Raw genomic sequence first — 54,568 nt, 5'->3', positions numbered from 1 at the left:
AATTTCATAGTCAGGTGGCATTAGCGAAGAGGTCACACCCGTTCCCATCCCGAACACGGCAGTTAAGCTCTTCAGCGCCGATGGTAGTTGGGGGTTTCCCCCTGTGAGAGCAGGACGCCGCCTGGCATGTTAAGACAACTTGTGTTCATAAGTTGTCTTTTTTGCATATAAAATAAGCAAATAAATTGCAATGACCAAGCTATTGCCCTTATAATTATCATCAAATATAGTCAAAGTCAAGGTGGGGAACAGAATGAGAAACGTTTCTGATATTATTGAACAGTATTTGAAACAAGTACTCGAGCATAGCGAAAGCGAAATCGTTGAAATTAAAAGAAACGAAATTGCAGAAAAGTTCCAGTGTGTTCCTTCTCAAATCAATTACGTTATTAACACACGTTTCACCATAGAACGAGGTTATCTTGTTGAAAGTAAACGAGGTGGTGGTGGATATATACGTATTATAAAAGTAACCGTGAGAGAACAAAGTGATTTAATTGATCAACTCTTAGCACTAGTTGGAACGCGATTGTCTCAATCCAATGGAGAACATTTTATTTATCGTCTTCTAGAAGAAGAGGTAATTTCCACACGCGAGGCGAAATTAATGATAAATGTTATGAACCGCTCCGTGTTGCACATTGAATTACCTGATCGTGATGAACTACGAGCGCGTATGATGAAATCATTTCTTTTATCTCTTAAATATCAGTAGGGCGGTGAAAAATTTGATCTGTCAAGAATGTCATGAACGGCCAGCGGCGCTTCAATTTACGAAAACCGTAAATGGAGAAAAAACAGAAGTCTATTTTTGTGAGAAGTGTGCCCATGAAAAGGGAGAATATTTATTTGGCGGACATCCTGCATTTTCTCTTAATAATTTGCTTAGTGGATTATTTAGTTCGGAACCTCTTTTTTCATCTAATGCTACGTCTCATCATGAAGATGCACAATGTGAGAAATGCCATATGACGTTTCAGCAATTTTTACAAACCGGCAAATTTGGTTGTGCACAGTGTTATACGACGTTTGATTCCAAGCTTACGCCTATTTTAAAACGCCTTCATGGTGGTAATACTAGACATCAAGGGAAAATACCAAAAAGAATGGGCGGCGCACTCCATTTGCAAAAAGAGTTGCAACTGCTGCGTGAAAAATTGAATGAAATGATTACTAATGAGCATTTTGAACAAGCGGCAGATGTTCGTGATCAAATAAGAGCTGTAGAGCATAAGTTGTCAGGTGAAGGGGATGGGGTGTAATATGTCGTTGGAACGCTTTATTAATCAGCAGACGAGTTCCTGGATGAGCGGGGGTGGGCCGTATTCTGATGTTGTACTTAGTACACGTGTAAGGCTTGCCCGCAATTTTAGCGATGTATGCTTTTCAACTGTTTTTCAGTTTGATGATGCAAAACAGATTGTGGAACAAATAAACATAGCTACTGCCAAAAAATTGTCTCTTGAACTGCTCAAGATGGAGGAGCTATCACCGCTTCAAAAAAGAGTACTAGTTGAAAAACATTTGATTAGCCCTCTTTTGGCAGAATCTTCACTATATGGTGCAGCACTTATTTCAGAGCAGGAAGACATCAGTATTATGGTAAATGAAGAAGATCATCTTCGGATTCAGTGTCTTTCATCCGGTTTACAGCTAAAGGAGACACTAGATCAAGCAAATCAGATTGATGACATCATTGAAGAAAGTATTCAATACGCATTCGATGAAAAAAGAGGATATTTAACAGCCTGTCCAACAAATGTTGGAACGGGTCTTCGAGCATCGGTAATGATTCATTTGCCAGGACTTGTACTGACCCGACAAATGAACCGAATTATCCCAGCGATTAGTCAGCTCGGTCTAGTTGTTAGAGGAATTTATGGGGAAGGTAGCGAAGCTTTAGGAAACATCTTTCAAATTTCAAATCAGTTAACACTTGGCAAATCGGAAGCGGATATTATTAATGATTTAGGCAGTGTTGTGCATGAATTGATGACGAGAGAACAATCAGCACGCGAGGCGTTAGTGAAGACCTCTCATATTCAACTAGAAGATCGTATTTTCAGATCGTTTGGCGTTTTATCGAATTGCCGCATGATTGAAACGAAAGAAGCATTTCAATGTTTATCTGATGTTAGATTAGGGATTGATTTAGGGTATATTCAACATATATCCAAAAGTATTTTAAATGAATTAATGATATTAATGCAGCCTGGTTTTTTACAGCAATATGCGGGTGGCCCACTGCGGGCGGAAGAGCGCGATATCCGGCGGGCGGCCCTCATAAGAGAACGCTTAACGATGGAAGAAACTAATTAATATAAGGGGGAAATGAATATGATGTTTGGTCGTTTTACGGAGAGAGCTCAAAAAGTATTGGCACTGGCACAGGAAGAAGCCATCCGACTAGGTCATGGCAATATTGGTACGGAACATATTTTACTTGGTCTCGTTCGTGAAGGAGAAGGCATTGCAGCGAAAGCCCTTTATGGTTTAGGTCTCAGTGCTGAAAAAATTCAGGAAGAAGTAGAGGAGTTAATTGGAAAGGGAGATGGAGCTTCAAAAACGGTTCATTATACGCCGCGTGCGAAAAAAGTAATTGAGCTGTCAATGGATGAAGCTCGTAAACTTGGCCATTCTTACGTAGGTACAGAGCACATTTTGCTTGGTTTGATCCGTGAAGGGGAAGGTGTAGCTGCACGTGTACTTGGAAATCTCGGCGTGAGCTTAAATAAGGCTCGTCAGCAAGTACTTCAACTACTTGGAAGCAGTGAATCAGGCGGTTCGCAAGGTGGTCAGGCGTCGAATGTAAGTACGCCAACACTAGATGGTCTAGCACGTGATTTAACTGTTATTGCTCGTGAAGGGAGTCTTGATCCGGTTATTGGACGCGGCAAAGAAATTCAACGTGTCATTGAAGTCCTAAGTCGCCGAACGAAAAATAATCCAGTCTTGATTGGTGAACCGGGTGTTGGTAAAACAGCTATTGCAGAAGGACTTGCCCAACAAATTATTAATAATGAAGTGCCGGAAACGCTGCGTGGTAAACGTGTAATGACGCTTGATATGGGGACAGTTGTTGCAGGAACAAAATACCGTGGAGAATTTGAAGATCGTTTGAAAAAAGTGATGGATGAAATTCGCCAAGCAGGCAACATTATTTTGTTCATTGATGAGTTGCATACATTAATTGGTGCAGGGGGTGCAGAAGGGGCGATTGATGCATCGAACATTTTGAAACCATCTCTTGCACGGGGAGAATTGCAGTGTATTGGTGCAACAACGCTCGATGAATACCGGAAGTATATTGAGAAAGATGCAGCCCTTGAGCGCCGATTCCAGCCGATTCAAGTGGATGAGCCGACAATTGATGAATCCATTCAAATTTTAAATGGATTGCGTGACCGTTATGAAGCACATCATCGTGTTGCGATTCTTGATGAAGCAATTGACGCAGCAGTGAAAATGTCGGATCGTTACATTTCCGACCGATTCTTACCGGATAAAGCAATTGATTTAATTGATGAAGCAGGTTCAAAGGTTCGTCTTCGTTCATTTACAACGCCTCCTAACTTGAAAGAACTTGAGGTAAGGCTTGAGGCACTCAAAAATGAAAAAGATTCGGCCGTTCAAGGTCAAGAATTTGAAAAAGCAGCTTCTTTACGCGATGCAGAGCAAAAATTGCGTGAAGAGCTCGAGCAGACGAAAAACAGCTGGAAAGAAAAGCAGGGAACGGAAAACAGCGAAGTAACGATGGAAGATATCGCGATGGTCGTATCGAGCTGGACAGGGATTCCCGTTTCTAAATTGGCGCAGACGGAAACAGATCGCCTGTTGAATTTGGAAGACATTCTTCACTCTCGTTTAATCGGTCAGGAAGAAGCGGTTACGTCGATTTCGAAAGCCGTTCGCCGCGCACGTGCAGGCTTGAAAGATCCGAAGCGTCCGATTGGTTCGTTTATTTTCCTCGGTCCAACAGGTGTCGGGAAAACAGAACTCGCTAAATCACTCGCTGAATCGATGTTTGGCGATGAAGATGCGATGATCCGTATTGATATGTCTGAGTACATGGAGAAGCATTCGACATCACGTCTTGTCGGTTCGCCTCCAGGCTATGTGGGGTATGAAGAAGGCGGTCAGTTAACGGAAAAAATTCGCCGCAAGCCGTATTCAGTCGTCTTACTTGATGAAATTGAAAAAGCACATCCGGATGTGTTCAATATTTTACTTCAAGTTCTTGAGGACGGCCGCTTAACCGATTCGAAAGGCCGCACAGTTGATTTCCGTAATACGGTCATTATTATGACATCTAATGTCGGTGCGCAGTCATTGAAAACAAATAAATATGTGGGCTTTAACATTCAAGACGCGACGCAAGATTTTAAAGATATGAAAGGAAAAGTGATGGAGGAACTAAAACGCGCTTTCCGTCCGGAGTTTCTAAACCGTATCGATGAAATTATTGTCTTCCACGCACTTGAAAAGAAACATTTGAAAGAAATTGTGACATTGATGGCAGATCAGTTGACGAAGCGATTGAAAGAACAGGATATTATCGTTGAATTGACAGAGAAGGCAAAAGAAAAAATTGCTGATGAAGGATACGATCCAGAGTATGGTGCACGTCCGTTGCGCCGAGCACTACAAAAACAAGTAGAAGACCGGCTTTCAGAAGAGTTACTAAAAGGCAATGTCTTAACAGGCCAGCAGGTGACAGTCGACGTTGATGAAAAAGGCGAATTCATGGTTCGCACAGCAGCCGGCTCCGTGTTGTAAATTTTTATGCAGCGGGTCTATATAGACCCGCTGTTTTTCATTTGAAAGGAGAAACTTATTTTGGCTAAAAAGAAAACGAAGTTCGTTTGTGGTTCATGCGGATATGAATCTGCAAAATGGATGGGGAAATGCCCCGGCTGCGGCGAGTGGAATCAGATGGTGGAAGAAACGGCAATTACGGGGACACCGAAACGGACATTTATGCACACAGAGACAATGATGGCTAAACCATCGCGTCTCATTGATGTGGAGACTGCACAGGAACCGCGCGTTGAAACAGGATTGAAAGAATTTAACCGTGTGCTCGGCGGTGGTGTCGTTCCAGGTTCGCTTGTCTTAATTGGGGGTGATCCAGGAATAGGAAAGTCGACACTTCTTTTGCAAGTTTCTTCTCAACTTTCATCCAAAGGGAGCAATGTATTGTATATCTCAGGTGAAGAGTCGGTGAAACAGACGAAAATGCGTGCGTCGAGAATGAACATAAATAATGAAAGTCTGTATATATATGCAGAAACAAACTTGCAGCTTATTCATTCAGCGATTGAAGAAATGAAGCCAGAGTTTGTCATTATTGATTCCATTCAAACGATTCATCATCCAGAAGTGACATCGGCACCTGGAAGTGTCTCACAAGTGCGTGAATGTACTGCTGAACTGATGCGAATTGCAAAAATGAATGGTATTGCCATTTTTATCGTTGGTCATGTGACGAAAGAAGGCTCGATTGCCGGGCCTCGTTTACTCGAGCACATGGTGGATACAGTGTTGTACTTTGAAGGAGAACGCCATCATACATACCGTATTTTGCGAGCGGTAAAAAACCGGTTCGGTTCCACGAATGAGATGGGTATTTTTGAAATGAAAGAGATCGGTCTAGAAGAAGTGGCAAATCCTTCGGAAATTTTTCTTGAAGAAAGGACTCAGGGGACATCGGGTTCTACAGTTGTCGCATCGATGGAAGGGACAAGGCCTGTACTTGTTGAAATACAAGCGCTTATTGCTCCGACTGTATTTGGCAATCCGAGACGAATGGCAACAGGAATGGATCATAACCGGGTAACACTGATTATGGCTGTTCTTGAAAAACGGGTCGGATTACTGTTACAAAATCAAGATGCGTATTTAAAGGTAGCGGGTGGTGTAAAGTTGGATGAGCCGGCGATCGACCTTGCCATTGCCGTCAGTATTGCTTCAAGCTTCCGTGACGAACCGACCGGTGCTACTGATTGTGTAATCGGTGAAGTTGGACTGACGGGTGAAGTACGTCGTGTATCGCGTATTGAACAGCGTGTAAACGAAGCGGCAAAATTAGGTTTTACGCGCCTTGTCATCCCGGCAAATAATATTGGCGGATGGAAAGTTCCAACTGGCTTAGAAATTGTCGGTGTATCGACGGTTAATGAAGCATTAAAAATCATTTTTCAAAAATAAAAAATGGAACTAAATGCGTTTCAGTTGCGTAATAATAGCGCGGGGCTCCAAACGTGTTTATAATAAAAAGAATAGGGAGGTGAAATAAACATGTTAAAGCGCCTTGTACAGGGTGGATTCATCATTTTAGGTGCTACGCTTGGCATATTTCTCATTTCGGACTTATTCCATTATTTTCATTTTGATTATCCAATTATTAATAATCCCTACATCACTGCATTCTTAGGTGCGCTAATTTTTTATTTGCTGACGTTTTGGGCAGTGGATTATATTGTGGAATTTATTAAATGGATTGAAGACCGCATTGTTAATGCACCGCTTACGGATATTTTAATGGGTGGTCTTGGTCTAGTACTTGGTTTGCTTGTTGCTATTTTAGTTGGTATTCCGCTCGCACGGCTTGAATTGCCAATTGTCAATACTGTTGTACCGATCCTTCTAACAATTGCTCTTGGTTATCTCGGTATTCAATTTGGTTTTAAACGCCGTGATGAATTAACCTCATTTTTTTCATCCAATAGAGGGCTGAAACGAAAAGAGGTCCAGTCTGAAGAAGTATTGCCTATACTCCCGCCTAAGTCTTTTAAAATTTTGGATACGAGTGTGATTATTGACGGTCGGATTGCTGATATTTGCGATACGGGGTTTTTAGACGGTACCATTGTCATTCCCCAATTTGTTCTCGAAGAATTACAGCATATTGCTGATTCATCTGATACTCTAAAGAGAACGAAAGGACGCCGCGGGCTTGATATTTTGAACCGAATGCAAAAGGAAATCCCAATTGATGTTGAAATGACTGAAAAAGATTATGAAGACGTTCATGAAGTAGATTCCAAACTTGTTAAACTCGCAAAAGACATTGGGGGTATTGTCGTTACAAACGATTTCAATTTAAACAAAGTTTGTGAATTTCAAAAAGTACCAGTGTTAAATATTAACGATCTTGCAAACGCAGTAAAGCCAGTAGTCATTCCAGGAGAAGAAATGCATGTGCTTGTCATTAAAGATGGAAAAGAACAACGCCAGGGCGTTGCTTATCTCGATGATGGCACGATGATCGTTGTAGAAGACGGCCGTGACTTTATTGGAAAACAAATCGATGTCGTTGTCACGAGCGTTTTACAAACATCTGCTGGACGGATGATTTTTGCAAAACCAAAACATGCATAAGGGTAAAAAGGAAAGGGTATGAACGAATGAACTACTTTGTCGTGATTCCGGCTGCCGGAAAAGGAAAACGCATGAAGGCCGGCCGCAATAAATTACTGCTCGAACTCGAAGGAAAGCCTGTTATTATTCATACGCTTGCTGTATTTGAAGCAGATCCTTCATGTGAAGGAATTGTGTTGTCTATTGATCCAGACGAGCGATTCGAATTTGAGCAGCTTCTTTTGGCATATAATATACAAAAAGTATACGCATTGGCGGCAGGCGGCCAGGAACGTCAGCATAGTGTATATAGCGGCTTAAAAATGCTTCCGCCGGAAACAGACATCGTGCTCGTTCATGATGGTGCGAGACCATTTATCACGCTAGAAACAATTAAAAGACTCGTTGAAAGTGCAAGCAATACAGGGGCAGCGATTGCAGCAGTTCCGGTAAAGGATACAATTAAACAAGCGGAAGGTGAAACGGTGTTACAGACAGTTGATCGGTCTAATTTATGGTCGGTTCAGACACCGCAGGCATTCCGGACGGCTGTTTTAGTGTCTGCACAGCAAAAAGCGCAAGAAGAACAGCTTCTTGGCACAGATGAGTCGTCGCTTGTCGAACGAACCGGCTACCCGGTTCAAATTGTTGAAAGCGATTATGATAATATTAAATTGACGACACCGGAGGATTTATATTTTGCCCGGGCGATTATTGCGAAAAGAAACGAAAGTCAGGTGTAATCATTTATGTTTCGAATTGGACAAGGATTTGATGTTCATCAACTAACAGAAGGACGCCCGCTTATTATAGGTGGTGTTACGATTCCATATGAAAAAGGGCTGATTGGTCATTCGGATGCGGATGTGCTTTTACATACAGTGGCAGATGCATGTCTTGGTGCCGTGGGAGAAGGCGACATTGGCCGCCACTTTCCAGACACAGATGAAGCCTTTAAAGATGCCGATTCAGCAAAGTTGCTTGAACACGTATGGGAGATAGTAAAAGAAAAAGGCTATAAACTCGGTAACATTGACTGCACGATCATTGCACAAAAGCCAAAAATGGCTCCATACATTGGCGATATGCAGAGGCGTATTGCGGAACTATTAGAAGCGGATGCAAGTCAGGTAAATGTGAAAGCAACGACCACCGAAAAGCTCGGATTTCCGGGACGTGGAGAGGGTATTGCATCACAAGCTACCGTCCTTTTACTAAAAAACTAAGCATAAAACAGCATTGGAGGGTACATAATTATGACAAATGAAGTACGAGTTCGGTATGCGCCGAGTCCAACTGGACATCTTCATATTGGTAACGCACGGACAGCACTTTTTAATTATTTATATGCACGTAACCTTGGTGGGAAATTTATTATTCGTATTGAGGACACAGATCAAAAGCGGAATATTGAAGGTGGAGAAGAAAGCCAGCTTCAATATTTAAAATGGCTTGGCATTGATTGGGATGAAGGCCCGGACGAAGGTGGCGATTATGGTCCATATCGCCAGTCAGAACGTAATGATTTATACAAAAAATATTACGAGCAGCTGTTAGAAGAGGGAAAAGCATATAAATGCTACTGCACAACAGAAGAACTTGAAGCGGAGCGGGAAGCGCAGCAAGAGCGTAATGAAATTGCTGGATATTCGGGGAGATGCCGGCATCTGACGAAAGAAGAGAAAACAGTACTCGAAGCCGAGGGCAGACATCCAAGCATTCGGTTCCTAGTTCCTGAAGAGGAAACGATAGCCTTTGACGATATGGTGAAAGGGCACGTCTCATTTGATTCAGATGGCATTGGAGGCGATTTTGTCATTGTCAAGCAAGATGGGACACCAACATACAATTTTGCCGTCGCCATCGACGATCATTTAATGAAAATGACACACGTTCTGCGTGGAGATGATCACATTTCTAATACCCCAAAACAACTTTTAATTTACAAATCACTGGGCTTTGAACCGCCTGTTTTCGGTCATATGACATTAATAGTTAACGAAAACCGGAAAAAGCTAAGCAAGCGTGACGAATCAATTATTCAGTTTATTGAACAATACAAGGAGCTTGGCTATTTACCAGAAGCTCTTTTGAATTTTATTACATTGTTAGGCTGGTCGCCAAAAGAGGAAGAAGAAATCTTTACGAAAGAACAAATTATTAACGGTTTTGATGCAGCCCGACTTTCAAAATCACCAGCCTTTTTTGATAAGCAAAAGCTTCTTTGGATGAACAATCAGTACATGAAAGAACAATCAATTGAGCGTGTGGTTGAACTAGCACGGCCCCATCTTATTAAAGAGGGGTTGATTGGAAAAGAGCTGTCTCCAGAACAAGAAGAATGGGTAACAAGTTTGATTGCGCTGTATCAAGAAAAAATGAGCTTCGGTGCAGAAATTGTTCAACTATCTGATTTGTTTTTCAAAGAAAGCGTTTCGTATGAAGACGAGGCGAAAGAAGTACTTTCTGAAGAGCAGGTGCCGGAAGTGCTTCGTTTATTTGCTGAAAAGGTGTCAGCACTTGAACCATTTGAAGCAGATGAGGTGAAAAGAGCAATGAAAGACGTTCAAAAAGAAACAGGCTATAAAGGAAAAAAACTTTTCATGCCGATTCGTGCAGCAGTAACCGGCCAAACACATGGACCGGATTTGCCAAAGGCAATTGAACTGCTCGGAAAAGAAAAAATTTTAAAAAGGCTAAATGCCGTTCTTGATTAAACGAAAGGTCCGTATATAATAGAGTATATATACAAAAAAACGTTGAAGAGGAAAAGTATGCAACAGATGCCTTTCAGAGAGAACCGTCACCTGGCTGAGAGCGGTTTAGGCCTGTCTGTCTGCAGAAGTGCCCCTCTGAGTCCGCCGCTGAACATATGAGTAAGCGGCGGCGGGTCTAACCCGTTAACAAGTAAAGTTGGGAAAATGGCTATGCTGTTTTTCAAACAGAGTGGAACCGCGTTTTCATACGTCTCTGTCTTTCAGAGGCGTTTTTTGTATGTCTGGAATTGTTATTTTAAGAGGAGGGGCAAAATTGTTTAAAGTGCTAAAAGAAGATGTTGATATCATCTTTGAACAAGATCCTGCCGCACGAAGCTATCTAGAAGTCATTTTAACGTATTCAGGTTTGCACGCAATATGGTCTCACCGTCTTGCACACGGTTTTTATAAGCGTAAATTTTATTTTATTGCCCGGGTTATTTCGCAAATTAGCCGTTTCTTTACAGGGATTGAAATTCATCCAGGTGCCCGTATTGGACGCAGACTGTTTATTGATCATGGTATGGGTGTTGTCATTGGTGAAACATGTGAAATTGGGGATAACGTGACACTTTATCAAGGGGTGACACTCGGTGGAACTGGAAAAGAAAAAGGAAAGCGTCATCCAACGGTAAAAGACGGTGCTTTGATAGCCACAGGTGCAAAAGTACTCGGTTCGATCACTGTTGGGGAAGACGCGAGAATTGGTGCTGGTTCTGTTGTGCTGAAAGATGTGCCGCCAAATTCGACAGTTGTCGGTATCCCAGGCCGTATTGTTGTCCAAAATGGACGGAAAGTAGAAAAGGATTTAAATCACCGCAATCTTCCGGATCCAGTGGCAGACCGCTTGCAGAGCATGGAAAAGGAAATTGCCCGCTTGAAAAAAGAATTGGATGAAACGAGGAAAGGGGATTACGAGCGATGCCCGTGATGATGTATAACACTCTTACACGAAAAAAAGAAGAATTTATCCCGATTGAAGAGGGAAAAGTGAAAATGTATGTATGCGGTCCGACAGTATACAATTATATTCATATTGGTAATGCACGCCCAGCTATTGTGTTTGATACAGTCCGCCGCTACCTGCAATACCGCGGATATGATGTGCATTACGTCTCCAACTTTACAGATGTGGATGATAAATTAATTCACGCTGCCAATGAACTAGGTGAAGAAGTGCCTGTTATTGCAGACCGGTTTATTAAAGCTTACTTTGAAGATACACAGGCATTAGGGTGCCAAAAAGCAGACACTCACCCGCGCGTAACCGAAAACATTGAGTTAATTATTGAATTTATTGAACAGCTCGTTCAAAAAGGATTTGCTTATGAATCAGGCGGTGATGTATATTATCGTACACGCCGATTTGACGGCTATGGTAAATTGTCACATCAATCAATTGATGAGTTGAAAGTGGGCGCTCGAATTGGGGCCGGCGAAAAGAAGGACGATGCCCTTGACTTTGTTTTATGGAAAACAGCGAAGGAAGGTGAGGTATCATGGGAAAGTCCATGGGGGGCCGGACGACCAGGCTGGCATATTGAATGCTCAGCGATGGCCCGCAAATATCTCGGGGATTCGATTGACATCCATGCTGGAGGACAAGATTTGGCTTTTCCGCATCATGAAAATGAAATTGCTCAGTCGGAAGCATTGACAGGCAAACCGTTTGCCCGCTATTGGCTTCATAATGGCTATATCAATATAGATAATGAGAAAATGTCAAAATCACTTGGGAATTTTGTACTTGTTCATGACATTATTAAAGAGATCGATCCGAAAGTACTGCGTTTTTTCATGTTATCGGTTCAGTATCGTCATCCAATAAACTACAATAAAGAGTTACTTGACAGTGCCGCTGCTTCATTAGAACGGATAAAGACTGCATATGAAAATGTAAAACATCGTAAACAGTCCAGCACCAATTTAACAGAAAATGACGATCAATGGCTTGAAAGAATCCAAACTCACCATGACCGCTTTCTCGCTGAAATGGACGACGACTTTAATACAGCGAATGCGATTTCCGTTTTATTTGACCTATCGAAAGACGCAAATCTGTACTTGCTTGAATCGCATACGTCTACAACAGTCATCGATTCTTTTTTGTCCAAATATACTGATATGCTTTCTGTGCTCGGTCTTTCCATTCAAAGCGAGCAGCTTCTTGATGAAGAGATTGAAGATTTGATCGAACAACGCACCCAGGCTCGGAAAGACCGTAACTTTGCGCGTGCCGATGAAATTCGAGAACAATTAAAAGAGTTAAACATTATTTTGGAAGATACAGCGCAGGGCATCCGTTGGAGACGAGGATAATGAAACAATTGAGGAAACCATTAAAAGAGGCACAGCAACTGAATGGGCTGGCGCTTGCATATATGGGTGATGCGGTGTATGAAGTATATGTACGGAAATTTTTGCTGGAGTCGGGCCGTGTGAAGCCAAATGATCTTCATCGTGCTTCGACACGCTACGTCTCTGCTAAAGCACAATCAGCACAGCTTCATCGTTTACGTGAAAGTAATTTTTTAACAGAAGCAGAAGTGACCATTGTGAAACGCGGTCGTAATGCAAAGTCCGGACATGTACCGAAAAATACCGATATACAGACGTACAATCATAGTACAGCTTTTGAAGCATTAATCGGATTTTTATTTTTAACTGGTCAGCTTGAGCGGATGGAAGAAGTGATTTACAACATTTTAAACGACAGCGATGAAAAAGGGAGTGCGAACGCATGACGCAGGAACAAGAATGGATCGCTGGCCGAAACCCTGTACTAGAAGCATTACGGTCGGGCCGCGATATTAATAAGTTATGGGTGCAAGAAGGAGCTCAAAAAGGCTCGATGCAGCAAATTTTAAACAAAGCAAAAGAAGCAGGTATTCCGGTGCAGCTCGTGCCGAAAAGAAAAATTGAACAAGTTGTTCCCGAAAATCACCAAGGTGTTGCAGCATCTGTTGCAGCATACCAATATGCAGAAATTGATGATTTGTTTGCGAAAGCAAACGAAAGCGATGAACCACCTTTTTTTCTGTTGCTTGATGAACTAGAAGACCCGCATAATCTCGGCTCGATTATGAGAACAGCTGATGCAGTCGGCGCACATGGGATTATTATTCCAAAACGCCGATCAGTAGGCTTAACGGCAACAGCAGCGAAAGCTTCAACCGGTGCAATTGAATATATCCCTGTTGTCCGCGTCACAAATTTAGTCCGAACAATGGAAGAGTTGAAAGAGCGAGGGATATGGATTGCGGGAACAGATGCTGCCGGTGCGGAAGATTACCGACGGTTTGATGGCACGATGCCGCTTTGTCTTGTCATCGGCAGTGAAGGCCGAGGTGTTAGCCGTCTCGTAAAAGAGAAATGCGATTTTTTAATTCAACTGCCGATGAGCGGACATGTTACATCACTGAATGCATCTGTTGCCGCTTCTCTCCTCATGTATGAAGTGTATCGGAAGCGTCATCCATTGGGAACGTAACGATGGATATCTTACTCGTAGACGGTTATAACATGATTGGTGCTTGGCCGGAACTACGCCAATTAAAAGATACGGACTTTGCCGGTGCCCGTGATCGCCTTGTTGAACTGATGGCAGAATATCAAGGGGTACACGGCTGCCGTGTTATTGTTGTCTTCGATGCTCATTTTGTTAAAGGGACAGAAAAAAAGTATCATAATTCAAAAGTGGAAGTCATTTTCACTCGGGAAAATGAAACTGCAGATGAACGAATTGAAAAGCTGGCCATTGAGCTTAATAATATTCGCGATCAAGTGAGTGTTGCCACGTCCGACTATACAGAGCAGTGGGCTGTATTCGGGCAAGGGGCTCTCCGCATATCGGCACGTGAACTTTTAACAGAACTGAACATGATGCAAAAGTCAATCGGGAAAAAAATGGATAAGATTAGCCGTTACAAGCCACAGGCACGCATACCGCTCAGCAAGGAGCAAACAGAAATTTTTGAGATGTGGCGCCGCGGCGGTAAAATGAATGATTGACGTATAAAAAAAGCGTACTGTATAATATTCCTGACTATGCTTGACAAGCGGAGGGGGATGTATAAGCTTGAACCGTTCGATAAGTATAAGTGTGACGATGGATTCGCTGAACGATGAGCAGTTAGTGGAACTTGTACACAACGGCAACAGCGATGCCCTCGATTATTTAATTCATAAGTATCGGAACTTTGTTAAAGCAAAAGCACGCTCTTATTTTTTAATTGGTGCGGACAAAGAAGATATTGTACAAGAAGGCATGATTGGTTTGTACAAAGCGGTTCGTGATTATAAAGGGGACAAGCTCAGTACATTTAAAGCGTTTGCAGAGTTATGTATTACCCGGCAAATTATTACGGCCATTAAAACTGCTACGCGACAAAAACATATTCCGCTCAATTCTTATATTTCCCTCGATAAACCTATTTATGATGAAGAGTCAGAACGTACGCTAATGGATGTGCTAACTGGGGTTAAGGTAACAGACCCAGAAGAATTAATGATTAACCGCGAACAATTTACCAGCATAGAAGGAAAAGTAAATGAATTGCTAAGCGATCTTGAACGGCAAGTGCTTGCCTTGTATTTGGATGGTCGTTCGTACCAGGAAATAGCAGAAGAATTAAACCGTCACGTGAAATCGATTGATAACGCATTGCAGCGCGTCAAGCGGAAATTAGAGCGATATCTTGAATTTAAAGAGATGAGCAATGAATGAAAACTTGACGGAATAAGGCTTTTAATGGTACGTTTTAAGAATTGAAATGGTAAGGTGGTTTAAATGGCGAAAAAAGTGCCGCTTGAATGTAAAGACTGCGGATCACGAAACTATTCGACGACTGTTAGCAATGTCACCGAACGCCTAGAAATAAAAAAATTTTGCGGTGTCTGCAAAAAGCATACTGTTCATAAACAGGCGAAGTAACACCGGCGCATTTCATTTTGGAGGTTTTCAGTAAATGTCACGCATTACACAATTTTTCCGTAACGTGCGCTCTGAAATGGGCAAGGTCAGCTGGCCGAAAAGGAAAGAGTTAACAACGTATACAATTACTGTTGTGGCAACTGTTATATTTCTTGCTCTCTTTTTTGCAGTGGTCGATCTAGGCATTTCATGGGTTATCCGGCTAATCTAATATCGCGATAAGCTTTCTGGAAAAATATTTGAATACACATTGTTTTTCCGTGCTATAATGAAATCACATAAAGAAACGAAAAAACCCGTTAAACGGGTTTTTTCATTTGCTTTAAATGAAAAGGAGGGAAGGACAAAAGTCCCTTTCTATGGAAAAAAATTGGTATGTCGTACACACATATTCGGGGTATGAGAATAAAGTAAAAGCGAATCTTGAAAAACGTGTTGAATCTATGGGTATGCAAGATAAAATCTTCCGTGTGATCGTACCAGAAGAAGAACAGACAGATATTAAAAACGGCAAAACAAAAGTGACGAAGAGAAAAGTATTCCCTGGCTATGTACTCGTTGAAATTGTGATGACGGATGATTCATGGTATGTTGTGCGAAACACACCTGGGGTAACTGGATTTGTCGGATCATCAGGCCACGGTTCTAAACCAACCGCTCTGTTGCCGGATGAAGTGACATCGATCTTAAAGCAAATGGGTATGGATGAACGCCGCCGTGATGCTGAATTTGAGCTGGGTGAAACGGTGGTTGTAAAAGAAGGTCCATTTGCAGATTTTGAAGGAACAGTTGAAGAGATTGATCAGGACAAAGGGAAATTAAAAGTACATGTTAATATGTTTGGTCGTGAAACACCAGTTGAACTTGATTTTGATCAAGTAAACAAATTAACCTAAAAAAACGGCTTGAAATATTTTGTGAAAAGTGGTACTATTTCTTAGGTCAGTACGTCTAGTACTGTGAAGACTCATTTTATAATCGTCTTTATTTAAATAAAGATAGACAGAGTGGGAGGGGCAAAGCCCCATGTACCACATCACGGACTTAAGGAGGTGTGTCTCGTGGCTAAAAAAGTTATTAAAGTCGTAAAACTGCAAATTCCTGCAGGTAAGGCAAACCCTGCGCCGCCGGTTGGTCCGGCACTCGGTCAAGCTGGTGTTAACATTATGGGATTCTGTAAGGAATTCAATGCACGCACAGCAGATCAAGCAGGATTGATCATTCCGGTTGAAATTTCGGTTTTTGAAGACCGTTCATTTACATTCATCACAAAAACTCCGCCTGCAGCTGTTCTGCTTAAAAAAGCAGCCGGCATTGAATCAGGATCTGGAGAACCAAACCGCAATAAAGTTGCAACGGTTAAACGTGATAAAGTGCGTGAAATTGCTGAAACAAAAATGCCTGATTTAAATGCTGCTAATGTTGAATCAGCTATGCGTATGGTTGAAGGAACTGCTCGCAGTATGGGTATTGTGATTGAAGATTAATTAGCTGTCTGTTTTTGGGGGGGTTGCGATGTGAAGAAGATATCACTTCACACGCAACCTTTATTCGTGGGAGGTAAATCCGTTAAAACCACATAAGGAGGAAATAATCATGACTAAACATGGCAAGAAATTCCAGGAGGCGGCCAAACTTGTTGACCGCACAAAACAATATTCAGTAGAAGAAGCAATTGAACTTGTAAAGAAAACAAGTACAGTTAAATTTGACGCAACGGTTGAAGCTGCATTTCGTCTAGGCATTGATCCGAAAAAAGCAGATCAGCAAATTCGTGGCGCGCTTGTACTTCCAAATGGAACTGGTAAAACCCAACGCGTTCTTGTATTTGCCAAAGGTGAAAAGGTGAAAGAAGCAGAAGCAGCAGGTGCAGACTATGTTGGAGACAGCGAGTATATTACAAAAATTCAGCAAGGCTGGTTTGAATTTGATGTAATCGTTGCAACACCTGATATGATGGGTGAAGTTGGTAAACTTGGCCGGGTACTCGGACCGAAAGGTTTAATGCCGAATCCAAAAACAGGTACGGTTACATTTGATCTTGAAAAAGCACTTCAAGAAATCAAAGCTGGTAAAGTTGAATATCGTGCTGATAAAGCCGGTAATGTTCATGTTCCAGTAGGTAAAGTATCTTTCGACAATGAAAAATTAGTTGAAAACTTCGGGGCTATTTTTGATACAATGCAGAAAGTTAAGCCTTCAGCAGCAAAAGGTGTTTACATGAAGAACGTATCTATTACATCAACAATGGGTCCTGGTGTAAAAATCGATCCTTCATCAGTAGTTCAAACAAAAAATTAAGTTGACAATAATCGATTTATTTAGTAAAATAAATCTCGTTGTAAACATATATGTACATTTGTACCGTAGACAGCAGGGGCACATTGCTTAAACATCCTGCCGAGGACATGCGAAATAGATAGTGTGACAATTTTGTCCGCTTTTCGTGCCTCCATGTCTTACGGGACATGGAGGTTTTTACGTTTCCCGTGACGGTATTAAATTGTGGACAAAATCGTCCGTACAAATTCTACAGGAGGTGTAGCAGATGAGCAGCATTATTGAGAAAAAACAAGCAATTGTCGATGAAATTGCTGGAAAACTTCAAAGCAGCCCATCGACCATCATCGTTGACTATCGAGGTCTTTCCGTGGCTCAAGTGACGGAACTTCGTAAGCAGCTTCGCGATGCAGGCGTTGAGTTCAAAGTTTACAAAAACTCAATGACTCGCCGTGCAGCTGAATCAGCAAGTATTACTGGTCTTGAAGAGTTCCTTACAGGCCCTAATGCTATCGCATTCGGCAGTGATGATGTGGTCGCTCCAGCTAAAATTTTAAATGATTTCGCGAAAACAAACGAAGCACTTGAAATTAAAGCTGGTGTACTTGAAGGCAACTTTGTTTCGGCTGAAGAAGTTAAAGCACTTGCAGAACTTCCTTCGCGTGAAGGTCTTCTATCTATGGTACTCAGCGTTCTTCAAGCACCGGTTCGCAACTTCGCTCTTGCAGCGAAAGCAGTGGCCGATCAAAAAGAAGAGCAAGGCGCGTAAGTTAAAAGAATACAAGAGGCCACGTTTAGATGTGACAAGAGTAAAAAGGCTGGCATTAGCATAGACAGCTTGAACTTTGGGCATCTGAGGGCCTCAAGAACTAGATTTGAATAAAAAATTATATTTAAAACAATACTAAGGAGGAAATACAAAATGTCTAAAGAGCAAATCATTGAAGCAATCAAAGAAATGTCCGTTCTTGAACTGAACGACCTAGTAAAAGCAATCGAAGAAGAATTTGGCGTAACAGCTGCAGCGCCAGTTGCAGCAGCAGGTGCTGCTGGTGGTGCTGTTGCAGCTGAGCAAACTGAATTTGATCTTATTCTTGCAGCAGCAGGAGACCAAAAAATTAAAGTTATCAAAGCTGTTCGTGAAATCACAGGCCTTGGCTTGAAAGAAGCGAAAGAACTAGTTGATAATACGCCTAAAGCAATCAAAGAAGGCATAGCAAAAGAAGAAGCTGAAGAACTTAAAGCGAAACTTGAAGAAGTTGGCGCTTCTGTAGAAGTGAAGTAATTTTTTGATACAATGATACAAAAGTCCGCTGGAAGCAGCGGGCTTTTGTTTATTGAAGGGAGAAATTTCTTTGGGTGACCATTATTTTTCCAAAAACCCGGACAGTCAACACCGTCCGCAGCAATTTACATATACGTTGCGGGGGAAACAATATACGTTTCATACAGACGCGGGTGTCTTTTCAAAATCGGAAGTAGACTTTGGTTCAAGACTGCTTATTGAGACATTTGAATGGCCGGAAATAGAAGGGCCGATTCTTGATGTTGGATGTGGATACGGACCGATAGGTATTTCGCTTTCTGCTGAGCAGCCGAACCGTATTATTCATATGATCGATGTAAATGATCGAGCGTTAGCACTTGCACGTAAAAATGCACAGCTTAACCAGGTTGGGAACGTCAAAATCTATGAAAGTGACCGTCTGCAAAATGTGGATGAAGAGGGGTTTGCAGCTGTATTAACCAATCCGCCGATTCGCGCAGGTAAACAGACTGTATTAGACATTTTACAAAATGGTTTTGCAAAACTCGCAGAAGGCGGCGAAATATGGGTTGTCATTCAAAAAAAACAAGGCGCTCTATCTGCGATAAAAGAATTAGAGAGAATAGCTGGTTCGTGTGACACAGTTGCCAAATCAAAGGGCTATTTTATTTTGCGGGCTAAAAAATAATTGACCCCTAAAAAACCGTATGCTATTATTGTAAAATGCCAATATAATAATTGTGCCCGTTTGTCAATGGAATATTTTTTGCTGGAATGGGAACAATAACAACAAAATAGGGCCATTTGTGATAAAAATGAGGTTTTCTTTGACAAAACCTTTTTCTTTTTGTCTTATTGAGTATAGTAGTACTCTGCCTTAAGATGAATTATAGGCAATTATAACGCTTGATTTGAGGGGTGAATCAGTTGACAGGTCAACTAGTTCAGTATGGACGACACCGCCAGCGCAGAAGTTATGCGCGCATTAGTGAAGTATTGGAATTACCGAATTTAATTGAGATTCAAACAGCTTCCTATCAATGGTTTCTTGATGAGGGTCTGCGTGAAATGTTCCAGGACATTTCTCCGATTGAAGATTTCACAGGCAATCTGGCACTGGAATTTATTGATTACAGCCTTGCGGAGCCGAAGTATCCCGTGGATGAATCAAAAGAGCGTGATGTTACATACTCTGCTCCACTTCGTGTGAAAGTCCGTCTTTTAAATAAGGAAACAGGTGAAGTAAAGGACCAAGAAGTTTTCATGGGTGATTTCCCTCTTATGACCGAGACAGGAACATTCATTATTAATGGTGCAGAGCGCGTTATCGTTTCTCAGCTTGTCCGCTCTCCAAGTGTGTATTACAACGGGAAGCTAGACAAGAACGGAAAACGAGGATTCACTGCGACTGTTATTCCAAACCGCGGTGCCTGGTTAGAGTATGAAACAGATGCTAAAGACATTGTGTATGTCCGTATTGACAGAACACGTAAATTGCCGATTACAGTATTGTTGCGTGCGCTTGGGTTTGGTACTGATCAAGAAATCATTGATTTGCTTGGTGATAATGAATATTTACGCAATACGCTTGAAAAAGATAATACAGAAACAACCGAGAAAGCGTTAATTGAAATTTATGAGCGTCTTCGTCCGGGAGAACCGCCAACAGTTGAAAATGCAAAAAGTCTTATTGTTTCCCGCTTTTTTGACCCGAAACGGTACGATTTAGCTAGTGTTGGCCGCTATAAAATGAATAAAAAGCTTCATACGAAAAACCGCTTGTTTGGACAGCGTCTGGCTGAAACGCTTGCTGATCCCGAAACAGGTGAAATTATCGCTGAAGCAGGAACTATTCTTGATCGCCGTACATTGGATAAAATCATTCCACACCTTGAAAATGGGGTATCGTTTAAATCATACAGTCAAACAGGCGGTGTGTTTGAAGATAGTATGACCGTTCAATCAATAAAGGTGTATGCGCCAAACAGCGAAGAAGAGCAGGTCATCAACATTATCGGCAATGGCTTCCCGGAAATGAACGTGAAGAACATTACACCGGCTGACATTATTGCGTCGATTGGCTATTTCTTCAACCTTCTTTATGGAGTTGGCAATACCGATGATATTGATCATCTTGGTAATCGTCGTCTTCGTTCTGTAGGAGAACTGTTGCAAAACCAATTCCGTATCGGGTTATCTCGTATGGAGCGCGTTGTTCGTGAACGCATGTCGATTCAGGACACACAAACGATCACGCCGCAGCAATTAATTAATATCCGTCCAGTTATTGCGTCGATTAAAGAGTTTTTTGGAAGTTCTCAGCTTTCTCAGTTCATGGATCAGACGAATCCTCTGGCTGAGTTAACACATAAACGCCGTCTATCGGCGCTTGGTCCCGGTGGTTTAACACGTGAGCGTGCAGGCTTTGAAGTGCGCGATGTTCATTACTCCCACTATGGTCGTATGTGTCCGATTGAAACGCCTGAGGGTCCGAATATTGGGTTGATCAACTCATTATCTTCTTTTGCGAAAGTAAACCGTTTTGGCTTTATTGAAACGCCCTACCGTCGTGTTGATCCGGAGACAGGATGCGTGACAGAAAGAATTGATTACTTAACAGCTGATGAAGAAGATAACTATGTTGTAGCACAGGCGAATGTTCCGCTTAACGAAGACGGCTCATTTGCTGAAGAGGAAGTAGTTGCACGTTTCCGTGGTGAAAATACCGTTGTTAAACGTGAGCGCGCCGATTATATGGACGTATCACCGAAGCAAGTTGTATCGGCTGCGACTGCATGTATTCCATTCCTTGAAAACGATGACTCCAACCGTGCTCTTATGGGAGCAAACATGCAGCGTCAAGCCGTTCCTTTAATGCAGCCAGAAGCACCGATTGTTGGTACAGGTATGGAGTATGTATCCGGGAAAGACTCCGGCGCAGCTGTTATTTGTAAGCATGAAGGGATTGTTGAACGAGTAGAAGCACGCCAAATTTTTGTCCGCCGCGTACAAGAAGTAGATGGACAGGAAGTAAAAGGCGATCTTGACAAATATAAATTGCAAAAATTCATTCGTTCCAACCAGGGGACTTGCTACAACCAGCGTCCGATTGTGGCAGTTGGAAATCATGTTACAAAAGGAGAAATCCTCGCTGACGGACCATCAATGGAGCTCGGTGAACTAGCGCTTGGACGCAACGTTCTTGTTGCTTTCATGACATGGGATGGTTATAACTATGAAGATGCCATTATTATGAGTGAAAGACTTGTAAAAGACGATGTATATACATCTATTCATATTGAAGAATACGAGTCAGAGTCACGTGATACGAAGCTTGGACCGGAGGAAATCACGCGTGATATTCCGAATGTTGGGGAAGATGCACTCCGCAATCTTGATGACCGTGGAATTATCCGAATCGGTGCTGAAGTAAAAGACGGTGATTTGCTTGTTGGTAAAGTAACGCCTAAAGGGGTAACAGAACTGACGGCAGAAGAACGTCTTCTTCATGCGATATTTGGTGAGAAAGCGCGTGAAGTCCGTGATACATCACTGCGTGTCCCTCATGGCGGCGGCGGTATTGTCCTTGATGTGAAAGTCTTTAATCGTGAAGACGGCGATGAATTGCCACCTGGTGTAAATCAGCTTGTGCGCGTCTACATCGTTCAAAAACGGAAGATTTCTGAAGGGGATAAAATGGCTGGACGTCATGGTAACAAAGGGGTTATCTCTCGTATTCTGCCAGAGGAAGATATGCCTTATATGCCAGACGGTACGCCCGTTGACATCATGCTTAATCCGCTTGGTGTACCATCCCGTATGAATATCGGGCAAGTGCTTGAGCTTCATTTAGGTCTAGCGGCCCGCTATCTTGGTATTCATGTTGCATCACCGGTTTTCGATGGTGCCTCTGAGGACGATGTATGGGAAACCATTGAGGAAGCAGGCATGAGCCGCGATGCAAAAACGATTTTGTATGATGGCCGGAGCGGTGAACCGTTTGATAACCGTGTATCAGTAGGGATCATGTACATGATCAAATTAGCGCATATGGTTGATGACAAACTCCATGCCCGTTCAACGGGACCATATTCACTTGTTACACAGCAGCCACTTGGCGGTAAAGCACAGTTTGGTGGACAGCGTTTTGGTGAAATGGAAGTATGGGCGCTTGAGGCATATGGAGCGGCTTATACATTGCAAGAAATCTTAACGGTAAAATCAGATGATATCGTCGGTCGCGTGAAAACGTATGAAGCAATTGTCAAAGGTGAAAACGTTCCAGAACCAGGCGTTCCTGAATCATTTAAAGTATTAATCAAAGAACTTCAAAGTCTCGGTCTTGATGTGAAAATCATGTCTGGAGATGATCAGGAAATAGAAATGCGTGATCTTGAGGATGAAGATGACGTTCAACAAGCGGATTCATTAAATATCGCTCCTGAAACAGTCAAACCAGAAACGATTGGAACGAAAGACTAACTTGTTTCATAATCCTGCCCAAAAAGCGCTCTTTTTTCAGCGCTTTTTAGGCGCTTTCAAGGAAAATGGGTAATAGAAAAGGGAGGTAGACCCCTTGCTGGATGTCAATAATTTCGAGTATATGAAAATCGGTCTCGCTTCACCAGATAAGATTCGTTCATGGTCTTATGGAGAAGTAAAAAAACCAGAAACAATTAACTACCGTACGTTAAAGCCTGAAAAAGACGGCTTATTTTGTGAACGGATTTTCGGCCCTACGAAAGACTGGGAATGTCACTGTGGTAAATACAAACGTGTTCGTTATAAAGGCGTTGTCTGTGACCGCTGTGGAGTAGAGGTAACAAAAGCGAAAGTACGACGTGAACGGATGGGTCATATTGAACTGGCAGCACCGGTTTCGCACATTTGGTACTTTAAGGGAATTCCAAGTCGTATGGGTCTTGTTCTTGACATGTCGCCGCGTGCGCTTGAAGAGATTATTTATTTTGCTTCGTATGTTGTAACGGAGTCGGGAGATACAGCTCTCGAAAAGAAGCAGTTGCTTTCTGAAAAAGAGTATCGTGCATATCGTGATAAATACGGAAAGAAATTCCAGGCGTCTATGGGTGCGGAAGCGATTAAAAAGCTGCTTCAAGATATTGATCTTGACAAAGAAACAGAACAGCTGAAAGAAGAGTTAAAGTCAGCACAAGGACAGCGCCGCACACGTGCGATTAAGCGTCTTGAAGTGATTGAGGCATTTCGTCATTCTGGCAATAAACCGGATTGGATGATCCTTGATGTTCTGCCGGTTATTCCGCCAGAACTTCGTCCAATGGTACAACTTGATGGCGGTCGTTTTGCGACGTCTGACTTGAATGATTTATATCGCCGTGTCATCAACCGAAATAATCGTTTGAAGCGTTTATTAGATCTGGGAGCGCCAAGCATTATTGTGCAAAATGAAAAGCGCATGCTTCAAGAAGCAGTTGATGCGCTAATTGATAACGGACGTCGTGGACGCCCTGTGACAGGACCGGGTAACCGTCCTTTGAAATCTCTTTCTCATATGCTGAAAGGAAAGCAAGGTCGTTTCCGTCAAAACTTGCTAGGAAAACGTGTTGATTATTCCGGACGTTCTGTTATCGTAGTTGGACCAAACTTAAAAATGTATCAGTGCGGACTTCCAAAAGAAATGGCACTTGAATTATTTAAACCATTTGTAATGAAAGAACTTGTTGAAAGAGGTCTCGCGCATAATATTAAGAGTGCAAAGCGTAAAATTGAACGCGTTCAATCAGACGTATGGGATGTTCTTGAGGAAGTTATTAAAGAACACCCGGTACTATTAAACCGTGCACCGACACTTCACCGTCTGGGCATTCAAGCGTTTGAACCGACACTTGTTGAAGGTCGAGCAATCCGTCTTCATCCGCTCGTTTGTACAGCTTACAATGCTGATTTCGATGGTGACCAAATGGCTGTTCACGTTCCGCTTTCTGCTGAAGCACAGGCAGAAGCACGTATGCTCATGCTTGCGGCACAGAACATCTTGAATCCGAAAGATGGGAAGCCGGTTGTTACACCGTCTCAGGATATGGTACTCGGCAACTACTACTTAACGCTTGAGCGCGAAGGAGCCGTTGGCGAAGGAGCCATTTTTAAAGACACGAATGAAGCGATCTTAGCTTATCAAAATGGCTATGTTCATCTTCATACACGTGTAGCTGTAGCAGCAGCATCTCTTGAAAATCAAACATTTACAGAAGAACAAAATAAGCAGCTTCTTGTTACAACGGTTGGGAAATTAATCTTCAATGAAATTTTACCGGATACATTCCCGTATATCAATGAACCGACAAACAGTAACCTTGAAGTGAAAACACCGGAAAAATATTTCATCCCGGCAGGTGTGAATGTACCGGAACATATTGCTAAACAGCAAATCATTTCACCTTTTAAAAAGGGTATTTTGGGTAATATCATTGCCGAAGTATTCAAACGCTTTAAAATCACTGAAACATCAAAAATGCTTGATCGGATGAAGGACCTCGGCTTTAAACACTCGACAAAAGCGGGTATTACAGTAGGGGTTGCGGACATCGTTGTTTTAGGTGAAAAAGACGGTATTTTGAAGGAAGCGCAGGCCAAAGTCGATAACGTCATGAAGCAGTTCCGCCGCGGTTTAATTACTGAAGAAGAACGTTATGATCGCGTTATTTCGATTTGGAGTGCAGCGAAAGATGTCATCCAAAGTAAACTAATGGACTCACTTGATATCCGTAATCCGATTTTCATGATGAGTGATTCCGGGGCACGTGGTAATGCATCTAACTTTACGCAGCTTGCTGGTATGCGGGGGCTTATGGCCAACCCGGCCGGCCGGATTATCGAACTTCCGATCAAATCCTCCTTCCGAGAAGGTTTAACGGTACTAGAATACTTTATTTCGACGCATGGTGCGCGTAAAGGACTTGCCGATACAGCACTGAAAACAGCCGATTCTGGTTACCTGACTCGTCGACTTGTTGACGTAGCACAAGATGTCATTGTCCGTGAAGAGGACTGTGGAACAGATCGTGGCCTTCAAATTAGCTCGATTAAAGATGGAACAGAAGTAATCGAAGCACTTGAGGAACGTCTTGTTGGGCGTTATGCGCGTAAAGCTATTAAACATCCTGAAACAGATAAAGTGCTTGTTCGTGACAATGAGCAAATCAATGAAGAATTGGCAAGACTTATTGTCGAAGCGGGCATCGAAAATGTTTGGATTCGTTCGGCCTTTACATGTAACACACGCCATGGTGTATGTAAGAAATGTTACGGACGTAACTTGGCAACGGGGCAGGAAGTTGAGGTGGGCGAAGCAGTCGGTATTATTGCTGCCCAGTCAATTGGTGAGCCGGGTACACAGCTTACGATGCGTACATTCCATACAGGCGGTGTGGCAGGAGATGATATCACGCAAGGTCTTCCGCGTATTCAAGAGATTTTCGAAGCACGGAATCCAAAAGGGCAAGCGATCATTTCTGAAATTAACGGTGTAGTTACTTCACTTAATGAAGGCAAGGACCGCCAGCAAGAAATCGTCGTGCAAGGTGATGTAGAGACACGCACATATACAGCTCCATACACAGCCCGCTTAAAAGTAGCAGTAAATGATTCTGTTACTCGCGGTCAAGAGCTGACAGAAGGTTCCATTGATCCGAAAGAATACTTGAAAATTAAAGATGTTACATCTGTTCAGGAATACTTACTGCGTGAAGTGCAAAAAGTATACCGGATGCAGGGTGTTGAAATCGGCGATAAGCATATAGAAGTAATGGTGCGTCAAATGCTTCGCAAAGTACGTGTACTTGAAGCGGGTGATACAGACGTTCTTCCAGGCAGTCTACTTGAAATCCATCAGTTCCGTGATGCGAACGAAAAAGTCCTTCTTGAAGGCGGAATACCGGCAACGGGTCGTCCGATTTTACTGGGTATTACAAAAGCATCACTTGAAACAGATTCATTCCTATCGGCTGCTTCCTTCCAGGAGACAACGCGTGTTCTAACAGATGCAGCGATCAAAGGAAAACGTGATGAATTGCTTGGTTTGAAAGAAAACGTCATTATCGGAAAACTCATTCCAGCGGGTACCGGTATGCAGCGCTATCGCTTAACTGAAGCAAATATGAAAAAGGCAGAATCGGTTCCAGCAGAATAAAAAATGGTTTATCGGTGTCTGTGCATACAGATGCCGATAAAACTTTTTTATATGATATAGTTGACACTAAAAAGTGAAAGTGATAATATGATCAAGGTGTTCCAATACGACCATTCTTTCTGAGCATGGATATAGGAACAAAACAATCGTTGCCACTATTCGCAAATGATGTTTTTGCAGTTTGCTGCAAGAACTTTGTTTTTACCCAAAAATGAGCCACCTGGAAGTGTGGGCTTAGAAAAAAGGAAGGGAGGATTTTTACATGCCTACTATTAATCAGTTAGTACGTAAGCCTCGTAAATCAAAGATCACTAAATCAAAGTCTCCGGCGCTTAATAAAGGATTCAACAGCTTTAAGAAAGCTCAAACCGATGTACTTTCTCCGCAAAAACGCGGTGTATGTACTCGTGTTGGAACTATGACGCCGAAAAAACCAAACTCAGCGCTTCGTAAATATGCGCGTGTACGTTTGAGTAACGGTATTGAAGTAACAGCTTATATCCCTGGTATCGGCCATAACCTTCAAGAGCATAGTGTTGTTCTTATTCGCGGCGGACGTGTAAAAGATTTACCGGGTGTTCGTTATCACATCGTTCGTGGTGCACTTGATACAGCCGGTGTTGAAACACGTCGTCAAGGCCGTTCTAAATACGGTACAAAACGCCCTAAAGCTCCAAAAAACTAATTTAAACCATAACGTATTTTCCGAAAGGAGGAAAAAAATATGCCACGTAAAGGCCCTGTAGCAAAAAGAGACGTATTGGCTGATCCGCTGTACAACTCAAAACTCGTTTCTCGTCTCATCAATAAAATGATGGTTGACGGTAAAAGAGGAAAATCACAAGCCATTCTTTACGCCGCTTTTGACACAATCCGTGAACGCACGGGTAATGATCCAATGGAAGTATTTGACCAGGCAATGAAAAACATCATGCCAGTACTAGAGGTGAAAGCACGCCGTGTTGGTGGAGCTAACTATCAAGTACCAATTGAAGTTCGCCCTGATCGTCGTACAACTTTAGGTCTCCGCTGGTTAGTAAATTATGCTCGCCTTCGCGGTGAAAAAACAATGGAAGAACGCCTTGCAGCTGAAATTATGGACGCAGCAAACAACACTGGCGCTTCTGTTAAAAAACGTGAAGACACGCACAAAATGGCGGAAGCAAACAAAGCATTTGCTCACTACCGCTGGTAAAATATTTAAATTAAACCTTATCCTAATCCAGGAAGGAGAAAGACATAGATGGCAAGAGAGTTCTCCTTAGACAAAACTCGTAACATTGGAATCATGGCTCATATTGATGCTGGTAAAACAACGACAACTGAGCGTATTCTATATTATACAGGCCGTATCCATAAAATTGGTGAAACACATGAAGGTGCTTCTCAAATGGACTGGATGGAGCAAGAACAAGAGCGTGGTATTACAATCACGTCTGCTGCGACAACCGCTTCTTGGAAAGGTCATCGTGTTAACATCATCGATACACCGGGACACGTAGACTTCACAGTTGAAGTTGAACGTTCTTTACGTGTGCTTGATGGTGCCGTAACGGTTCTCGATGCCCAATCCGGTGTTGAGCCACAAACGGAAACAGTATGGCGTCAAGCGACGACTTATGGTGTTCCACGTGTTGTATTCGTCAACAAAATGGACAAAATGGGTGCTGATTTCCTTTATTCAGTCGGTACAATTCATGACCGCTTAATGGCGAATGCACATCCAATTCAACTTCCAATCGGTGCTGAAGATGAGTTTTCAGGTATCATTGATTTAGTTGAAATGAAAGCAACTTTGTATGGAAATGACCTTGGGACTGAAATAGAAGTTACGGACATTCCAGCAGACTATCAAGACAAAGCAGAAGAGTACCGTGAAAAGCTTGTTGAAGCTGTAGCGGAACTTGATGAAGATTTAATGGAGAAATACCTTGGCGGCGAAGAGTTGACGAATGATGAAATCAAAGCGGCAATCCGTAAAGGTGTTCTTAACGTAGAATTCTTCCCTGTTATGGTTGGTTCTGCATTTAAAAACAAAGGCGTTCAACTTATGTTGGATGCAGTTGTCGACTATCTTCCAGCACCAACGGATGTACCGGCAATTAAAGGTACACTCCCAGACAGCGACGAAGAAGTGGAACGTGAAGCAAGCGATGAAGCGCCGTTCTCGGCCCTTGCATTTAAAGTTATGACGGACCCTTATGTCGGTAAATTAACATTCTTCCGTGTGTATTCCGGTGTTCTTCAATCCGGCTCTTACGTGCAAAACTCGACAAAAGGAAAGCGTGAACGTGTAGGACGTATCCTGCAAATGCATGCTAATTCCCGCGAAGAGATTTCACAAGTATACGCAGGTGATATTGCTGCCGCTGTTGGATTAAAAGATACAACAACGGGTGATACGCTTTGTGAAGAAAAAAATCTTGTTATCCTTGAGTCTATGGTGTTCCCTGATCCAGTTATCTCTCTTTCTGTTGAGCCGAAAACAAAAGCTGACCAGGACAAGATGACGACAGCACTCCAAAAACTTCAAGAAGAAGATCCAACATTCCACGCACATACGGATCAAGAAACTGGTGAAGTTATTATTGCAGGTATGGGTGAGCTTCATCTAGATATTCTTGTAGACCGTATGCGTCGCGAATTCAAAGTAGAAGCAAATGTTGGTGCACCACAAGTATCTTATCGTGAAACATTCCGTTCAAGTGCACAGGTTGAAGGTAAATTTGCCCGTCAATCCGGTGGACGCGGACAGTTTGGTCACGTTTGGATCGAATTCTCTCCTAATGAAGAAGGAGCAGGCTTCGAATTTGAAAATGGTATTGTTGGTGGTTCTGTACCACGTGAATATGTTCCAGCTGTTCAAGCAGGTCTTCAAGACGCTATGAAAAACGGTGTTCTTGCTGGCTATCCGTTAATCGATGTTAAAGCCCGTCTTTTTGATGGTTCTTACCATGATGTCGATTCATCTGAGATGGCGTTTAAAATTGCTGCGTCATTGGCGCTTAAAAATGCGATTTCTAAATGTAACCCGGTCATTCTTGAGCCGCTTATGAAAGTGGAAGTTGTTATTCCAGACGAATATCTTGGCGATATCATGGGTGATATCACATCACGCCGTGGACGCGTAGAAGGTATGGAAGCACGCGGCAACGCGCAAGTTGTTAAAGCGTTCGTTCCACTTGCTGAAATGTTCGGTTATGCAACGTCTCTTCGTTCTAACACGCAAGGACGCGGTAACTACTCTATGCAATTCGATCATTATGAAGAAGTGCCTAAGAGTGTTCAAGAAGACATCATCAAAAAAAATAAAGGCCAATAATTGATTTATACGCGCTAATCAAGTATAAATACTATTGTAAGCTTTCCCTTCTTCCGAAAAAGACTTCTTTTCCGGAAGAAGAACTATATAAAAAACTATTAAATTCTATATTTTGAAGGAGGACTTCCTAATGGGAAAAGCAAAATTCGACCGTTCAAAACCGCATGTTAACGTTGGTACAATCGGACACGTTGACCATGGTAAAACAACTTTAACAGCTGCAATCACAACAGTTCTTGCAAAAACTGGTGGTGCAGAAGCACGTGCATACGATCAAATCGATGGTGCTCCAGAAGAGCGCGAGCGCGGTATCACAATCTCAACAGCGCATGTTGAGTACGAAACTGCAACTCGTCACTACGCACACGTAGACTGCCCTGGACATGCTGACTATGTTAAAAACATGATTACTGGTGCAGCACAAATGGACGGCGGTATCTTAGTAGTATCTGCTGCTGATGGTCCAATGCCGCAAACACGTGAGCACATCCTTCTTTCACGTCAAGTAGGTGTTCCTTTCCTAGTTGTATTTATGAACAAATGTGACATGGTAGACGATGAAGAGCTTCTTGAGCTAGTTGAAATGGAAATTCGTGACCTTCTTTCTGAATATGACTTCCCTGGCGATGACATTCCTGTTATTAAAGGTTCTGCTCTTAAAGCACTTGAAGGTGAAGCAGAGTGGGAAGAAAAAATCCATGAGCTTATGGCTGCAGTGGATGAGTATATCCCAACTCCAACACGTGACACTGACAAACCATTCATGATGCCTGTTGAGGATGTTTTCTCAATCACTGGCCGTGGTACAGTAGCAACTGGACGCGTTGAGCGTGGACAAATCAAAGTCGGTGATACAATCGAAATCATCGGTTTGACTGAAGAGCCGAAATCAACAACTGTAACAGGTGTTGAAATGTTCCGTAAGCTTCTTGATTATGCTGAAGCTGGCGACAATATCGGTGCCCTTCTTCGCGGCGTAGCTCGTGAAGAAATCCAACGTGGTCAAGTACTTGCAAAACCAGGTACAATCACACCGCATACAACTTTCAAAGCGGAAGTTTATGTTCTTTCTAAAGAAGAGGGTGGACGTCATACTCCATTCTTCACTAACTACCGCCCGCAGTTCTACTTCCGTACAACTGACGTAACTGGTATCTGTAACCTTCCTGAAGGCGTAGAAATGGTTATGCCTGGCGATAACGTTGAAATGTCTGTAGAATTGATTGCTCCAATCGCGATTGAAGAAGGTACTAAATTCTCAATCCGTGAAGGCGGCCGTACTGTAGGCGCTGGCGTTGTAGCAACAATCCAAAAATAAGTTTTCAACAAACAGTCCGGTTTCGGCCGGGCTGTTTTTTTGTTTGTAAAAAAGTTTTCATCATGTGTTGCAATCAATACGTAAACGATGTATAATAATCAATGTTGGTTTTTGACAGCGTTGATGCGGAAGGTTGCTGACACACCCGGCCGCTTTGCCATGGCGGTGTTGTCAGGGGAAAATTTTCGCGGAGTATGTCTATTAGCTAAATAGGCGATAAAGGAGGGAAAATAATGGCAAAACAAAAAATTCGCATTCGTTTGAAAGCATATGATCATCGTATTCTTGATCAATCAGCTGAGAAAATTGTTGAAACGGCTAAACGTTCTGGTGCAAGTGTATCAGGTCCAATCCCGCTTCCAACTGAGAAATCTATCTACACGATTCTTCGTGCGGTCCATAAGTACAAAGATTCTCGTGAACAGTTCGAAATGCGTACTCATAAACGTTTAATCGATATCGTGAATCCAACTCCGAAAACAGTTGATTCATTGATGCGTTTAGACTTGCCGTCAGGCGTTGACATTGAAATTAAACTATAATAAATAAACTAATAATTAACCAGGAGGTGTAACTCATGACAAAAGGAATCTTAGGAAGAAAAATCGGCATGACGCAAGTGTTTGCTGAAAATGGTGACCTTATCCCGGTAACTGTAATCGAAGCAGCACCAAACGTTGTTCTTCAAAAGAAAACAGTCGAAGGCGACGGCTACACAGCGGTTCAGTTAGGCTTTGAAGACAAGCGTGAAAAGCTTGCTAACAAACCATCACTTGGACACGTGAAGAAAGCAGGAGAAAGCATCGCACCTAAGCGCTTCATTCGTGAGTTCCGTAACATCAACAACGATCTTGAAATTGGTCAAGAAGTTAAAGTTGATATTTTTGCAGAAGGCGACATCGTCGACGTAACAGGAATTTCTAAAGGGAAAGGCTTCCAGGGTGCTATTAAGCGCCATAATCAATCTCGAGGCCCTATGTCCCATGGTTCGCGTTATCATCGTCGTCCAGGTTCAATGGGACCTGTAGCGCCAAACCGTGTATTTAAAAATAAACTTCTTCCAGGTCGTATGGGTGGAGAGCAAGTAACAGTACAAAATCTACAAATAGTGAAAGTGGATGCTGAGCGCAACGTTCTTCTTATTAAAGGAAACGTTCCAGGATCTAAAAAAGCCTTAATCCAAGTTAAAACGGCGATTAAAGCAAACTAATCAACTTTTTTAGGAAAGGAGGAAACAGGAATGGCTAAAGTAAAAGTATTAAACCAAACGGGTTCTGAAGTCGGTGATATTGAGCTAAATGACGCTGTATTTGGAATCGAACCAAACGAACACGTAGTATTTGAAGCAGTTGTGATGCAAAGAGCGTCTTTACGCCAAGGTAATCACAAAGTTAAAAACCGCTCGGAAGTTCGCGGCGGTGGCCGTAAACCATGGAAACAAAAAGGAACTGGACGTGCGCGTCAAGGTTCTATTCGTTCACCACAATGGCGTGGCGGTGGTATCGTATTTGGCCCGACTCCGCGTAGTTACAGCTATAAGCTGCCAAAGAAAGTACGTCGTCTTGCATTAAAATCAGCTTTGTCATCAAAAGTACAAGAGCAAAACATTCTTGTTTTGGAAACATTGTCTTTCAATGCTCCAAAAACAAAAGAGTTTGTAACAGTCTTGAAAAACTTATCTGTTGACTCGAAAGCATTGATTGTAACAGACACAGTAAACGAATTTGTTGCATTGTCTGCACGTAACATCCCTGGTGTAACAGTGGTTGAAGCTGCAGGTATCAATATCCTTGACCTGCTTGGACATGATAAACTTATTATGACAAAAGCAGCGGTTGAAAAAGTAGAGGAGGTGCTTGCATAATGGATTCACGCGATGTGATTAAGCGCCCCGTTATTACTGAACAATCTATGGCTGTAATGGCTGAGAAAAAATATACTTTTGATGTGGACGTACGTGCTAATAAAACGCAAGTGAAGACTGCTATTGAAGAGATCTTCGGCGTTAAAGTTAAAAACGTAAACGTTATGAACTATAAAGGTAAATTCAAGCGTATGGGACGTCATGCTGGCTATACAAACAAACGCCGTAAAGCAATCGTAACATTAACGCAAGATAGCAAAGAAATCGAACTTTTCGAAGCGTAATAAACGCATAAAATAGAAGAGGAGGGACACGAAATGGCGATTAAAAAGTATAAACCGACCTCAAATGGTCGTCGTAATATGACATCTTTGGATTATGCCGAAATTACAACGAGCACACCAGAGAAATCGTTGCTTGAGCCTTTGAAAAAGAATGGCGGTCGTAATAACCAAGGTAAAATCACAGTTCGTCATAGAGGCGGCGGTCATAAGCGTCAATACCGTATTATTGACTTCAAACGTGATAAAGATGGCATTCCAGGACGCGTTGCTACGATCGAATATGATCCAAACCGTTCAGCGAACATCGCACTCGTGAACTATGTTGATGGAGAAAAACGTTACATCCTAGCTCCAAAAGGCATCCAAGTTGGAACTGAGATTATGTCAGGACCAGAAGCAGATATTAAAACGGGTAATGCACTTCCGCTTGTCAATATTCCAGTCGGTACAGTTATCCACAATATTGAATTGAAACCAGGCAAAGGCGGACAATTAGTTCGTTCAGCAGGTACTTCCGCTCAAGTTCTTGGTAAAGAAGGTAAATACGTACTTGTTCGCTTGAACTCAGGTGAAGTACGCATGATTCTTGCGACGTGCCGCGCGACAATTGGTCAAGTTGGTAACGAGCAGCATGAACTTGTTAACGTGGGTAAAGCAGGACGTTCACGCTGGTTAGGGAAGCGCCCTACTGTTCGTGGTTCTGTAATGAATCCAAACGACCATCCACATGGTGGTGGTGAAGGACGTTCACCAATTGGACGTAAATCACCAGTTACACCTTGGGGTAAACCAGCTCTTGGTTACAAAACACGTAAAAAGGTTAACAAATCCGATAAATTTATCGTTCGTCGTCGTAAAAAATAACGTCATTGTCCTACGGTTCTACATACGAACCGTAGACCAATCACGAAGGGAGGTACACAAATGGGCCGCAGCTTGAAAAAAGGACCTTTTGTTGATGATCATTTATTCAATAAAATTGAGAAATTGAACGAGGCTAGCAAAAAACAAGTTGTTAAAACTTGGTCGCGCCGTTCTACAATTTTCCCGACATTCATCGGACACACACTCGCAGTATACGATGGTCGTAAACACGTGCCTGTATACGTTACTGAAGATATGGTTGGGCATAAACTTGGTGAGTTCGCGCCAACGCGTACGTATAAAGGACACGTTGCCGACGATAAGAAAACAAGACGTTAATTGAGAGGAGGATATCCCAATGGAAGCTAAAGCTGTCTTAAGAACAGTACGCATTGCTCCTCGTAAGGTACGTCTAGTGATTGACCTGATTCGAGGTAAGCAAGTTGGAGAAGCAGTGGCGATCTTAAAACATACGCCAAAAACATCATCTCCTGTAATTGAAAAATTATTAAACTCTGCTATTGCAAATGCAGAGCATAACTATGATCTTGATGTAAACAACCTGGTTGTTACTCAAGCTTATGTTGACGAAGGACCAACATTGAAACGTTTTCGTCCACGTGCAATGGGACGTGCAAGCGCAATTAACAAACGCACAAGCCACATCACAATCGTTGTGGCAGAAAAAAAGGAGGGATAATTCGTGGGTCAAAAAGTACATCCTCATGGACTGCGCGTCGGGATCATTCGCGACTGGGATTCTAAATGGTACGCTGAAAAAGATTACGCGGATCTTCTTCACGAAGATTTGAAAGTTCGCGGATACATTGAAGAGCGCCTTAAAGATGCTTCTCTATCCCGTGTTGAAATCGAACGTGCTGCGAATCGCGTGAACGTCACTGTTCACACTGCTAAACCAGGTATGGTTATTGGTAAAGGTGGATCTGAAGTAGAAGCACTTCGCAAAGCATTAAATGAATTAACAGGAAAACGAGTTCACATCAACATTGTTGAAGTGAAAAGAGCGGATCTTGATGCTAGACTTGTAGCAGAAAACATTGCTCGTCAACTTGAAAACCGTGTATCATTCCGCCGTGCGCAAAAGCAGGCTATCCAACGGACAATCCGTTCTGGGGCAAAAGGGATCAAAACACAGGTTTCGGGACGCCTTGGCGGAGCTGATATTGCCCGTGCTGAACATTACAGTGAAGGAACTGTTCCACTTCATACTCTTCGCGCTGATATTGACTATGCACATGCTGAAGCAGACACAACATACGGCAAGCTTGGCGTAAAAGTATGGATCTACCGTGGAGAGATTCTTCCAACGAAGAAGAAAACTCAGGAAGGAGGCAAATAATATGTTGTTGCCAAAACGCGTAAAATATCGTCGTGTACACCGCGGTAAAATGCGCGGTCAAGCGAAAGGCGGAACAGAAGTGGCATTTGGTGAATATGGTCTTCAAGCTACTGAAGCTTCATGGATCACGAACCGCCAAATCGAATCTGCCCGTATCGCAATGACTCGTTACATGAAACGTGGCGGTAAAGTTTGGATCAAAATTTTCCCTCACAAACCATATACGAAAAAGCCACTTGAAGTACGGATGGGTTCTGGTAAAGGGGCACCTGAAGGATGGGTAGCGGTTGTTAAACCAGGCAAGATCATGTTTGAAATTGCTGGTGTTTCTGAAGAAGTTGCACGTGAAGCTCTTCGCCTTGCAGCACATAAGCTTCCTATTAAATGCAAGATCGTAAAACGTGAAGAAATTGGTGGTGAATCAAATGAAAGCTAATGAAATCGGTGAACTTACCACTGCTGAAATTGAACAACAAGTAAAGTCGCTCAAAGAAGAACTTTTCAACCTTCGCTTTCAATTGGCGACGGGACAGCTTGAAAATACTGCTCGTATTCGTGAAGTACGTAAAGCGATCGCCCGCATGAAAACCGTGATTCGTCAGCGGGAAATTGATAACCGATAATTGAAAGGAGGTTTGCACGATGAGCGAACGCAATCAGCGCAAAGTTTACACAGGCCGGGTTGTATCTGACAAAATGGATAAAACAGTAACGGTTGTTGTTGAAACATATAAAACACACTCTCTTTACGGAAAACGCGTAAAGTATTCTAAAAAGTATAAAGCTCATGATGAGAATAACGAAGCGAAAATCGGGGATGTAGTGCGTATTATGGAAACTCGCCCGCTTTCTGCAACAAAACGTTTCCGCCTTCTAGAAGTAGTGGAAAAAGCAGTCATCATCTAATTAATGTTCGGATAGATGTTAAAGTCCGAAAGGAGGTAACCTAAATGATCCAGCAAGAATCACGTTTAAAAGTAGCTGATAATTCTGGTGCACGTGAAGTATTAACGATTAAAGTTCTCGGTGGTTCTGGCCGTAAGACAGCTAATGTCGGTGATGTAATCGTGTGTACAGTAAAACAAGCAACACCAGGTGGCGTTGTCAAAAAAGGTGAAGTGGTAAAAGCGGTTATCGTTCGTACGAAACGTGGTGTTCGCCGTAATGACGGTTCTTACATCCGCTTCGATGAAAACGCGTGTGTTATCATTCGTGACGATAAGAGTCCACGTGGAACACGTATTTTCGGCCCGGTTGCCCGCGAACTTCGCGACAGCAATTTCATGAAGATTGTTTCCCTTGCTCCGGAAGTAATCTAATTGAATTGAACAAATAAAAGGTTAATCAAGGAGGTGCGCAACATGCACGTGAAAAAAGGCGATAAAGTCATGGTAATCACAGGTAAAGATAAAGGCAAAACAGGAGTTATTCTTGCTGCTTTTCCTAAAAAAGACCGTGTCCTTGTTGAAGGTATTAACATCGTGAAAAAACACGCAAAACCTTCACAACTGAATCCGCAAGGCGGCATTCTAAGCCAAGAGGCACCTATTCACGTATCCAATGTAATGATATTGGATCCGAAAACGAATGAACCTACTCGCGTAGGGTACAAAGATGTGGACGGCAAGAAAGTCCGCGTAGCTAAAAAATCCGGTGAAACTTTAGATAAATAATAGTGCTAAGAAGGGAGGTATTCTAAGTGAACCGCCTTAAAGAAAAATATCAAAAAGAAATCACACCTGCTCTTGTGAGCAAGTTCAATTATAACTCTGTAATGCAAGTGCCTAAAGTTGAAAAAATCGTTGTAAACATGGGTGTTGGTGAAGCAGTTCAAAATGCAAAAGTATTGGATACAGCAGTTGAAGAACTTCAGCAAATCACTGGCCAAAAGCCAATGGTTACTCGTGCAAAAAACTCAATCGCGGGATTCCGTCTTCGTGAAGGTATGCCAATCGGTGCGAAAGTAACTCTTCGCGGCGAGCGCATGTACGAATTCCTTGATAAACTTGTTTCTGTTTCACTTCCACGTGTACGTGATTTCCGAGGCGTTTCTAAAAAAGCGTTCGACGGTCGCGGTAACTACACATTGGGTGTTAAAGAACAGTTAATTTTCCCTGAGATTGATTACGATAAAGTATCAAAAGTACGTGGCATGGATATCGTCATCGTTACTACAGCTAACACAGACGAAGAAGCTCGTGAATTGTTAACACAAATTGGAATGCCGTTCCAAAAGTAATCGCTATATAAGGGAGGCGAAAACGTGGCTAAAAAATCAATGATTGCGAAACAAAAACGTACGCAAAAATTTAAAGTGCAAGAGTACACACGCTGCGAACGTTGTGGGCGTCCACACTCTGTATTACGCAAATTTAAACTTTGCCGTATTTGTTTCCGTGAACTAGCTTATAAAGGTCAAATTCCTGGCGTTAAAAAAGCCAGCTGGTAATACACTGATTCCGGAAGGAGGTAAAAAAAATGGTTATGACAGATCCAATTGCTGACTTGCTGACTCGCATTCGTAATGCGAACATGGTTCGTCACGAAAAACTGGAAGTACCTGCTTCCAACATTAAACGTGAAATTGCTAATATTCTTAAACGTGAAGGTTTTGTCCGTGATGTTGAATTCATCGAAGATGACAAACAAGGTGTTATCCGTATTTTCTTGAAATATAGTGGCAATGAGCGTGTAATCACAGGCTTGAAGCGTATTTCTAAACCAGGACTTCGTGTATATGCGAAAGCTGACGAGGTACCACGTGTTCTTAACGGACTTGGTATTGCAATTATTTCTACATCAACAGGTGTAGTTACTGATAAAGAAGCCCGCGCTAAACAAGTAGGCGGAGAAGTACTCGCTTACGTTTGGTAATAATTTTTCAACGAATGGAGGTGCAAAACTATGTCACGCGTAGGAAAAAAGCCAATCGAATTGCCGGAAGGCGTTACGATTGCAAATAATAAAAATGAACTTACTGTCAAAGGTCCTAAGGGAGAATTGATTCGTCAGTTTAATAAAGATTTGACGATTGAAGTAGAAGGTAACACTGTTACAGTAAGCCGTCCTTCAGACTCAAAAGAACACCGTACAATCCATGGAACAACCCGCGCTCTTCTCTCTAATATGATTGAGGGTGTATCGAAAGGATTCGAAAGAAACCTTGAGTTGGTTGGTGTAGGTTATCGTGCTCAAAAACAAGGAACTAAACTTGTTTTGAACGTAGGCTATTCTCACCCAGTGGAATTTGAAGCGGAAAGTGGTATCGAAATCGAAGTGCCTGTAAACACAAAAATCAATATTAAAGGCATCGATAAAGAACGCGTTGGCGCAATTGCTGCTAACATCCGTCAAGTTCGTCCTCCTGAACCGTACAAAGGTAAAGGAATTCGCTATGAAGGTGAACATGTACGACGTAAAGAAGGTAAAACAGGTAAATAATGCCGCGTAGGCAACGGAAAGGAGTGACCTCGGGATGATTACAAAACCTGATAAAAATAAAACGCGTAAAAGACGCCATGCTCGTGTTCGTGCAAAAATTGCTGGAACAGAGGCGCGTCCACGCTTGAACGTTTTCCGTTCTAACAAACATCTATATGCTCAATTGATTGATGATGCAAATGGTGTTACACTTGCAAGTGCTTCAACTATTGAAAAAGATTTCGGTCTTGAATCAACAGGCAACCAGGAAGCTGCTGCGAAAGTAGGAGAATTACTGGCTAAACGTGCAACTGAAAAAGGTGTTGCTTCTGTTGTATTCGATCGTGGGGGCTACCTTTATCATGGCCGCGTTAAAGCTTTAGCTGACGCCGCACGTGAAAATGGCCTTGAATTCTAAATAAAAGGAGGGACACATTTAATGCGTCGCATTGATCCAAACAAACTCGAACTTGAAGAACGCGTAGTAACGGTCAACCGTGTGGCGAAAGTCGTGAAAGGCGGACGCCGTTTCCGCTTCACAGCACTCGTTGTCGTTGGCGATAAAAATGGTAATGTAGGCTTTGGAACTGGTAAAGCGCAAGAGGTTCCAGATGCTATTCGTAAAGCAATTGAAGATGCGAAAAAGAACCTTGTATTTGTACCGATGGTTGGCACAACATTGCCACATCAAGTAATTGGACATTATGGTGCAGGTGAAGTTTTATTGAAACCTGCTTCTGAAGGTACAGGAGTTATCGCAGGCGGACCTGTCCGTGCGGTACTCGAACTTGCTGGTGTTGGTGATATTCTCTCCAAATCACTTGGTTCAAACACGCCAATTAACATGGTTCGTGCTACAATCGAAGGATTAAAAGAACTTAAAACAGCTGAAGAGGTTGCAAAACTTCGTGGCAAGTCTGTAGAAGAACTGTTAGGATAAGGAGGGAATCACAATGGCTGAAAAATTACAAATTACCCTCACTCGCAGCCTGATCGGACGTACGCAAGATCAGCGCGACACTGTTAAGGCACTTGGTCTTCGCAAAATGCATCAGACAGTTGAGCAAAATGACAACACAGCAATTCGCGGTATGATTAATAAAGTGTCTCATCTTGTGACTGTTACAGAAAAATAATTTTATTTTATAGAACAAGGAGGTGCACAAGGATGAAACTTCATGAATTGAAACCAGCTGAAGGTTCTCGTAAAGAACGTAATCGCGTTGGCCGCGGAACCGGTTCTGGCAACGGAAAAACGTCAGGTAAAGGTCATAAAGGTCAAAACGCACGTTCTGGCGGCGGTGTACGTCTAGGATTTGAAGGCGGACAGACACCTTTATTCCGTCGTTTACCTAAACGCGGTTTTACAAATGTGAATCGTAAAGATTATGCAGTTGTAAATATCGATACATTGAATCGTTTTGAAGAAGGTACAGAAGTTACACCTGAACTGCTTATCGAAAACGGCATTGTGAAAAGCGAAAAAGCAGGAATTAAAATTCTTGCGAACGGCAACGTAGAGAAAAAGCTGACTGTTAAAGCTCACAAATTCTCTGCTGCTGCGAAAGAAGCAATTGAAGCGGCTGGCGGTAAGACTGAGGTGGTCTAATGTTTCGCACAATCTCCAATTTTATGCGTGTGGGTGATATAAGGAATAAAATTATATTTACCCTTCTTATGTTAATCGTGTTCCGTATTGGTACATTCGTTCCAGTACCGTTTGTGAATGCGGATGTTCTCCGCAATCAGGAACAGGCTGGTTTGATTGGATTTCTGAATACATTCGGTGGAGGAGCTTTACAAAACTTCTCGATTCTTGCAATGGGAATCATGCCTTACATTACTGCATCCATCATTGTGCAACTTTTGCAAATGGATGTTGTACCAAAGTTCACTGAATGGTCGAAGCAAGGTGATGTTGGACGGCGTAAATTGACTCAGTTTACGCGTTATTTCACAATTGTTCTTGGATTTATTCAAGGTCTTGGTATGTCATACGGGTTTAACCGTTTGTATGGCGGAATGCTTGTCGAAAACAACAGTTTAGCTGGCTATTTGTTAATTGCACTTGTGCTAACGGCTGGAACAGCTTTTCTTATGTGGCTAGGCGAGCAAATTACCGCTAAAGGAGTCGGCAATGGAATTTCGATTATCATTTTCGCAGGGATTGTTGCGGCAATTCCAGGGGCAGTAAATCAAATTTATGCGCAACAAATCCAAGGAGCGGGCGATCAGCTCTTCCTGCGCATTGTTGTTCTGTTTTTGATCTTACTTGCAGTACTGGCAATTGTTGTGGGAGTTATTTTCTTCCAGCAGGCGTTGAGAAAAATTCCAATTCAATATGCAAAGCGTGTTGGAGCAGGCGGTACGACGCCAATGGGTAGCCAGTCTACTCATCTTCCATTGAAAGTAAATGCTGCAGGGGTTATCCCAGTTATCTTTGCTATCTCATTTTTGATTACCCCTCAAACTATTGGTTCTTTTTTTGGATCAAATGATGTAACAACAACGATACAAAACATCTTTGATTACACGAAACCGATCGGGATGACCATTTATGTAGCATTGATTGTGGCGTTTACGTATTTCTATGCTTTCATTCAAGTAAACCCTGAACAAGTCGCAGACAATTTAAAAAAACAGGGTGGATATATTCCTGGCATTCGTCCAGGAAAGAACACACAGGATTATTTGACGAACGTGCTTTACCGACTAACATTTGTCGGTGCAATATTCCTTTCAGCCGTTGCTGTGCTGCCAGTTTTCTTCATTCAATTCGCGGGTCTTCCACCAGCGGCGCAAATCGGCGGTACTAGTCTTTTGATCGTCGTCGGTGTGGCACTTGAAACAATGAAGCAGCTTGAAGCGCAACTTGTAAAGCGTCATTATAAAGGCTTTATGAAGTAGGCACGGTGAAGTGTGACTTCACTCTAATCATACTGAGAGGGGAATATCAATGAATCTCGTGTTAATGGGATTGCCGGGTGCCGGTAAAGGTACTCAGGCAGAGAAAATTGTTGAAAAGTACGGTGTTCCGCACATTTCAACAGGTGACATGTTCCGTGCTGCAATGAAAGATGAAACGGAACTAGGCCTAAAAGCAAAATCATTTATGGATAAAGGAGAACTTGTTCCCGATGAAGTAACAATCGGAATTGTGAACGAGCGCCTTGCACAAGCTGACTGCGCAAAAGGATTCCTTCTTGATGGATTTCCTCGTACCGTTGCTCAAGCAGAAGCGCTGGAAGAAATTCTTGCAAACCTTGACCGTAAAATTGATTACGTCATTAATATTTTTGTCGATAAAGACATTTTAATGGGACGCTTGACGGGCCGACGCATATGCAAAAGTTGCGGTGCGACGTATCATCTTGAATTTAATCCGCCATCTGAGGGAGATAAGTGCGACCGCTGCGGCGGCGAACTTTATCAACGTGCAGATGACAATGCAGAAACGGTTCAAAACCGCCTTGACGTAAATTTAAAGCAAACAGAACCGTTGCTTGCTTTTTATCGCGAAAAAGGATATTTGAAAAACATTAACGGCCAGCAAGATATCAATGTTGTCTTTGAAAACATTGATCAGCTACTTGAAGGCCTACGTAAATAATGATCATTTGTAAAACCCCTCGAGAACTGGAGATTATGAAAGAAGCGGGGTATATTGTTGCGCTAACACACCAGGAATTGCAAAAATATATCTCCCCCGGTATAAGTACGATAGAGTTAGATGCTATCGCTGAAACATGTATTAGACGTCACGGTGCAACACCCTCTTTTAAAGGCTATAATGGTTTCCCTGGAAGTATATGTGCCTCAGTAAATGAAGAACTTGTACATGGGATTCCAAGTGATCGTCGTTTAAAAGAAGGCGATATAATCAGCGTTGATATCGGTGCTTATTACAAGGGCTATCATGGCGACTCGGCCTGGACATACGCTGTCGGTCGGATTGTACCCGAAACAGAGAAACTTCTCGAAGTAACAGAGGAATCGCTTTACGTGGGGCTGGGTGAAGCGAAACCGGGTGAACATCTTTCAGACATCTCCCATGCGATTCAAACGTATGTGGAATCGAATGGCTTTTCAATCGTTCGTGAGTATGTTGGGCATGGTGTCGGACAAAACCTTCATGAGGCTCCGCAAATTCCTCATTACGGTCCACCGGGTAAAGGTCCATTGCTAAAACCCGGAATGGTGCTCGCGATCGAACCGATGGTCAATGCCGGTCGTCGTTATGTAAAGACACTTGAGGATAATTGGACTGTCATTACACAGGATGGAAAAATGTGTGCTCATTTTGAACATACAATTGCGATAACTGAAACAGGCTTCGACATTTTGACGAAAGTATGATGGCAAAAGCCACTCGGATGAAAAGTGAAGGGAGATGAAAAAATGGCGAAAGATGATGTAATTGAAATTGAAGGTACGGTCACTGAAACTTTACCAAACGCCATGTTTAAGGTGGAATTGGAAAACGGACATACGATTTTAGCTCACGTTTCAGGTAAAATTCGTATGCATTTTATCCGTATCTTACCTGGTGATAAAGTAACAGTAGAACTTTCACCTTATGATTTAACACGCGGACGGATCACGTACCGTTACAAATAACATTTATGGCGCTCCGGACTATGAAGGAGGTTGGAGAAATGAAAGTAAGACCATCAGTAAAGCCAATCTGTGAGAAATGTAAAGTCATTCGCAGACGCGGCAAAGTTATGGTTATTTGTGAAAACCCTAAGCATAAACAAAAACAAGGCTAATATTAAAGGAGGTGCACATTTTATGGCACGTGTAGCAGGTGTTGATATTCCACGCGACAAGCGTGTAGTTATCTCATTAACTTATATTTTTGGTGTAGGCAGACCGACTTCTAAGCAAGTTCTTGCTGAAGCAGGCGTTTCTGAAGATACGCGCGTTCGTGATTTGACGGAAGATGAATTGAACAAAATCCGTGAAGTTATTGACCGCTTGAAAGTAGAGGGTGACCTTCGTCGTGAAGTATCTCTTAACATTAAACGTTTGATGGAAATCGGTTCATTCCGTGGTATCCGTCACCGTCGCGGACTTCCAGTACGTGGGCAAAATACAAAAAACAATGCGCGTACTCGTAAAGGGCCGCGTAAAACTGTAGCTAACAAGAAAAAATAATTAGTAAAGGAGGCAGAATGTAGACATGGCTCGTAAACAACAATCTCGTAAGCGTCGTGTGAAAAAGAATATTGAATCTGGTATTGCACACATCCGCTCAACATTCAACAACACAATTGTAACAATTACTGACGTTCATGGTAACGCTCTAGCATGGTCAAGTGCAGGTGCTCTAGGATTTAGAGGATCACGTAAATCTACTCCGTTTGCTGCTCAAATGGCTGCTGAAACAGCTGCTAAAGCCTCAATCGAACATGGTATGAAAACTCTTGAAGTAACAGTTAAAGGACCTGGTTCTGGTCGTGAAGCAGCAATTCGTGCTCTTCAAGCAGCTGGTCTTGAAGTTACAGCTATTAAAGACGTAACGCCGGTTCCACATAATGGCTGTCGTCCTCCAAAACGTCGCCGTGTTTAATCTTCCTGTATAAAGGATAACTATTCCGGTTATAATGGAAAATTGACTGTTTTGATTCAGGAATTGACCAATTGTTATGTAAAATCGGGAATGGTAAACATGGAGAGTTTCGGCTTGCCGGAATTTTGACGTATTCAAGGAGGGGAAATGGAATGATCGAAATTGAAAAGCCAAAAATTGAAACGGTTGAGATCAGCGATGATGCTACATTTGGAAAGTTCGTCGTGGAACCACTTGAACGCGGATATGGTACAACTCTAGGTAACTCCTTGCGTCGTATCTTATTATCCTCACTTCCTGGTGCCGCGGTCACTGCCATTCATATTGATGGAGTGCTTCACGAATTCTCAACAATTGAGGGCGTCGTAGAAGATGTTACATCGATCATTTTGAATATCAAAAAACTAGCGTTGAAGATTTATTCCGATGAGGAAAAAACGCTTGAAATCGATGTACAGGGTCAAGGAACCGTAACGGCTGCCGATATTACCCACGACAGTGATGTGGAAATTTTAAATCCGGATTTACATATTGCGACCTTGGGTGAAAATGCTAACTTCCGTATGAGATTAACGGCACAACGCGGCAGAGGGTACAACCGGGCTGATCACAATAAAAAAGAAGATCATCCAATCGGCGTCATTGCGATCGACTCCATCTATACACCAGTTTCCCGCGTGAATTTCCAAGTGGAAAAAACTCGCGTTGGACAGCTTGCCAACTTTGATAAATTATCATTAGACGTATGGACAGATGGCAGTATCGGACCGAAAGAAGCGATTTCTTTAGGAGCAAAAATCTTAACAGAACATCTTAATATTTTCGTGGGACTGACTGATGAAGCACAGCATGCAGAAATTATGGTAGAAAAAGAAGAAGATCAGAAAGAAAAAGTACTTGAGATGACGATCGAAGAACTTGATCTTTCGGTGCGTTCTTATAACTGCCTGAAGCGTGCTGGTATTAATACTGTTCAAGAACTTGCGAATAAGAGTGAAGACGATATGATGAAAGTCCGTAACCTTGGCCGTAAATCGCTTGAAGAAGTAAAAGCGAAATTGGATGAGCTTGGTCTCAGCTTACGAAAAGAAGATTAATTTACGACATCAATAAAGGAGGGTATCTTCATGGGTTACAGAAAGCTAGGACGTACAAGCGCTCAGCGCAAAGCGATGCTCCGCGATCTTACAACAGATCTCATCATTAGTGAACGCATCGAAACGACTGAAACACGCGCGAAGGAATTGCGTTCAGTTGTTGAAAAAATGATTACACTAGGTAAACGTGGTGACTTGCATGCCCGCCGTCAGGCTGCTGCATATCTTCGTCACGAAGTCGCATCTACTGTTGAAGTAGAGAAAAACGGCAAAACAAAAGAGCAGCCAGTATATGCTCTTCAAAAATTATTTGATGATGTTGCACCGCGCTATACAGAGCGTCAAGGTGGTTACACTCGTATTATGAAGATTGGTCCACGCCGCGGCGATGGCGCACCAATGGTCATTATTGAGCTCGTTTAATAGCCAGTAAGACCGCGAAATGGGCAAAACAAAACAAATATTGCTTTGTTTTGTCTTTTTTATATGTATATAGAGCCGTTTGCTCTCATTCAACAAGCTTAGAGCGTTATGATGGGCGTACCACAGGCACTATGTATGTCCCGTCTAGCTCATGCACCCCCAACCAAGGCCGCAAGCAGCGGCAAGAATGTTTATTCTTCGGTTCGGGGTGCGGGCTTTTTTTGTTTTGCATGCAACAGGGAGGAACAGTATGAATACAATAGTCATTTCAATCAAAGGGGTTACTTATCAATACCCCGATCAGGAATCATTTGCCTTACATAATGTCTCATTAGACGTGTATGAAGGCGAATGGCTGGCGATTGTAGGCCACAATGGATCCGGTAAATCAACACTTGCTAAGATGTTGAATGGTCTTCACTATCCGTCTGAGGGTACAATTATGATTGGTGGGTATGCACTCAATGAAGAAAATGTTTGGTCTGTTCGTGAAAAACTAGGAATGGTTTTTCAAAATCCAGATAATCAATTCGTTGGAACAACAGTTCAGGATGATGTGGCTTTTGGTTTAGAAAATAATGGTGTTGAACAGAGTGCCATGCAGGAGCGGGTTTTCGCCTCTCTTGAAAAGGTAGGCATGCTGGCTTTTCTGAATCAAGAGCCGCATCATCTTTCTGGTGGACAGAAACAGCGCGTGGCGATAGCCGGTGTGATTGCTTTGCGACCGGACATTATTTTGTTAGATGAAGCAACATCGATGCTTGATCCGCTTGGACGTGAAGAAGTGATGAATACTGTTCGTGAATTGAATAAAAAAGAAGGACTGACCGTTATTTCGATTACGCATGATCTGGAGGAAGCAGCAAAAGCAGATCGTGTGATTGTTTTAAATGAGGGCAGGCTGTATACGGAGGGAACACCACAACGTATTTTTCAATTGGATAACGAACTTTTGAATCTTGGTCTTGGTGTACCATTTGCTGTCCAAATGAGTCAATTGCTGGCAGATGAAGGTCTAGAGCTGTCTCAGCGTCATTTTAATGAAGAAGAGCTGGTGAATGAATTATGGACATTAAACTTCGAGATGTAGAATACCGATATGCTGCTGGTACACCATTTGAACGGCCAGCCATTGCTGATGTGTCGTTTCATATTCCTTCTGGCCAGTATGTTGCTATTATCGGTCATACAGGCTCGGGTAAATCAACTGTTCTTCAGCATTTAAATGTGCTCCTTAAACCATTGCATGGGGAAATAGAGATCGGCAGTCGTACAATAATTGCGGGGCGGAAGGAAAAGAACTTAAAAGAGATCCGCCGCCGTGTTGGTATTGTTTTTCAATTTCCAGAACATCAGTTATTTGAAGAAACAGTGGAAAAGGATATTTGCTTTGGACCGATAAATTTTGGTGCAACAGAAAACGATGCGAAGGAACGGGCGCTTGAAGCAGTCCGTCTTGTCGGTCTGTCGGAAGATGTGCTTAAGAAATCTCCGTTTGATTTATCTGGTGGACAAATGAGGCGGGTTGCGATAGCTGGTGTGCTGGCAATGAGGCCAGACGTTCTCGTACTCGATGAACCGACAGCGGGACTTGATCCACGCGGTCGACAGGAAATCATGGACATGTTCACAAGATTGCAGAAGACAAACGGGCTAACATGTGTGTTGGTTACTCACAGTATGGAAGATGCAGCACGTTATGCGGATAAAATCGTTATTATGCATAAAGGGCGTGTTTATCGCACTGGCACCCCGCGCGATATTTTTCATGATGCAGCTGGTTTAAAGAGTATCGGTCTTGATATACCAGAAACAGTACGGTTTCAACAGTTATTTGAAAAGAAACTTGACCGGCCGCTTGATAAGGTTTGTTTAACGCCTGAAGAATTAGCTGCAGAAATAGGTAAACTGCGTGGTGAAAGAGTATGATGATGGAGAAAATTATTTTGGGCCGCTATTTGCCAGCCGACTCTGCTATACATCGTATGGATCCACGTGCAAAGCTATTGTTTATTTTTGCATTTGTCGGTATCGTTTTTTTGGCGAATAACGCTGTCACATACGCATTGCTCGCTGCATTTACTATTTTGATTGTCTGTTTATCAAAAGTGAAACTGCGTTTTTTAATTGGGGGCCTTAAGCCAGTTCTCTTCCTCGTACTGTTTACATTCTTATTGCACGTTTTTTTTACAAAAGAGGGAGATGTTTTGGCACAAGTAGGCTTTTTGACAATTTATAAAGGCGGTGTTCTAAAAGGACTCTTTATTTCACTGCGTTTTTTGCTGCTCATTTTTGTAACATCACTACTTACGCTGACGACGCCGCCTATATCGGTGACCGATGGAATCGAGTCTTTATTTGGTCCATTAAAAAAGGTCAAAGTACCGGTGCATGAATTGGCGCTCATGATGTCTATTTCACTCCGATTTATCCCAACATTGCTTGATGAAACAGATAAAATTATGAAAGCACAAATGGCTCGGGGAGTTGACTTTTCAAGTGGATCTATTCAAGATCGGATTAAAGCAATTATCCCTCTTTTAATACCATTGTTTGTGAGCGCTTTTAAACGTGCGGAGGAGCTTGCAGTGGCCATGGAAGCACGTGGTTATAAAGGCGGCGAAGGCCGGACGAAATACCGTTTACTGCACTGGAGCATGCGCGATACGATAGCGATGCTTTTTCTCGTTATCCTATCCGCTGCTCTGTTCATATTAAGGAGCTAATGGGAGAGATCAAGTTGAGACGGATAAAATGTGAGCTCATGTATGATGGTTCGCGCTTTTCTGGTTATCAGTCGCAGTTGAACGGCCGGACCGTGCAGCAGGAGCTTGAAAAGGCCTTATATGCTATCCATAAAAAAACATCTATTAAAACACATGCATCTGGCCGGACAGACGCAGGTGTACACGCATATGGACAGGTCGTTCATTTTGACACACCGATCCATATGCCAGCAGAAAGGTGGGCAAGAGCGCTTAATGGTGAGCTTTCAGCTGATATTTCGGTAAAGAAGACAGAAGAAGTGCTAGACTCATTTCATGCACGCTATTCTGTTAAAGGAAAGGAATACCGTTACCGCATTTATCGAACACCTTTCCGGGATCCGTTTCGGAATGTCTACGCCTATCATTATCCCTATCCGCTTGATGTGAGACGGATGAAAGAAGCGGCTCTTCATTTAATTGGTGAACACGACTTTACCTCTTTTTGTTCGGCGAAAACGGATAAAGAAAATAAAGTACGGATCATAAAGGATATTACATTTATTGAAAAGGACAACGATCTTGAAGTGAGATTCGTTGGTAATGGATTTTTGTACAATATGGTTCGGATTATAGTGGGAACATTAATAAAAGCGGGCAATGGACGCATTGAACCTGCTGATGTGGCTGTTATTTTGGCTGAGCGTGACCGGAAGTATGCAGGCCAGACAGCACCGGCAGCGGGGTTATATTTATGGGAAGTTTTTTATTGAAATGCATGGCAACTAAACCGAGTGTTGCATTTTTTCTTGACAATAAATTAAAGACAATATATTATAGCATATGGTATGTTATTTGACCCCACGATAAGCCCCGGAAGTTTATTCGTGATATAAATACATGGAACCGTAAAATATTAACAAATCAGGAGGGTAAACAATGCGTACGACTTATATGGCCAAAGCAAGCGAAATCGAGCGTAAATGGTTCGTGATCGATGCTGAAGGCAAAACATTGGGCCGCCTATCAAGCGAAGTAGCATCTATTTTGCGCGGCAAACATAAACCAACTTTCACACCGCACGTTGACACTGGTGATAACGTCATCATCCTCAACGCTTCTAAAATTGAATTGACAGGTAACAAACTTCAAGGGAAAATTTACTACCGTCACAGCATGTATCCAGGTGGTTTGAAAACACGTACAGCACAGGATATGCGTGATAAAAACCCTGAAAGAATGCTTGAGCTTGCTATTAAAGGCATGCTTCCAAAAGGTTCTTTAGGCCGTCAAATGTTCAAAAAACTTCACGTATACGCTGGAGCAGAGCATAAGCACGAAGCACAACAACCGGAAGTTTACGAACTTCGCGGATAATAAATATTAAAAGGAGGAAATGACATTGTCACAAGTTCAATACTTAGGCACAGGACGCCGTAAAAGTTCAGTAGCCCGTGTACGTCTCGTACCAGGCGAAGGTAAAATTCTAATCAATGGCCGTACTGCTGAAGATTATATTCCATTTGAAGCGTTGCGTACTGTAATCAACCAGCCGCTTGTTGCGACTGAAACAGGAAGCAGCTATGATGTACATGTAAATGTAAACGGAGGCGGCTACACAGGCCAAGCAGGAGCGATCCGCCACGGTATCGCCCGTGCTCTTTTGCAAGTTGATCCAGAATATCGCCCAACACTTAAACGTGCAGGCTATCTTACACGTGACGCCCGTGCGAAAGAACGTAAAAAATACGGTCTTAAAGGCGCTCGTCGCGCACCTCAGTTCTCAAAACGTTAATTTTTCGTTTTCAAAAATCCTTTCTCCAACATGGAGAAAGGATTTTTTTCATTTACAGGAAATTTCGTTCATATACTGTTCGTGACGGGAGGGACTGTTGATGAAGCGGATTGTCACTGTAATTCTTCTAATTGCTATCGCTGCCTTTTATTATCAAGATATTAAACCTGTTTTTAATGCGTGGAAGTTACCACTTACGGGTCTGACAATTATGATCGATCCAGGACACGGGGGGATAGATGGAGGAGCGGGAGATGAAGACGCACTGGAGAAAGACATCGCATTATCCGTTTCTGAAAAGCTAAGGGATTATTTAAATGGGCAGGGAGCAGTCGTGTTAATGACAAGAGAAGAAGATAAAGATCTGGCGGGGGAAGAAGAGAAGAGCGTTCGCACACGAAAAACCGAAGACTTGCAGAAAAGAAGCCGGCTAATAAATGAGTCGCGTGCCGACATGTTTATTAGTGTTCATTTAAATGCCATCCCATCAGAAAGGTGGCGCGGATCTCAAACGTTTTATGCTTCTCGCCTGCCTGAAAATAAAAAAATAGCGACATCCATTCAGCGTGAGCTGACAGTTAATCTTGAAAATACAGATCGGAAGCCTGCGGAAATTGGACATGTGTATATTTTAAAAGAAGCAACTATACCGGGAGCACTTGTCGAAATCGGGTTTTTATCAAATCAAGAAGAACGTCGCCTTCTCTTAAATCAAGAGTACCAGGATAAAACAGCGGCTTCCATATCACGTGGTATATTGCGTTATTTTGAAAGCCAGTAACCGTTATCCATCCTTCATTTACACGATTATGGTATACTGAATAAATGAAGAATACAAGTGAAGGATGGTGCTCCCTATGATTACAGAAGCGCGAGTACGCGATATTTTGAATGCCCTTGAAGACCCTTTTTTACATAAAACCCTTGCGGAAACGGGCGGCATTGAAGAGATTGCAATAAAAGAAGAGCAAAATCATGTGAGCGTGAAAATTGCTATCGCTCAAACGGGAACTCCTGAACAGTTGCAATTGCAAATGCGTATTGTCAATTCGTTAAAAGAAGCGGGTGTTGGAACAGTAGGCCTGCGTTTTAACGAACTATCTGAAGAGAAAATAGCTCAATTTCGTGGTGCAGATGCTGGAGAGAAAGATGAGGGGCTGCTTTCTCCAAATAGTGAGACTGTCTTTTTAGCCATTGCTAGTGGTAAAGGAGGCGTTGGAAAATCAACCGTATCCGTCAACTTAGCGATCTCACTTGCCCGTCTTGGCAAAAAAGTTGGCCTTGTTGATGCAGATATTTATGGATTCAGTGTACCGGATATGATGGGGATTACAACTCGTCCGGTCGTTCGCGGTGAAAAAATAATCCCGGTTGAACGATTCGGTGTAAAAGTCATTTCAATGGGTTTTTTCGTTGATGATAATGCACCAGTTATCTGGCGTGGCCCAATGCTTGGCAAAATGTTGAACAACTTTTTTCAGGAAGTAGAGTGGGGCGATCTTGATTACTTGTTACTTGATTTGCCGCCAGGAACAGGGGATGTCGCGCTTGACGTTCATACAATGCTCCCGCACTGTAAAGAAGTAATTGTGACGACACCGCATCCGACTGCTGCATTTGTGGCAGCGCGTGCAGGGGCAATGGCATTGCAAACAGAACATGAATTAGTCGGGGTTATTGAAAATATGGCTTATTTCGAAAGTAAATCAACGGGTGAAAAAGAGTATATCTTCGGTAAAGGCGGCGGTGATAAGCTGGCTGATGAATTACGAACAGAAGTGCTTGGGCGTCTGCCGCTTCAGCAGCCAGACTGGAATGAAGTGGACTTTGCTCCATCTGTATATGCAGAAGATCATCCGCTTGGCGAAATTTATCAAGAAATTGCCGCCAAACTCGATACAAAACTAGCTTCAAAGTAAACAGCTTCCGGGTCGATGACCCGGAAGCTGTTTACTTTAGAAAAGACAAAAATTGTCCACGTCTCTTAACCTTTCTTTTTCACTAGTGTATTGTTACAATCGAAGGAGAAGAATATACAGGGGGATTTATGCGTGGGTATACGAAACTGGATACGATTTTTTACACATACATTACTGCTTGGTGGAGCAGTTACTGGTGTTTTAGGCTTTATTATCCGCTGGGATGAGTTTTCACCACTTTTCATGAATGGTGAATGGAAGGAAATGCTGTCAGTTCTTGCCTGGCTGATCGGTGTTGGCTTTACATTTAGTGTTATTAGTCAGATGGGATTCTTTGCTTACTTAACAATTCATCAGTTTGGCCTAGGGTTGTTTCGCGCATACTGGAACTTTATCCAGATGGCACTAATCATTGTCGTGCTGTTCGACCTTGTTTATTTCCGATTTGAAGCGTTCGGCGGCGAAGGAGAAGCAATCAGTTCATATTTAATTTTAGCAGCCGTATTATTCATTATCGGCCTCCTAGTTGCCTGGCTAAAAGGAAAAGGGAAAAATAAGAATGTTTTCATTGCAGCGTTGTTTTTTATGGTTGTTGTTACAACGCTTGAGTGGCTTCCGGTTTTGCAGGCAAATGAAGAAAGCTGGCTCTATTTAATGCTTTTTACATTATTGCCGTGCAATGCATTCCAGCTTTTAATGCTGCCAAAATACAATCAAAAAGTCTCAAAAGCCAAATAATTGGCCTTTGAGACTTTTTTCATGGGATATACTGAATCTTTGTATCTCCGCCAATCATTTCAGACAAGCTAATTAATTTTTCTTTCTTGGATAAGAGAGAAATCGATTTCTCCAGTGCAAGCTGGTTCTGGTCAGTGTTTAATAAAACAATATCTCCTTTACCTGTTTTTTTTATGAAAGAATTAGCGGATTGGCTACGTAAATCAACACTCCATTGTACAGGTACATAACCATGAGCAGCTGCAACTTGTAAAAGATTTTCGTGTTCCTTGCCATCTGCTGCCCGTAAAAAAACAATGTCCTTTTGGCCATATGAGGCAAGTATTTTTTTTACAGCATTAATTTCTTTAATGATCTTGTCCTCATTAGAAGAATCGGTAATCAGAACACCTATGTCAAATGCTCTGTCGACGAGTAATTTTGATGCTTTTGGATGATGTTTAAGCCAGGAGGAAGTAACAAAAAAAGAAGCCGTTGTTTCGTTTTTGATCAAGGCATGTACTAATTTCCCAATATTTTTTTCATGTTGATCCACATTTACTGTTAAAGAAATACCGTTTTGGCCGGCGTGAATATTATTGATAGCTCCATCCATGGAAATAACGGGGTATTCTTTTTGAGGCTGTGCAAATAAGAAAAAAAGACAGGCTGACATGAGAAAAAAAGCAACCCATTTTAATTGTTTGGCACGTATAAATAGGAATGGCGTCATTGTCATAGCCCCCGATTTAAAAAGGATTAAATAAAGTATATGAATGAAAAATAAAAAAATGCGAAAAAACAATTGACCTTTTATAGCGAAACATGTTAAATTAAATCTTGCCGTTGCGAAGACGCGAAGTTGCTGAAAAATGTTTTGAAAAAAATGTTGACAACAAAAGCGGCAAAATGTTAATATATAAAAGTCGCTGTCGAACAGCGCAATTGAACATTGAAAACTGAACAAAATCAATAAAAACGTCAACGTTTTAGTTTTAAATCTTATCTGGCAGATGCTTGTCATCTGCAGATAAACAAATGAGCAAGTCAAACACTTTTTGGAGAGTTTGATCCTGGCTCAGGACGAACGCTGGCGGCGTGCCTAATACATGCAAGTCGAGCGGACTTGACAGAGCTTGCTCTGTT

General features: G+C 42.4%; 69 protein-coding genes, 2 rRNA genes and 2 other annotated features. Of the genes, 70 read left to right on the top strand and 1 reads right to left on the bottom strand.

The genetic code is table 11. The features are described from left to right. Positions 1–10: 10 nt before the first annotated feature. From rrf to ACZYRN_RS17650, 69 genes are all read left to right on the top strand, one after another. A 5S ribosomal RNA gene (rrf, locus tag ACZYRN_RS17990) occupies positions 11–126 on the top strand. 127 nt (positions 127–253) lie between these two features. Next, positions 254–715, top strand: coding sequence for a CtsR family transcriptional regulator (locus tag ACZYRN_RS17985; protein ID WP_488912979.1), 462 nt, complete (start codon positions 254–256; stop codon positions 713–715). A gap of 13 nt (positions 716–728) precedes the next feature. Then, the gene (mcsA, locus tag ACZYRN_RS17980; RefSeq protein ID WP_488912978.1) at positions 729–1,262 is read left to right on the top strand and encodes a protein-arginine kinase activator protein McsA; all 534 of its coding nucleotides are present in this window, start codon (positions 729–731) and stop codon (positions 1,260–1,262) included. Between the two features lies 1 nt (position 1,263). Beyond that, positions 1,264–2,319 carry a protein-arginine kinase McsB gene (gene mcsB, locus ACZYRN_RS17975; protein WP_488912977.1) on the top strand — a complete coding sequence of 352 codons (1,056 nt, stop codon included), beginning with the start codon at positions 1,264–1,266 and terminating at the stop codon, positions 2,317–2,319. An 18-nt stretch (positions 2,320–2,337) separates the two neighbouring features. Further along, positions 2,338–4,776 carry an ATP-dependent protease ATP-binding subunit ClpC gene (gene clpC, locus ACZYRN_RS17970; RefSeq protein WP_488912976.1) on the top strand — a complete coding sequence of 813 codons (2,439 nt, stop codon included), beginning with the start codon at positions 2,338–2,340 and terminating at the stop codon, positions 4,774–4,776. 60 nt (positions 4,777–4,836) lie between these two features. Then, the gene (gene radA / locus ACZYRN_RS17965) at positions 4,837–6,207 is read left to right on the top strand and encodes a DNA repair protein RadA (protein ID WP_488912975.1); all 1,371 of its coding nucleotides are present in this window, start codon (positions 4,837–4,839) and stop codon (positions 6,205–6,207) included. Between the two features lie 90 nt (positions 6,208–6,297). Then, the gene (locus tag ACZYRN_RS17960) at positions 6,298–7,380 is read left to right on the top strand and encodes a PIN/TRAM domain-containing protein (RefSeq protein WP_488912974.1); all 1,083 of its coding nucleotides are present in this window, start codon (positions 6,298–6,300) and stop codon (positions 7,378–7,380) included. Positions 7,381–7,406: 26 nt separating this feature from the next. Further along, positions 7,407–8,102: a 2-C-methyl-D-erythritol 4-phosphate cytidylyltransferase gene (gene ispD / locus ACZYRN_RS17955; RefSeq protein ID WP_488912973.1), complete on the top strand. Its 696-nt coding sequence runs from the start codon at positions 7,407–7,409 to the stop codon at positions 8,100–8,102. Positions 8,103–8,108: 6 nt separating this feature from the next. Further along, a complete protein-coding gene (gene ispF, locus ACZYRN_RS17950; RefSeq protein WP_488912972.1) occupies positions 8,109–8,585 on the top strand; it encodes a 2-C-methyl-D-erythritol 2,4-cyclodiphosphate synthase in 477 nt (158 codons plus the stop codon). 30 nt (positions 8,586–8,615) lie between these two features. Next, positions 8,616–10,076 (top strand): glutamate--tRNA ligase, encoded by a 1,461-nt coding sequence (gene gltX, locus ACZYRN_RS17945; RefSeq protein ID WP_488912971.1) that lies wholly within the window; start codon positions 8,616–8,618, stop codon positions 10,074–10,076. A 33-nt stretch (positions 10,077–10,109) separates the two neighbouring features. Further along, positions 10,110–10,334, top strand: a binding site (T-box leader). Positions 10,335–10,389: 55 nt separating this feature from the next. Then, positions 10,390–11,046, top strand: a complete 657-nt coding sequence (gene cysE / locus ACZYRN_RS17940; protein WP_488912970.1) for a serine O-acetyltransferase — start codon at positions 10,390–10,392, stop codon at positions 11,044–11,046. Beyond that, complete coding sequence (gene cysS, locus ACZYRN_RS17935) at positions 11,037–12,434, top strand: cysteine--tRNA ligase (protein ID WP_488912969.1); 1,398 nt, start codon at positions 11,037–11,039, stop codon at positions 12,432–12,434. Before cysE ends, cysS begins: the two co-directional genes overlap by 10 nt. Beyond that, on the top strand, positions 12,434–12,859 hold the full coding sequence (locus ACZYRN_RS17930; RefSeq protein WP_488912968.1) for a Mini-ribonuclease 3: 426 nt from the start codon (positions 12,434–12,436) through the stop codon (positions 12,857–12,859). The genes cysS and ACZYRN_RS17930 overlap by 1 nt, the downstream gene beginning before the upstream one ends. Beyond that, positions 12,856–13,605 (top strand): 23S rRNA (guanosine(2251)-2'-O)-methyltransferase RlmB, encoded by a 750-nt coding sequence (gene rlmB / locus ACZYRN_RS17925; protein WP_488912967.1) that lies wholly within the window; start codon positions 12,856–12,858, stop codon positions 13,603–13,605. The genes ACZYRN_RS17930 and rlmB overlap by 4 nt, the downstream gene beginning before the upstream one ends. Positions 13,606–13,607: 2 nt before the next feature. After that, positions 13,608–14,126: an NYN domain-containing protein gene (locus ACZYRN_RS17920; protein ID WP_488912966.1), complete on the top strand. Its 519-nt coding sequence runs from the start codon at positions 13,608–13,610 to the stop codon at positions 14,124–14,126. Between the two features lie 97 nt (positions 14,127–14,223). Next, positions 14,224–14,841, top strand: coding sequence for an RNA polymerase sporulation sigma factor SigH (sigH, locus tag ACZYRN_RS17915; RefSeq protein ID WP_488912981.1), 618 nt, complete (start codon positions 14,224–14,226; stop codon positions 14,839–14,841). A 63-nt stretch (positions 14,842–14,904) separates the two neighbouring features. After that, positions 14,905–15,048, top strand: a complete 144-nt coding sequence (gene rpmG / locus ACZYRN_RS17910; protein ID WP_488912965.1) for a 50S ribosomal protein L33 — start codon at positions 14,905–14,907, stop codon at positions 15,046–15,048. A gap of 34 nt (positions 15,049–15,082) precedes the next feature. After that, positions 15,083–15,259, top strand: a complete 177-nt coding sequence (secE, locus tag ACZYRN_RS17905) for a preprotein translocase subunit SecE (protein ID WP_488912964.1) — start codon at positions 15,083–15,085, stop codon at positions 15,257–15,259. A gap of 148 nt (positions 15,260–15,407) precedes the next feature. Further along, positions 15,408–15,944, top strand: a complete 537-nt coding sequence (nusG, locus tag ACZYRN_RS17900) for a transcription termination/antitermination protein NusG (RefSeq protein WP_488912963.1) — start codon at positions 15,408–15,410, stop codon at positions 15,942–15,944. 165 nt (positions 15,945–16,109) lie between these two features. Next, entirely contained in the window at positions 16,110–16,535 is a 426-nt protein-coding gene (rplK, locus tag ACZYRN_RS17895) for a 50S ribosomal protein L11 (RefSeq protein ID WP_018395143.1), read from the top strand. A 109-nt stretch (positions 16,536–16,644) separates the two neighbouring features. Continuing rightward, on the top strand, positions 16,645–17,349 hold the full coding sequence (rplA, locus tag ACZYRN_RS17890) for a 50S ribosomal protein L1 (protein WP_488912962.1): 705 nt from the start codon (positions 16,645–16,647) through the stop codon (positions 17,347–17,349). 45 nt (positions 17,350–17,394) lie between these two features. Then, positions 17,395–17,538 (top strand) — a sequence feature (ribosomal protein L10 leader region). Positions 17,539–17,596: 58 nt separating this feature from the next. Then, positions 17,597–18,097, top strand: a complete 501-nt coding sequence (gene rplJ / locus ACZYRN_RS17885; protein ID WP_488912961.1) for a 50S ribosomal protein L10 — start codon at positions 17,597–17,599, stop codon at positions 18,095–18,097. Positions 18,098–18,250: 153 nt separating this feature from the next. Continuing rightward, positions 18,251–18,613: a 50S ribosomal protein L7/L12 gene (gene rplL / locus ACZYRN_RS17880; protein ID WP_488912960.1), complete on the top strand. Its 363-nt coding sequence runs from the start codon at positions 18,251–18,253 to the stop codon at positions 18,611–18,613. Positions 18,614–18,683: 70 nt separating this feature from the next. Beyond that, on the top strand, positions 18,684–19,283 hold the full coding sequence (locus ACZYRN_RS17875) for a class I SAM-dependent methyltransferase (RefSeq protein ID WP_488912959.1): 600 nt from the start codon (positions 18,684–18,686) through the stop codon (positions 19,281–19,283). Positions 19,284–19,522: 239 nt separating this feature from the next. Next, the gene (rpoB, locus tag ACZYRN_RS17870) at positions 19,523–23,077 is read left to right on the top strand and encodes a DNA-directed RNA polymerase subunit beta (protein WP_488912958.1); all 3,555 of its coding nucleotides are present in this window, start codon (positions 19,523–19,525) and stop codon (positions 23,075–23,077) included. A 94-nt stretch (positions 23,078–23,171) separates the two neighbouring features. Then, complete coding sequence (gene rpoC / locus ACZYRN_RS17865) at positions 23,172–26,762, top strand: DNA-directed RNA polymerase subunit beta' (protein ID WP_488912957.1); 3,591 nt, start codon at positions 23,172–23,174, stop codon at positions 26,760–26,762. A 262-nt stretch (positions 26,763–27,024) separates the two neighbouring features. Continuing rightward, a complete protein-coding gene (gene rpsL / locus ACZYRN_RS17860) occupies positions 27,025–27,447 on the top strand; it encodes a 30S ribosomal protein S12 (protein ID WP_018395150.1) in 423 nt (140 codons plus the stop codon). A 39-nt stretch (positions 27,448–27,486) separates the two neighbouring features. Beyond that, on the top strand, positions 27,487–27,957 hold the full coding sequence (rpsG, locus tag ACZYRN_RS17855; protein WP_018395151.1) for a 30S ribosomal protein S7: 471 nt from the start codon (positions 27,487–27,489) through the stop codon (positions 27,955–27,957). A 48-nt stretch (positions 27,958–28,005) separates the two neighbouring features. Beyond that, complete coding sequence (gene fusA / locus ACZYRN_RS17850) at positions 28,006–30,084, top strand: elongation factor G (protein WP_488912956.1); 2,079 nt, start codon at positions 28,006–28,008, stop codon at positions 30,082–30,084. 130 nt (positions 30,085–30,214) lie between these two features. Continuing rightward, positions 30,215–31,402, top strand: coding sequence for an elongation factor Tu (gene tuf, locus ACZYRN_RS17845; protein WP_063964485.1), 1,188 nt, complete (start codon positions 30,215–30,217; stop codon positions 31,400–31,402). A 233-nt stretch (positions 31,403–31,635) separates the two neighbouring features. Continuing rightward, a complete protein-coding gene (gene rpsJ / locus ACZYRN_RS17840; RefSeq protein ID WP_018395154.1) occupies positions 31,636–31,944 on the top strand; it encodes a 30S ribosomal protein S10 in 309 nt (102 codons plus the stop codon). Between the two features lie 35 nt (positions 31,945–31,979). After that, positions 31,980–32,612: a 50S ribosomal protein L3 gene (gene rplC, locus ACZYRN_RS17835; RefSeq protein ID WP_488912955.1), complete on the top strand. Its 633-nt coding sequence runs from the start codon at positions 31,980–31,982 to the stop codon at positions 32,610–32,612. A gap of 30 nt (positions 32,613–32,642) precedes the next feature. Beyond that, positions 32,643–33,266, top strand: a complete 624-nt coding sequence (gene rplD / locus ACZYRN_RS17830) for a 50S ribosomal protein L4 (protein WP_488912954.1) — start codon at positions 32,643–32,645, stop codon at positions 33,264–33,266. Then, positions 33,266–33,550: a 50S ribosomal protein L23 gene (gene rplW, locus ACZYRN_RS17825; RefSeq protein WP_073712282.1), complete on the top strand. Its 285-nt coding sequence runs from the start codon at positions 33,266–33,268 to the stop codon at positions 33,548–33,550. Before rplD ends, rplW begins: the two co-directional genes overlap by 1 nt. A 33-nt stretch (positions 33,551–33,583) precedes the next feature. After that, positions 33,584–34,414: a 50S ribosomal protein L2 gene (gene rplB / locus ACZYRN_RS17820; protein WP_488912953.1), complete on the top strand. Its 831-nt coding sequence runs from the start codon at positions 33,584–33,586 to the stop codon at positions 34,412–34,414. Between the two features lie 60 nt (positions 34,415–34,474). Then, on the top strand, positions 34,475–34,753 hold the full coding sequence (gene rpsS / locus ACZYRN_RS17815) for a 30S ribosomal protein S19 (protein WP_488912952.1): 279 nt from the start codon (positions 34,475–34,477) through the stop codon (positions 34,751–34,753). A gap of 19 nt (positions 34,754–34,772) precedes the next feature. After that, positions 34,773–35,114: a 50S ribosomal protein L22 gene (gene rplV, locus ACZYRN_RS17810; protein WP_488912951.1), complete on the top strand. Its 342-nt coding sequence runs from the start codon at positions 34,773–34,775 to the stop codon at positions 35,112–35,114. A gap of 3 nt (positions 35,115–35,117) precedes the next feature. Beyond that, positions 35,118–35,774 (top strand): 30S ribosomal protein S3, encoded by a 657-nt coding sequence (gene rpsC / locus ACZYRN_RS17805; protein WP_063964489.1) that lies wholly within the window; start codon positions 35,118–35,120, stop codon positions 35,772–35,774. A gap of 1 nt (position 35,775) precedes the next feature. Next, positions 35,776–36,210, top strand: a complete 435-nt coding sequence (rplP, locus tag ACZYRN_RS17800) for a 50S ribosomal protein L16 (RefSeq protein WP_488912950.1) — start codon at positions 35,776–35,778, stop codon at positions 36,208–36,210. Next, entirely contained in the window at positions 36,200–36,397 is a 198-nt protein-coding gene (rpmC, locus tag ACZYRN_RS17795) for a 50S ribosomal protein L29 (protein ID WP_018395163.1), read from the top strand. Before rplP ends, rpmC begins: the two co-directional genes overlap by 11 nt. Before the next feature lie 19 nt (positions 36,398–36,416). Further along, positions 36,417–36,680 (top strand): 30S ribosomal protein S17, encoded by a 264-nt coding sequence (gene rpsQ, locus ACZYRN_RS17790; protein ID WP_488912949.1) that lies wholly within the window; start codon positions 36,417–36,419, stop codon positions 36,678–36,680. A gap of 44 nt (positions 36,681–36,724) precedes the next feature. Continuing rightward, positions 36,725–37,093: a 50S ribosomal protein L14 gene (rplN, locus tag ACZYRN_RS17785; protein ID WP_018395165.1), complete on the top strand. Its 369-nt coding sequence runs from the start codon at positions 36,725–36,727 to the stop codon at positions 37,091–37,093. Positions 37,094–37,135: 42 nt separating this feature from the next. After that, a complete protein-coding gene (gene rplX, locus ACZYRN_RS17780; protein ID WP_488912948.1) occupies positions 37,136–37,447 on the top strand; it encodes a 50S ribosomal protein L24 in 312 nt (103 codons plus the stop codon). Between the two features lie 26 nt (positions 37,448–37,473). After that, on the top strand, positions 37,474–38,013 hold the full coding sequence (gene rplE / locus ACZYRN_RS17775; RefSeq protein ID WP_488912947.1) for a 50S ribosomal protein L5: 540 nt from the start codon (positions 37,474–37,476) through the stop codon (positions 38,011–38,013). Between the two features lie 24 nt (positions 38,014–38,037). Next, positions 38,038–38,223 carry a 30S ribosomal protein S14 gene (gene rpsN / locus ACZYRN_RS17770; protein WP_010285078.1) on the top strand — a complete coding sequence of 62 codons (186 nt, stop codon included), beginning with the start codon at positions 38,038–38,040 and terminating at the stop codon, positions 38,221–38,223. Positions 38,224–38,252: 29 nt separating this feature from the next. Further along, complete coding sequence (rpsH, locus tag ACZYRN_RS17765; RefSeq protein WP_018395168.1) at positions 38,253–38,648, top strand: 30S ribosomal protein S8; 396 nt, start codon at positions 38,253–38,255, stop codon at positions 38,646–38,648. Positions 38,649–38,678: 30 nt separating this feature from the next. Continuing rightward, positions 38,679–39,215 carry a 50S ribosomal protein L6 gene (rplF, locus tag ACZYRN_RS17760; protein WP_488912946.1) on the top strand — a complete coding sequence of 179 codons (537 nt, stop codon included), beginning with the start codon at positions 38,679–38,681 and terminating at the stop codon, positions 39,213–39,215. 34 nt (positions 39,216–39,249) lie between these two features. Continuing rightward, positions 39,250–39,612: a 50S ribosomal protein L18 gene (rplR, locus tag ACZYRN_RS17755; protein ID WP_488912945.1), complete on the top strand. Its 363-nt coding sequence runs from the start codon at positions 39,250–39,252 to the stop codon at positions 39,610–39,612. 21 nt (positions 39,613–39,633) lie between these two features. Next, a complete protein-coding gene (gene rpsE, locus ACZYRN_RS17750; RefSeq protein WP_488912944.1) occupies positions 39,634–40,134 on the top strand; it encodes a 30S ribosomal protein S5 in 501 nt (166 codons plus the stop codon). A gap of 13 nt (positions 40,135–40,147) precedes the next feature. Continuing rightward, positions 40,148–40,330, top strand: a complete 183-nt coding sequence (gene rpmD / locus ACZYRN_RS17745; RefSeq protein WP_488912943.1) for a 50S ribosomal protein L30 — start codon at positions 40,148–40,150, stop codon at positions 40,328–40,330. A 32-nt stretch (positions 40,331–40,362) separates the two neighbouring features. After that, positions 40,363–40,803, top strand: coding sequence for a 50S ribosomal protein L15 (gene rplO, locus ACZYRN_RS17740; RefSeq protein WP_488912942.1), 441 nt, complete (start codon positions 40,363–40,365; stop codon positions 40,801–40,803). Further along, positions 40,803–42,101, top strand: a complete 1,299-nt coding sequence (gene secY, locus ACZYRN_RS17735; RefSeq protein WP_488912941.1) for a preprotein translocase subunit SecY — start codon at positions 40,803–40,805, stop codon at positions 42,099–42,101. The genes rplO and secY overlap by 1 nt, the downstream gene beginning before the upstream one ends. Positions 42,102–42,150: 49 nt before the next feature. Continuing rightward, positions 42,151–42,804, top strand: a complete 654-nt coding sequence (locus ACZYRN_RS17730) for an adenylate kinase (RefSeq protein ID WP_488912940.1) — start codon at positions 42,151–42,153, stop codon at positions 42,802–42,804. Then, positions 42,804–43,550, top strand: a complete 747-nt coding sequence (map, locus tag ACZYRN_RS17725; RefSeq protein WP_488912939.1) for a type I methionyl aminopeptidase — start codon at positions 42,804–42,806, stop codon at positions 43,548–43,550. The genes ACZYRN_RS17730 and map overlap by 1 nt, the downstream gene beginning before the upstream one ends. A gap of 42 nt (positions 43,551–43,592) precedes the next feature. Next, positions 43,593–43,811, top strand: a complete 219-nt coding sequence (gene infA / locus ACZYRN_RS17720; RefSeq protein ID WP_018395177.1) for a translation initiation factor IF-1 — start codon at positions 43,593–43,595, stop codon at positions 43,809–43,811. A gap of 38 nt (positions 43,812–43,849) precedes the next feature. After that, positions 43,850–43,963, top strand: coding sequence for a 50S ribosomal protein L36 (gene rpmJ, locus ACZYRN_RS17715; protein WP_000868344.1), 114 nt, complete (start codon positions 43,850–43,852; stop codon positions 43,961–43,963). A gap of 22 nt (positions 43,964–43,985) precedes the next feature. Beyond that, entirely contained in the window at positions 43,986–44,351 is a 366-nt protein-coding gene (gene rpsM, locus ACZYRN_RS17710; RefSeq protein ID WP_018395178.1) for a 30S ribosomal protein S13, read from the top strand. 25 nt (positions 44,352–44,376) lie between these two features. Further along, on the top strand, positions 44,377–44,766 hold the full coding sequence (gene rpsK / locus ACZYRN_RS17705; RefSeq protein WP_018395179.1) for a 30S ribosomal protein S11: 390 nt from the start codon (positions 44,377–44,379) through the stop codon (positions 44,764–44,766). A 152-nt stretch (positions 44,767–44,918) separates the two neighbouring features. Then, a complete protein-coding gene (locus ACZYRN_RS17700) occupies positions 44,919–45,863 on the top strand; it encodes a DNA-directed RNA polymerase subunit alpha (RefSeq protein ID WP_488912938.1) in 945 nt (314 codons plus the stop codon). A gap of 30 nt (positions 45,864–45,893) precedes the next feature. Further along, complete coding sequence (gene rplQ, locus ACZYRN_RS17695; RefSeq protein WP_488912937.1) at positions 45,894–46,286, top strand: 50S ribosomal protein L17; 393 nt, start codon at positions 45,894–45,896, stop codon at positions 46,284–46,286. A gap of 250 nt (positions 46,287–46,536) precedes the next feature. Further along, positions 46,537–47,376 carry an energy-coupling factor ABC transporter ATP-binding protein gene (locus ACZYRN_RS17690; RefSeq protein WP_488912936.1) on the top strand — a complete coding sequence of 280 codons (840 nt, stop codon included), beginning with the start codon at positions 46,537–46,539 and terminating at the stop codon, positions 47,374–47,376. Continuing rightward, on the top strand, positions 47,352–48,215 hold the full coding sequence (locus ACZYRN_RS17685; protein WP_488912935.1) for an energy-coupling factor ABC transporter ATP-binding protein: 864 nt from the start codon (positions 47,352–47,354) through the stop codon (positions 48,213–48,215). Before ACZYRN_RS17690 ends, ACZYRN_RS17685 begins: the two co-directional genes overlap by 25 nt. Continuing rightward, positions 48,215–49,012: an energy-coupling factor transporter transmembrane component T family protein gene (locus tag ACZYRN_RS17680; RefSeq protein ID WP_488912980.1), complete on the top strand. Its 798-nt coding sequence runs from the start codon at positions 48,215–48,217 to the stop codon at positions 49,010–49,012. The genes ACZYRN_RS17685 and ACZYRN_RS17680 overlap by 1 nt, the downstream gene beginning before the upstream one ends. A gap of 14 nt (positions 49,013–49,026) precedes the next feature. After that, positions 49,027–49,764: a tRNA pseudouridine(38-40) synthase TruA gene (truA, locus tag ACZYRN_RS17675; protein ID WP_488912934.1), complete on the top strand. Its 738-nt coding sequence runs from the start codon at positions 49,027–49,029 to the stop codon at positions 49,762–49,764. 166 nt (positions 49,765–49,930) lie between these two features. Continuing rightward, the gene (rplM, locus tag ACZYRN_RS17670) at positions 49,931–50,368 is read left to right on the top strand and encodes a 50S ribosomal protein L13 (RefSeq protein WP_018395186.1); all 438 of its coding nucleotides are present in this window, start codon (positions 49,931–49,933) and stop codon (positions 50,366–50,368) included. A 25-nt stretch (positions 50,369–50,393) separates the two neighbouring features. Next, the gene (rpsI, locus tag ACZYRN_RS17665; RefSeq protein WP_073712269.1) at positions 50,394–50,786 is read left to right on the top strand and encodes a 30S ribosomal protein S9; all 393 of its coding nucleotides are present in this window, start codon (positions 50,394–50,396) and stop codon (positions 50,784–50,786) included. Positions 50,787–50,886: 100 nt separating this feature from the next. Beyond that, positions 50,887–51,567: an N-acetylmuramoyl-L-alanine amidase CwlD gene (gene cwlD, locus ACZYRN_RS17660; protein ID WP_488912933.1), complete on the top strand. Its 681-nt coding sequence runs from the start codon at positions 50,887–50,889 to the stop codon at positions 51,565–51,567. Between the two features lie 76 nt (positions 51,568–51,643). Then, entirely contained in the window at positions 51,644–52,705 is a 1,062-nt protein-coding gene (locus tag ACZYRN_RS17655; protein ID WP_488912932.1) for an Mrp/NBP35 family ATP-binding protein, read from the top strand. Between the two features lie 132 nt (positions 52,706–52,837). After that, on the top strand, positions 52,838–53,443 hold the full coding sequence (locus tag ACZYRN_RS17650; protein ID WP_488912931.1) for a KinB-signaling pathway activation protein: 606 nt from the start codon (positions 52,838–52,840) through the stop codon (positions 53,441–53,443). A 19-nt stretch (positions 53,444–53,462) separates the two neighbouring features. On the opposite strand, the gene ACZYRN_RS17645 is transcribed toward ACZYRN_RS17650, so the two are convergent. After that, on the bottom strand, positions 53,463–54,155 hold the full coding sequence (locus ACZYRN_RS17645) for a polysaccharide deacetylase family protein (RefSeq protein ID WP_488912930.1): 693 nt from the start codon (positions 54,153–54,155) through the stop codon (positions 53,463–53,465). A gap of 322 nt (positions 54,156–54,477) precedes the next feature. Between ACZYRN_RS17645 and ACZYRN_RS17640 the strand changes: the two genes are divergently transcribed. After that, positions 54,478–54,568 (top strand): 16S ribosomal RNA (locus ACZYRN_RS17640); the annotation flags it as partial.

Source organism: Domibacillus sp. F004, from assembly GCF_057814295.1.
This window is presented reverse-complemented; position numbering and strand designations above follow the sequence as displayed.

Excerpts from the sequence above, each read along its gene's own strand:
- ACZYRN_RS17985 (WP_488912979.1), top strand. The coding sequence starts at position 254 with ATGAGAAACGTTTCTGATATTATTGAACAGTATTTGAAACAAGTACTC.
- mcsB (WP_488912977.1), top strand. The coding sequence starts at position 1,264 with ATGTCGTTGGAACGCTTTATTAATCAGCAGACGAGTTCCTGGATGAGC.
- clpC (WP_488912976.1), top strand. The coding sequence starts at position 2,338 with ATGATGTTTGGTCGTTTTACGGAGAGAGCTCAAAAAGTATTGGCACTG.
- ACZYRN_RS17960 (WP_488912974.1), top strand. The coding sequence starts at position 6,298 with ATGTTAAAGCGCCTTGTACAGGGTGGATTCATCATTTTAGGTGCTACG.
- ispD (WP_488912973.1), top strand. The coding sequence starts at position 7,407 with ATGAACTACTTTGTCGTGATTCCGGCTGCCGGAAAAGGAAAACGCATG.
- ispF (WP_488912972.1), top strand. The coding sequence starts at position 8,109 with ATGTTTCGAATTGGACAAGGATTTGATGTTCATCAACTAACAGAAGGA.
- gltX (WP_488912971.1), top strand. The coding sequence starts at position 8,616 with ATGACAAATGAAGTACGAGTTCGGTATGCGCCGAGTCCAACTGGACAT.
- cysS (WP_488912969.1), top strand. The coding sequence starts at position 11,037 with ATGCCCGTGATGATGTATAACACTCTTACACGAAAAAAAGAAGAATTT.
- ACZYRN_RS17930 (WP_488912968.1), top strand. The coding sequence starts at position 12,434 with ATGAAACAATTGAGGAAACCATTAAAAGAGGCACAGCAACTGAATGGG.
- rlmB (WP_488912967.1), top strand. The coding sequence starts at position 12,856 with ATGACGCAGGAACAAGAATGGATCGCTGGCCGAAACCCTGTACTAGAA.
- ACZYRN_RS17920 (WP_488912966.1), top strand. The coding sequence starts at position 13,608 with ATGGATATCTTACTCGTAGACGGTTATAACATGATTGGTGCTTGGCCG.
- sigH (WP_488912981.1), top strand. The coding sequence starts at position 14,224 with ATGGATTCGCTGAACGATGAGCAGTTAGTGGAACTTGTACACAACGGC.
- rpmG (WP_488912965.1), top strand. The coding sequence starts at position 14,905 with ATGGCGAAAAAAGTGCCGCTTGAATGTAAAGACTGCGGATCACGAAAC.
- secE (WP_488912964.1), top strand. The coding sequence starts at position 15,083 with ATGTCACGCATTACACAATTTTTCCGTAACGTGCGCTCTGAAATGGGC.
- nusG (WP_488912963.1), top strand. The coding sequence starts at position 15,408 with ATGGAAAAAAATTGGTATGTCGTACACACATATTCGGGGTATGAGAAT.
- rplA (WP_488912962.1), top strand. The coding sequence starts at position 16,645 with ATGACTAAACATGGCAAGAAATTCCAGGAGGCGGCCAAACTTGTTGAC.
- rplJ (WP_488912961.1), top strand. The coding sequence starts at position 17,597 with ATGAGCAGCATTATTGAGAAAAAACAAGCAATTGTCGATGAAATTGCT.
- rplL (WP_488912960.1), top strand. The coding sequence starts at position 18,251 with ATGTCTAAAGAGCAAATCATTGAAGCAATCAAAGAAATGTCCGTTCTT.
- rpsL (WP_018395150.1), top strand. The coding sequence starts at position 27,025 with ATGCCTACTATTAATCAGTTAGTACGTAAGCCTCGTAAATCAAAGATC.
- rpsG (WP_018395151.1), top strand. The coding sequence starts at position 27,487 with ATGCCACGTAAAGGCCCTGTAGCAAAAAGAGACGTATTGGCTGATCCG.
- fusA (WP_488912956.1), top strand. The coding sequence starts at position 28,006 with ATGGCAAGAGAGTTCTCCTTAGACAAAACTCGTAACATTGGAATCATG.
- tuf (WP_063964485.1), top strand. The coding sequence starts at position 30,215 with ATGGGAAAAGCAAAATTCGACCGTTCAAAACCGCATGTTAACGTTGGT.
- rpsJ (WP_018395154.1), top strand. The coding sequence starts at position 31,636 with ATGGCAAAACAAAAAATTCGCATTCGTTTGAAAGCATATGATCATCGT.
- rplC (WP_488912955.1), top strand. The coding sequence starts at position 31,980 with ATGACAAAAGGAATCTTAGGAAGAAAAATCGGCATGACGCAAGTGTTT.
- rplD (WP_488912954.1), top strand. The coding sequence starts at position 32,643 with ATGGCTAAAGTAAAAGTATTAAACCAAACGGGTTCTGAAGTCGGTGAT.
- rplW (WP_073712282.1), top strand. The coding sequence starts at position 33,266 with ATGGATTCACGCGATGTGATTAAGCGCCCCGTTATTACTGAACAATCT.
- rplB (WP_488912953.1), top strand. The coding sequence starts at position 33,584 with ATGGCGATTAAAAAGTATAAACCGACCTCAAATGGTCGTCGTAATATG.
- rpsS (WP_488912952.1), top strand. The coding sequence starts at position 34,475 with ATGGGCCGCAGCTTGAAAAAAGGACCTTTTGTTGATGATCATTTATTC.
- rplV (WP_488912951.1), top strand. The coding sequence starts at position 34,773 with ATGGAAGCTAAAGCTGTCTTAAGAACAGTACGCATTGCTCCTCGTAAG.
- rplP (WP_488912950.1), top strand. The coding sequence starts at position 35,776 with ATGTTGTTGCCAAAACGCGTAAAATATCGTCGTGTACACCGCGGTAAA.
- rpmC (WP_018395163.1), top strand. The coding sequence starts at position 36,200 with ATGAAAGCTAATGAAATCGGTGAACTTACCACTGCTGAAATTGAACAA.
- rpsQ (WP_488912949.1), top strand. The coding sequence starts at position 36,417 with ATGAGCGAACGCAATCAGCGCAAAGTTTACACAGGCCGGGTTGTATCT.
- rplN (WP_018395165.1), top strand. The coding sequence starts at position 36,725 with ATGATCCAGCAAGAATCACGTTTAAAAGTAGCTGATAATTCTGGTGCA.
- rplX (WP_488912948.1), top strand. The coding sequence starts at position 37,136 with ATGCACGTGAAAAAAGGCGATAAAGTCATGGTAATCACAGGTAAAGAT.
- rpsH (WP_018395168.1), top strand. The coding sequence starts at position 38,253 with ATGGTTATGACAGATCCAATTGCTGACTTGCTGACTCGCATTCGTAAT.
- rplF (WP_488912946.1), top strand. The coding sequence starts at position 38,679 with ATGTCACGCGTAGGAAAAAAGCCAATCGAATTGCCGGAAGGCGTTACG.
- rplR (WP_488912945.1), top strand. The coding sequence starts at position 39,250 with ATGATTACAAAACCTGATAAAAATAAAACGCGTAAAAGACGCCATGCT.
- rpsE (WP_488912944.1), top strand. The coding sequence starts at position 39,634 with ATGCGTCGCATTGATCCAAACAAACTCGAACTTGAAGAACGCGTAGTA.
- rpmD (WP_488912943.1), top strand. The coding sequence starts at position 40,148 with ATGGCTGAAAAATTACAAATTACCCTCACTCGCAGCCTGATCGGACGT.
- rplO (WP_488912942.1), top strand. The coding sequence starts at position 40,363 with ATGAAACTTCATGAATTGAAACCAGCTGAAGGTTCTCGTAAAGAACGT.
- secY (WP_488912941.1), top strand. The coding sequence starts at position 40,803 with ATGTTTCGCACAATCTCCAATTTTATGCGTGTGGGTGATATAAGGAAT.
- ACZYRN_RS17730 (WP_488912940.1), top strand. The coding sequence starts at position 42,151 with ATGAATCTCGTGTTAATGGGATTGCCGGGTGCCGGTAAAGGTACTCAG.
- map (WP_488912939.1), top strand. The coding sequence starts at position 42,804 with ATGATCATTTGTAAAACCCCTCGAGAACTGGAGATTATGAAAGAAGCG.
- infA (WP_018395177.1), top strand. The coding sequence starts at position 43,593 with ATGGCGAAAGATGATGTAATTGAAATTGAAGGTACGGTCACTGAAACT.
- rpmJ (WP_000868344.1), top strand. The coding sequence starts at position 43,850 with ATGAAAGTAAGACCATCAGTAAAGCCAATCTGTGAGAAATGTAAAGTC.
- rpsM (WP_018395178.1), top strand. The coding sequence starts at position 43,986 with ATGGCACGTGTAGCAGGTGTTGATATTCCACGCGACAAGCGTGTAGTT.
- rpsK (WP_018395179.1), top strand. The coding sequence starts at position 44,377 with ATGGCTCGTAAACAACAATCTCGTAAGCGTCGTGTGAAAAAGAATATT.
- ACZYRN_RS17700 (WP_488912938.1), top strand. The coding sequence starts at position 44,919 with ATGATCGAAATTGAAAAGCCAAAAATTGAAACGGTTGAGATCAGCGAT.
- rplQ (WP_488912937.1), top strand. The coding sequence starts at position 45,894 with ATGGGTTACAGAAAGCTAGGACGTACAAGCGCTCAGCGCAAAGCGATG.
- ACZYRN_RS17690 (WP_488912936.1), top strand. The coding sequence starts at position 46,537 with ATGAATACAATAGTCATTTCAATCAAAGGGGTTACTTATCAATACCCC.
- ACZYRN_RS17685 (WP_488912935.1), top strand. The coding sequence starts at position 47,352 with ATGGACATTAAACTTCGAGATGTAGAATACCGATATGCTGCTGGTACA.
- ACZYRN_RS17680 (WP_488912980.1), top strand. The coding sequence starts at position 48,215 with ATGATGGAGAAAATTATTTTGGGCCGCTATTTGCCAGCCGACTCTGCT.
- rplM (WP_018395186.1), top strand. The coding sequence starts at position 49,931 with ATGCGTACGACTTATATGGCCAAAGCAAGCGAAATCGAGCGTAAATGG.
- cwlD (WP_488912933.1), top strand. The coding sequence starts at position 50,887 with ATGAAGCGGATTGTCACTGTAATTCTTCTAATTGCTATCGCTGCCTTT.
- ACZYRN_RS17655 (WP_488912932.1), top strand. The coding sequence starts at position 51,644 with ATGATTACAGAAGCGCGAGTACGCGATATTTTGAATGCCCTTGAAGAC.
- ACZYRN_RS17645 (WP_488912930.1), bottom strand. The coding sequence starts at position 54,155 with ATGACGCCATTCCTATTTATACGTGCCAAACAATTAAAATGGGTTGCT.